This is a genomic window from Paenibacillus sp. Y916 (assembly GCF_056786435.1).
Genome location: NZ_JBXCJA010000003.1, coordinates 550,103 through 600,296, shown reverse-complemented (window position 1 = coordinate 600,296; position 50,194 = coordinate 550,103). Strand labels below are relative to the sequence as shown.

At 40.5% G+C, this 50,194-nt stretch carries 35 protein-coding genes and 1 rRNA gene (1 of these 36 only partly in view); 6 read left to right on the top strand and 30 right to left on the bottom strand.

All coding sequences use genetic code 11. The features are described 5' to 3' along the window. The 20 genes from AC1TO9_RS10650 to AC1TO9_RS10555 all read right to left on the bottom strand — a co-directional run. Positions 1–205 (bottom strand): 16S ribosomal RNA (locus tag AC1TO9_RS10650); the annotation flags it as partial. A gap of 608 nt (positions 206–813) precedes the next feature. Beyond that, the gene (ligA, locus tag AC1TO9_RS10645; protein WP_482059137.1) at positions 814–2,841 is read right to left on the bottom strand and encodes an NAD-dependent DNA ligase LigA; all 2,028 of its coding nucleotides are present in this window, start codon (positions 2,839–2,841) and stop codon (positions 814–816) included. A 64-nt stretch (positions 2,842–2,905) separates the two neighbouring features. Beyond that, positions 2,906–5,221: a DNA helicase PcrA gene (gene pcrA / locus AC1TO9_RS10640; RefSeq protein WP_482059136.1), complete on the bottom strand. Its 2,316-nt coding sequence runs from the start codon at positions 5,219–5,221 to the stop codon at positions 2,906–2,908. A gap of 302 nt (positions 5,222–5,523) precedes the next feature. Next, positions 5,524–6,201, bottom strand: coding sequence for a heptaprenylglyceryl phosphate synthase (gene pcrB, locus AC1TO9_RS10635; protein ID WP_482059157.1), 678 nt, complete (start codon positions 6,199–6,201; stop codon positions 5,524–5,526). 502 nt (positions 6,202–6,703) lie between these two features. After that, positions 6,704–7,084, bottom strand: a complete 381-nt coding sequence (locus tag AC1TO9_RS10630; protein WP_482059135.1) for a VOC family protein — start codon at positions 7,082–7,084, stop codon at positions 6,704–6,706. Positions 7,085–7,542: 458 nt separating this feature from the next. Beyond that, a complete protein-coding gene (locus tag AC1TO9_RS10625) occupies positions 7,543–8,244 on the bottom strand; it encodes a DUF6270 domain-containing protein (RefSeq protein WP_482059134.1) in 702 nt (233 codons plus the stop codon). Between the two features lie 132 nt (positions 8,245–8,376). After that, positions 8,377–8,892: a hypothetical protein gene (locus AC1TO9_RS10620; RefSeq protein ID WP_482059133.1), complete on the bottom strand. Its 516-nt coding sequence runs from the start codon at positions 8,890–8,892 to the stop codon at positions 8,377–8,379. A 150-nt stretch (positions 8,893–9,042) separates the two neighbouring features. Beyond that, complete coding sequence (locus AC1TO9_RS10615; RefSeq protein WP_482059132.1) at positions 9,043–9,780, bottom strand: hypothetical protein; 738 nt, start codon at positions 9,778–9,780, stop codon at positions 9,043–9,045. A 310-nt stretch (positions 9,781–10,090) separates the two neighbouring features. Next, the gene (locus AC1TO9_RS10610) at positions 10,091–11,497 is read right to left on the bottom strand and encodes an undecaprenyl-phosphate glucose phosphotransferase (RefSeq protein WP_482059131.1); all 1,407 of its coding nucleotides are present in this window, start codon (positions 11,495–11,497) and stop codon (positions 10,091–10,093) included. Then, positions 11,494–12,402, bottom strand: coding sequence for a glycosyltransferase family 2 protein (locus tag AC1TO9_RS10605; protein WP_482059130.1), 909 nt, complete (start codon positions 12,400–12,402; stop codon positions 11,494–11,496). The genes AC1TO9_RS10610 and AC1TO9_RS10605 overlap by 4 nt, the downstream gene beginning before the upstream one ends. A 121-nt stretch (positions 12,403–12,523) precedes the next feature. Then, the gene (locus AC1TO9_RS10600) at positions 12,524–13,462 is read right to left on the bottom strand and encodes a glycosyltransferase family 2 protein (protein WP_482059129.1); all 939 of its coding nucleotides are present in this window, start codon (positions 13,460–13,462) and stop codon (positions 12,524–12,526) included. A gap of 140 nt (positions 13,463–13,602) precedes the next feature. Then, the gene (rfbD, locus tag AC1TO9_RS10595; RefSeq protein ID WP_482059128.1) at positions 13,603–14,466 is read right to left on the bottom strand and encodes a dTDP-4-dehydrorhamnose reductase; all 864 of its coding nucleotides are present in this window, start codon (positions 14,464–14,466) and stop codon (positions 13,603–13,605) included. Beyond that, a complete protein-coding gene (gene rfbB / locus AC1TO9_RS10590; RefSeq protein WP_482059127.1) occupies positions 14,463–15,485 on the bottom strand; it encodes a dTDP-glucose 4,6-dehydratase in 1,023 nt (340 codons plus the stop codon). The genes rfbD and rfbB overlap by 4 nt, the downstream gene beginning before the upstream one ends. 15 nt (positions 15,486–15,500) lie before the next feature. Further along, complete coding sequence (gene rfbC / locus AC1TO9_RS10585) at positions 15,501–16,049, bottom strand: dTDP-4-dehydrorhamnose 3,5-epimerase (protein WP_482059126.1); 549 nt, start codon at positions 16,047–16,049, stop codon at positions 15,501–15,503. Positions 16,050–16,068: 19 nt separating this feature from the next. Further along, positions 16,069–16,812, bottom strand: coding sequence for a sugar phosphate nucleotidyltransferase (locus tag AC1TO9_RS10580; protein WP_482059125.1), 744 nt, complete (start codon positions 16,810–16,812; stop codon positions 16,069–16,071). Then, positions 16,812–17,930 carry a glycosyltransferase family protein gene (locus AC1TO9_RS10575; RefSeq protein ID WP_482059124.1) on the bottom strand — a complete coding sequence of 373 codons (1,119 nt, stop codon included), beginning with the start codon at positions 17,928–17,930 and terminating at the stop codon, positions 16,812–16,814. The genes AC1TO9_RS10580 and AC1TO9_RS10575 overlap by 1 nt, the downstream gene beginning before the upstream one ends. Positions 17,931–18,113: 183 nt before the next feature. Next, entirely contained in the window at positions 18,114–20,552 is a 2,439-nt protein-coding gene (locus tag AC1TO9_RS10570; RefSeq protein ID WP_482059123.1) for an alginate lyase family protein, read from the bottom strand. Positions 20,553–20,634: 82 nt separating this feature from the next. Next, entirely contained in the window at positions 20,635–23,937 is a 3,303-nt protein-coding gene (locus AC1TO9_RS10565; protein ID WP_482059122.1) for a glycosyltransferase family protein, read from the bottom strand. A 353-nt stretch (positions 23,938–24,290) separates the two neighbouring features. Next, entirely contained in the window at positions 24,291–25,403 is a 1,113-nt protein-coding gene (locus AC1TO9_RS10560) for a class I SAM-dependent methyltransferase (RefSeq protein WP_482059121.1), read from the bottom strand. Next, complete coding sequence (locus AC1TO9_RS10555) at positions 25,387–26,685, bottom strand: nucleotide sugar dehydrogenase (protein ID WP_482059120.1); 1,299 nt, start codon at positions 26,683–26,685, stop codon at positions 25,387–25,389. Before AC1TO9_RS10555 ends, AC1TO9_RS10560 begins: the two co-directional genes overlap by 17 nt. Before the next feature lie 213 nt (positions 26,686–26,898). On the opposite strand from AC1TO9_RS10555, the gene AC1TO9_RS10550 reads away from it, so the two are divergent. The 3 genes from AC1TO9_RS10550 (at position 26,899) to AC1TO9_RS10540 (ending at position 31,012) form a co-directional block, all read left to right on the top strand. Next, the gene (locus AC1TO9_RS10550) at positions 26,899–27,675 is read left to right on the top strand and encodes an ABC transporter permease (RefSeq protein WP_482059119.1); all 777 of its coding nucleotides are present in this window, start codon (positions 26,899–26,901) and stop codon (positions 27,673–27,675) included. A 21-nt stretch (positions 27,676–27,696) separates the two neighbouring features. Beyond that, on the top strand, positions 27,697–28,428 hold the full coding sequence (locus AC1TO9_RS10545; protein WP_482059118.1) for an ABC transporter ATP-binding protein: 732 nt from the start codon (positions 27,697–27,699) through the stop codon (positions 28,426–28,428). A 118-nt stretch (positions 28,429–28,546) separates the two neighbouring features. Then, positions 28,547–31,012, top strand: a complete 2,466-nt coding sequence (locus AC1TO9_RS10540; RefSeq protein WP_482059117.1) for an O-antigen ligase family protein — start codon at positions 28,547–28,549, stop codon at positions 31,010–31,012. A 151-nt stretch (positions 31,013–31,163) separates the two neighbouring features. Here AC1TO9_RS10540 and AC1TO9_RS10535 read toward each other — a convergent pair whose 3' ends face one another. Then, positions 31,164–31,748, bottom strand: coding sequence for a TetR/AcrR family transcriptional regulator (locus AC1TO9_RS10535; protein WP_482059116.1), 585 nt, complete (start codon positions 31,746–31,748; stop codon positions 31,164–31,166). A gap of 159 nt (positions 31,749–31,907) precedes the next feature. Here AC1TO9_RS10535 and AC1TO9_RS10530 point away from each other — a divergent pair, with 159 nt between their 5' ends. Beyond that, entirely contained in the window at positions 31,908–32,882 is a 975-nt protein-coding gene (locus AC1TO9_RS10530; protein WP_482059115.1) for an NAD(P)H-dependent flavin oxidoreductase, read from the top strand. Between the two features lie 150 nt (positions 32,883–33,032). Here AC1TO9_RS10530 and galU read toward each other — a convergent pair whose 3' ends face one another. The 8 genes from galU to uvrB all read right to left on the bottom strand — a co-directional run bounded on the left by galU (position 33,033) and on the right by uvrB (position 46,320). Further along, on the bottom strand, positions 33,033–33,911 hold the full coding sequence (galU, locus tag AC1TO9_RS10525; RefSeq protein WP_482059114.1) for a UTP--glucose-1-phosphate uridylyltransferase GalU: 879 nt from the start codon (positions 33,909–33,911) through the stop codon (positions 33,033–33,035). A 387-nt stretch (positions 33,912–34,298) separates the two neighbouring features. Next, positions 34,299–36,815: a U32 family peptidase gene (locus AC1TO9_RS10520; RefSeq protein WP_482059113.1), complete on the bottom strand. Its 2,517-nt coding sequence runs from the start codon at positions 36,813–36,815 to the stop codon at positions 34,299–34,301. 363 nt (positions 36,816–37,178) lie between these two features. Continuing rightward, positions 37,179–39,116, bottom strand: a complete 1,938-nt coding sequence (locus tag AC1TO9_RS10515; RefSeq protein ID WP_482059112.1) for a stalk domain-containing protein — start codon at positions 39,114–39,116, stop codon at positions 37,179–37,181. Continuing rightward, positions 39,113–40,186 carry a S1C family serine protease gene (locus AC1TO9_RS10510; protein ID WP_482059111.1) on the bottom strand — a complete coding sequence of 358 codons (1,074 nt, stop codon included), beginning with the start codon at positions 40,184–40,186 and terminating at the stop codon, positions 39,113–39,115. Before AC1TO9_RS10510 ends, AC1TO9_RS10515 begins: the two co-directional genes overlap by 4 nt. Positions 40,187–40,554: 368 nt before the next feature. After that, positions 40,555–40,761: a DUF2759 family protein gene (locus tag AC1TO9_RS10505; protein WP_482056623.1), complete on the bottom strand. Its 207-nt coding sequence runs from the start codon at positions 40,759–40,761 to the stop codon at positions 40,555–40,557. 343 nt (positions 40,762–41,104) lie between these two features. After that, positions 41,105–41,245 (bottom strand): hypothetical protein, encoded by a 141-nt coding sequence (locus AC1TO9_RS10500; RefSeq protein WP_482059110.1) that lies wholly within the window; start codon positions 41,243–41,245, stop codon positions 41,105–41,107. A gap of 163 nt (positions 41,246–41,408) precedes the next feature. Continuing rightward, positions 41,409–44,270, bottom strand: a complete 2,862-nt coding sequence (gene uvrA / locus AC1TO9_RS10495) for an excinuclease ABC subunit UvrA (protein WP_482059109.1) — start codon at positions 44,268–44,270, stop codon at positions 41,409–41,411. Between the two features lie 58 nt (positions 44,271–44,328). Continuing rightward, positions 44,329–46,320, bottom strand: a complete 1,992-nt coding sequence (gene uvrB, locus AC1TO9_RS10490; protein ID WP_482056620.1) for an excinuclease ABC subunit UvrB — start codon at positions 46,318–46,320, stop codon at positions 44,329–44,331. Positions 46,321–46,488: 168 nt separating this feature from the next. On the opposite strand from uvrB, the gene AC1TO9_RS10485 reads away from it, so the two are divergent. Continuing rightward, positions 46,489–47,274 carry a flagellar motor protein gene (locus AC1TO9_RS10485; protein WP_482059108.1) on the top strand — a complete coding sequence of 262 codons (786 nt, stop codon included), beginning with the start codon at positions 46,489–46,491 and terminating at the stop codon, positions 47,272–47,274. Beyond that, a complete protein-coding gene (locus AC1TO9_RS10480; protein WP_482059107.1) occupies positions 47,271–48,149 on the top strand; it encodes a flagellar motor protein MotB in 879 nt (292 codons plus the stop codon). Before AC1TO9_RS10485 ends, AC1TO9_RS10480 begins: the two co-directional genes overlap by 4 nt. 1,668 nt (positions 48,150–49,817) lie before the next feature. On the opposite strand, the gene AC1TO9_RS10475 is transcribed toward AC1TO9_RS10480, so the two are convergent. After that, a protein-coding gene (locus tag AC1TO9_RS10475; protein WP_482059106.1) for an ABC transporter permease crosses the window boundary here: on the bottom strand, positions 49,818–50,194 show its end. Its footprint extends 898 nt past the window's final position; 377 of the gene's 1,275 nt are visible here — the last part of the coding sequence; its start codon lies off the right edge, out of view; the stop codon is at positions 49,818–49,820.

Here is a 50,194-nt window from a genome sequence, read left to right as displayed (position 1 = left end):
CCTTCATGTGAAGAAATATATTATCCGGTATTAGCTACCGTTTCCGATAGTTATCCCAGTCTTACAGGCAGGTTACCTACGTGTTACTCACCCGTCCGCCGCTGAAATCCCAGAAGTGCAAGCACTTCTGAAATCTCCGCTCGACTTGCATGTATTAGGCACGCCGCCAGCGTTCGTCCTGAGCCAGGATCAAACTCTCCAATTAAGATCAAACAAAGTTTGATCGACCGTCATGTAATTCGTCCATCTCCTTGCGGAGAGGATGAATTACATGACGAATAATGAAAAGAGCGATTATGCTCATTTTGAAACAAACTGACAAGAACATAAATGTTCTTTTTTAAAAATTTCACATCATCCATTTGTTCAGTTTTCAAAGAACTTATTTACGTCTGCTGTCAAACAATGTCGTTTGCGGCAGAAATATAATATATCATGTTCTCACTATCAATGTCAACTCTTTTTTATTTCTTTTTACTAGATTGTGAGAAGCTTGGTTTGTCACTTGTTTGAAGCGACAGTTGATAATATACCATGGCATTCGACAAGATGCAAGCTTTTTTGCAAAGTTATTTTTATCGAAATAACTACCACTTCCTGATCACTTCATGAGTGAGACGTCCTTGCGAGCATATAGGCTTATCGCGACCATGCCCTCCGGGTTAAACTATCACAACTTTGCTAATTCTGGTTGGGTGATTCTAGCAGTTGTTGCGCCCGTGGGATTTTCTTTTAGTTCAGGAAGATTTCCTAAAAAAAATGCAGCAGCCCCTTATATAGAGGCCACTGCATTTCCTATCTATTTCAGAGGTATCACTCCAACTTCGCATCTAGTCCCAATAACCGAATAAACTCATCTTCGTCCTCGATCACTTGAATGCCAAGCTTTTGTGCCTTCGCAAGCTTACTTCCTGCTTTCTCACCAGCAATAACGAGGTCAGTCTTCGCAGACACACTACCTGTTACTTTCGCACCTAATGCTTCCAAACGATCCGCTGCCTCATCACGAGTCAGTTTATGCAGCGTTCCTGTCAGCACAACCGTCTTCCCGCTGAAAAAGGAGTCTGTACTCACTACTCGAGCTTCTTCCGGCGCTTTCGCTTGCACACCTAAAGCCAGCATCACATCAATTCCTGCGCGCATACGCGGATCTGCAAAGAAGTTCACGATACTTTCAGCGACAATCCCGCCGACATCTGGTAGAACGATTAACTCATCGATCGTCGCTGCCATCACAAGAGATAGATCACGGTAATGTTCTGCTAACATTCGAGTGGTTGCTTTACCCGTGTTCGGAATTCCTAAGCCGAAAAGGAACGACGCCAGATCACGTCCTTTGCTATTCTCCAACGCTTGCAGAAGGTTATTGGCTTTCTTCTCCCCGAAACGATCCAGATTAACTAGGTCATCATAAGCCAATGTGTACAAATCTGCCGGTTCACGCACTCCTCGCTCATTATATAGAAGCTCTGCAGTCATCACACTGAACGTATCAATATCCATCGCATCACGTGAGGCGAAATGAGTAATCCGTCCAATCAATTGTGGTTTGCAGTCAAGACGATTATTGCAGAATAGATGTGCACCTTTTTGCTCCAATGGGAACTCGCATGATGGACAATTTGTAGGGAATACGATTTCCTCCCCATCAGCCTCTTCTGGTACTTTGCCGAGAATCTCAGGAATAACGTCATTGGATCTACGAATGAACACCCGCGCACCCAAAGCGTACTTCAAGTTCTTTCGTTCAATATCGCCGATATTGTTCAACGTGCAGTTCTGAACCGTTACTCCAGCAAGCTCAACAGCTTCTACCCGAGCGACAGGAGTTATTTTACCCGTACGGCCTACTTCCCAAGACACAGACTCCAGAACAGTTGTTGTCTCTTCCGCTTCGAACTTATAGGCAACTGCCCAACGTGGGAATCTATCTGTGTAGCCCAGTACCTCTCTCGTACGCATATCTACAAGTTTGATAACAGCTCCATCGATCAGATAGTCTAGAGATGAGCGGCGCTCCACTATTTTCACTAACTCCTCCATCACATCTTCGAAGTCTTCGAAATAAGCAATGAACGGGTTGACCTTAAATCGATTATCCTGCAGGAAGCCCATCATCTCACGATGATCCTTAAATTCAACAGCATCGCTATAACCCACATTGTAGAAAAAAGCATTCAATCGACGTTCCGCCGTTGCCTTCGGGTTCAAGTTACGAAGCGCCCCTGCCGCGGCATTACGCGCATTCTTCAGTGGCTCCGCAGCTTGCAGATTGTAATCACTAAGAACAGACAGATTCATAATCCCTTCGCCTTGAACTTCAATCGTGCCCTCAGTATAAGGAATCGTAAGTGGAACGGACTTAATCGTCTTCACCTGCGCAAGAATCCCCTCACCCGTCGCCCCATTTCCCCGAGTTGCTGCCTGTACTAATCTCCCGTTACTGTAAGTCAGATTCAGCGTTAACCCATCGAACTTCAATTCAACGGCATAGCACAGATCCGGCAAAAGATCATCCGGGTTATTGTTGTTATACTCTGTCACAAGCTTAATCGCTCGATTATTCCAATTGCGAAGCTGATCCATATTTTGCGCTTTATCCAGACTCCAGAGCGGTGCCAAATGACGATGAGGTTCGAAACCCTTGAGTAATTCCGCTCCTACTCTTTGCGTTGGAGAATCGGGGAGGACGATTCCAGTATCTTTTTCAAGCTGAACCAACTGATCATATAAAGCATCATATTCTTTGTCACTCAAAAGAGGTGTATCCATCGTGTAGTAATGATAATTGTGCTTATTAATCTCGGCTACGAGCAGATCCATCGGTTGAATCGAATCCATGACAGCGTATCTCCCCTTCAATATATACTTCGTGATCAAAAGACAGTCTTTTGAATATCCTCTATTACTCTACCTTCGTAATGGGTGCGAACCCTGCCAACAAACGCTTCACTCCAACAGGTGCTGGAAAAGCAATCTGCAGCTCCGTGTCATCCCCGCTACCTTTGACAGCGACGACAACGCCAATTCCCCATTTACCATGGGAGACTTTCTCGCCTGCTTTTAGAGCAGACAGATCAGATGAACTTCCCGCTTCCGTATTCGGCTTCATGGATGTCGTTACAGTCACGCGATTAGCCGCCGATGCGGTAGAACCACTAAGAGATGAGTTAGATCCGAAGTTACTTCCTCCACCACCCAAGCTACGTCCTCCATAGGCACCACCTGTACTGCCACCCCGCTGATAGCGATCACGATCTCGAGCCATCACCGTATCTTCTTTCAGTTCGTCTGGAATCTCTTCTAGGAAACGAGACGGTTGATTCGCTGTTGTCCGACCGAACAAAGTTCGCATCTGTGCACAAGATAGAAACAACTGTTTCTCCGCGCGTGTAATACCAACGTAGGCAAGACGGCGCTCCTCCTCCAACTCCTCATTATCACTGAAAGCACGGCTGTGCGGGAACACGCCCTCTTCCATTCCAACAATGAACACAACCGGGTACTCCAAACCCTTAGCGCTATGCATCGTCATGAGAGTCACGGTGTTGACGTCTTTTTGCTCCTCAGGATCATCATTCATCGTATCGATGTCAGCGATTAGAGCTAGATCTGTTAGAAAAGCTACCAATGATCTATCTTCATTATTCTTCTCAAATTCCATCGTTACAGACAAGAACTCTTCAATATTCTCCAAGCGAGAGCGTGATTCCAGCGTCTTCTCCTTGTCCAACTCCTCGCGATATAGCGACAACTCTAGAATCTTCTCCGTTAACTCCGTAACAGACGATTCCTCCACCATACGATGCAGGGATGCGATCATATCATAGAAGCCCACAAGTGCGTCGCGTGTTCGTCCGGCGAATCCAAGATCATCTACGAATTGCAACACTCGGAAAATAGAAGTACCCCGCTCCGATGCCGCCGCCGCTAATTTTGCTACCGTCGTGTCACCGATCGCTCTCTTCGGCACATTAATAATTCTCGTTAAACTGATATCGTCATCTGGATTGGACAAAAGCTTCAAATATCCGAGTAAGTCTTTGATTTCTTTGCGATCATAGAACTTGATGCCGCCCACAATCTGATAGGGAATATCTGATTTGATCAGAATTTCCTCAATTACCCGAGACTGAGCGTTCGTACGATACAGAATGGCATGATTCTGATAAGATTGCCCTGAATTCACATTCTTAGTAATCTCAGATGCAACGAAATATCCTTCATCATGTTCCGAATTGGCACGATACACCTTAATTTTGGCGCCTTCGCCCTGATCGGTCCACAGCTTCTTCGGTTTGCGTCCTGTATTCAGGTTAATGACTTCGTTCGCTGCATTCAGAATGTTCGAGGTAGATCGGTAGTTCTGCTCCAGGTAGATCGTCTGTGCTTCTGGATAGTCCTTCTCGAAATTAAGAATGTTCGTAATATCCGCTCCACGCCAGCGATAGATGGATTGGTCACTATCTCCTACGACACAGATGCGGTGATGCCCCTCAGCTAACATACGGCACAGCATATACTGCGCACGGTTCGTATCCTGATATTCATCGACGTGAATGTATTGGAATTTCTTTTGGTAGAAATCGAGAACTTCTGGAACTTCTCTAAATAATTCAATCGTCTTCATGATCAGATCATCGAAATCTAGTGAGTTATTGTTCTTCAGTCGTCTTTGGTACATCTTATATATTTTAGCCGCAAGCTCTTCGATATAATCCGTAGCCTTCTGTTCGAATTGATCAGGTAGTATTAACTCATTCTTGGCAGCACTAATAATAGCCTGAATAGCCTTCGGTTCGAATTTCTTCGTATCAATGTTAAGTTCCTTCATACAATTGCGGATGACGGAGAGTTGATCGGTTGAATCCAGAATCGAGAAGCTCGAGCCGAATCCAATTCTTTCAATATCTTTACGCAAAATACGTACGCACATGGAGTGGAAAGTAGATACCCAAATATCTCGACCTTCTCTTCCCACAAGCTTCGATACGCGATCTTGCATTTCACGTGCTGCTTTGTTCGTAAAAGTGATGGCCAGAATAGCCCAAGGTGGAGCTTTACGTGTGGCAATCAGATACGCGATTCGATGCGTAAGCACCCGCGTCTTTCCACTCCCGGCACCTGCCATAATTAATAGAGGTTTGTCTACAGCTTCAACCGCTTGCTGCTGCGGTGGGTTGAGTTTCTTTATCGCTTCATGTATGTCAATAGGTTGCATGCGCACATGCTCCTTCCAAATATAAATTATAATAATTCCTTGAAAATAGTGGTGTGAGATGACCGCTGCGGGTACGGATTGTCCTTACAATCGCTGTTGACCTTGGATTTCCTGATTGTATACAACCTATGGTAGTAGAAATCCAATGTCAAAGCATATGCTTTCGAGGTAGCTTTCCTACGGAAAACTTGTAGGCGACCACTAACGTTTCTTCAGGACAATTCCGTTCCCTGCGCTAGGTTTGCTCGCTGTCCCATATTTTCAATGAATAGTGATTATGGTGCAGTTTATTTCTACAACGGCTACTTCACAGCCCCTACGGTCTGCAATGCTTGCGCTAAATCCTCATAAATAATGTTACCGACTACGATGGTGTCACTTACCTCTGCTGCTCGTATGGCCGAATGAAGATCTCGGATACCACCGCCATATATAAGTTGAGCTCCTGTTAGTTCTTGTTGCACCGCTCTAACGGTCTCCATATCTCCAAAGATACCACTGTATTCCAAGTACACTACGGGCAATGACATCAACTTATCTGCCACTTGGGCGTAAGCGACAATCCCTGATCGTTCAAGCTTAGTATCTGCTTCCGTTAATTGTGCAACGGTGGAATCTGGATTCAGGACAATATATCCTTCTGTCACGAGTAGTTCCCAAGGGATCATATATCCGAACCGATCAATGGCTTGCTGTTGATGTCCCACGATCCAAGATGGATCACAACTATTCAACACCATTGGGATCAGATAGAGGTCGAACCCTGGCACAATGGCTTCCATATCCGACACCTCTTGTACACATGGCAATTCGTACCGACGTACCCGTGACATCAGCTCGACGGTATTCTCATAAGTTACCCCTGATGACCCTCCAACCATTATAGCATCTGTACCGGACATGCATACTGCATCCAGACTCCGTTCATCCATCTCCCGGTCAGGATCTAGCTTAAATACATGTCTCCAAGACTTCATCATTTGCTTCAACCTTCATACCCCCACGGATCATCGTAAGACTCTAAATCTAGTCTATGTTAGCGAGGGGGCAGTGTCAATCTGTTCGCGTTGAATAGGAACGGAATATATAACCATCGTCGGTCTCGCAGTTGCACAAAGTACACTTAAATTTGCTCCTTCTCCATTAGCTCTGGGTTTAGCTGCAAAACATACATCTAATTACTCCCAAAACCCCATTTTCCGCCGTTTCCCCAATTTTAGATGTATCTTTGCATCTGTTTCTCTCTATTCCACCTTTCCCAACTAATTAACTGCATTTTCTGCAATTGCTCGACTTTGCGGCGACGTAGCGATACAACGACCGTCGCGCAACTTGGTGCGAGGCCTGAAGAAAGTTACACAACCGACTAAATGAACACTATTCAGCTTCATAGTGACCACTAGATCTCATACGTAACTTTTCCGCAATTCACGATCAAATAAATAGAACGCCCCAGTGGACGTTCCATTGTGTAATATCAATTTAGCTTTTCTCCATCACAGCAAAGTAATTATTGTCATGATCAGCAAAGTTAAATACTCTACCTCCAGGCATAGTTACCATTTCTCCGAGTGTGATGTTTTTATCTGAAAAGTCTTTATACAGATTATCTAGATTGTCTGAATAAAAGATTAACGAAGGTGTACCCAGATTTAATTCGGGCTGCATTAGCGCAATGAACTCCTTATTGTGGAGAACGAAGCTAGTTGCTGATCCCTCTGTAGGGGCAATCTCAATCCATCTCAATCCTTGACCGTTATCTTCTTCAGAAACGACACTAAACCCAACCTTTTCTGTCCAAAACTTTACTGCCTCATCCTGGTTATTGACATATAACATAATTTGACCGATCTTATTAATCATTTGATTTCGTATACTATCGCTATTACTTGCAGTGTAGATGTTTTTTTCACTTTTACCTCGAATTGTAAATTCGATACGATTACGAGAAGAGAAAGCATCTCCGCTTCCTGCTCTTTTTCTAGCAAGCTTATTGTGATCGTTCCTTAATAATAGTTTCCCCTGTTACCTTAACTATTTGAAGTATATTATCATTAGAATCCATCGTCAATAATCATCAACCTTAGGGTACATTGTACTGTGGATTGAAATCTCGCATTACGATTAAATGATAGTCTACTTTGATGGGGGATTTATCCATTTTATACTTATATATTTTTGATGAAAACACAAATGCCCTGTAAGTTGAGCACTTTGAGATAAAGTGCTCAACTTACAGGGCATAGTTCAAATCTGGAGATTACCCTTTTTGGATCTTTTGTTGTACATAATGGTCCTAATCTGCAAAAGAAAAAGAGCTGCTAGGCTCTCAATTGGTTATAAATATTGCGGTAATAGTTTTCTGTAAAATGAACTGGGGATTTCCCCCACACATGACTTACGTCGCCCAACGGTGGTTCAAATACCACCGTTACTCCCGGACATGTTTTTTTAAAATGCTCGTAATACCTTTTAAGCATTTCATTGTTCTTTGCAATTTCATCATGATTATCAAACCTCGTGATATTCCCGTTTTCATCTACATATTCCTCAGCCCAATAAGCTTCATGTAGATGGATTTTCTCTAACTGAACAACACATAATAATTTTTCGATAAAACTTTCAAAACTACGCTCCCACAACTCATGAGTTGATTCTTTGAATCTTGGTATAGATTCGAAGGAGAATAAGGTTTCTAATTTTCCGTTGACTAATTCATTCGTCCGTGTGACATATGAATTAGTCAACTTTAGCAGGTTGAATCTCTCATCAACAAAATCGATAATCACAATACTAGGATCAAACCGACTTGTAGAATCTATGAAGTCCTTATTAAAATCTTGCATTACCATCTTACGCTGAAAGGCGGATTCTAGCTTAACATCAGAATCACTGATGTTAAGAGGGGGAGACATTGAGCTAATTACTGATGTGCGACCATAATAATTATAATCAAATTCCCCACCAACAATGCGAAATATATCTCTTGAGACACAGCTCCCAAATATACTGATTTTTTTCACGGTTTCCCTCCATGCGAGTATAATAATGTGAGTTTATTATATCAGTATCTAGTCGCTGATAACACCCATATCAAAAAACAACTCTAGGAAGAACCCTGAATATATTAATAATTGTGTTACCACTCGAACCGCTTACTGCGACTCTAACGTCACCGTTAACTCCGCTGTCGAATCCACGGTAACACCTGTTACATTGGTAATGACAGGCAATGTACCATCTAATGTGAAATCGGAGTTGAATATAAAATTTGATTGATTGTAGTTAGAGAGATAAGTTGATAACTTAAATGGTTTATATCCTGACGTTGAGGAGAGTGGAAAAGTAGCTAGTGTCACTGTATTGGCGCCATCACTTACTTTTATTATTAATTCACTCGTATTAGGAGATATGTTACTCACGCGACCATATACGATTAATTCCATTGTCTTGCCACGTCCGTATAGGCTTGATGGTTGCAAACCTTGTGTAAATATAACCCCTCCACCACTAGGAGCATTTTGAGTAAAATAGGAATTAGACGTATCAAGTAATTGATCTACCTGTCTACGACGATTACCCGCATCGGAATTGGCCGAATGCTGCACAAATCCAGCGTAAAACAAGTCAAAATCCTGAGTGTTTCTTAAAAAAACATTTGCTTGGTTCATTACCCTTGAGTTAGATTGAGCACTGATTGCGATATTATTATCTCTGAAAGTGTTTCTAACTGCATTTACCTCGCTTGAGGTTACCACGACCAAACTGCGGTTTATATTGTTTTCGAAGATGTAATAATCACAATGTCCGTTAACTTGAGATTAAAGTAATACTCCGGACTCAATATTATTAACTAGTCTTGTATTTTCTTCATCCGGCTTAGAGAAAGAACCTCTGTACCCGCTGCTAACCTGCACGTTAAACATGGCCGCGATTCCTTGACAACAATATTCAAATTTACCACCTTCAACATACATTCTCGGCGTCCCTTGGTTTACTAATCCAGCCCAAGAACATAGGTAGGCGTGAATATTTACAGTCCAAATTTCACCAGAGGTTCTCGAAAAAGCGAGCCCTGCGCTGTTTCCCGTTGATATGTTAGGTGTTGTCCCCTCACTGAAATTTTGGAATTTTATATTTGATACCTTTACTCTCATGTTCTGAAAAAACATTCCGTGAGTATATGCTTCTCCGTTTAACTTACCATCTAATATTGTGGTAGGTACTTCTGAGATTGTTACATCTGCGCCTTTTACCTCAATCCATTCAACCGATTCAACACCTTTTAAAAATAGAAGATGCTTAGTTCCATCGCCTTGATATGTTCCCACAGCCAACTTGACAACCCAATACGCTAACAAAACCGGAAATGCCGCTTTGAGTGCGGTGAATATTGTCTCAATATCTGATAGTTTAACAGGTGTAACCTCACTTAACCCATCGTTTCCGCTCACGACATTACTGTCGACATCAACAAATATGGCAGTGCTTTGGTTTGTAAATTTAGTAGTTACTCCATTGTAAGTAACCAGTACTGCGTTTGTCGCTTTATCCGCCAACTGCGCAGCATTGCCTCCCTGTTTAACATCCAGCCTAGTCGATAGATTGAGATGGACTGAACCTATCTTCCTAACAGGTGAGCATTCATAATGTCTGTATTTCCTTCTCTAGCACCTTCAAGGTTACTTTTAGGCTAGCTCCTAGTACAACCCAATAGAAACTAATTATTCGCTCGAACAAGCCCAATCCGTAATCACAACTGCCATTCATACCTAGTATATTTAACCATTTATTGAATCAATCTGGATATACAAAAGAGACTGCCCCTTAAGCGTATCGTATCGCTCAAGGAACAGCCTCATAATCTACTTAATAAGCATTGTGATTCTTAAATCCATTCGTAATGGTCTTCATAATAATCCTAATATCAAATAAAATAGACCAGTTCTCAATATAGAAAATATCGTGGTTAATCCGATCTTCTATGGAGGTGTCCCCACGTAAGCCGTTCGTCTGTGCCCAACCGGTAATGCCGGGGCGAACGTGATGCTTCACCATATACTTTGGAATCTCATCGCGGAATTGCTCCACATAATAAGGTCGTTCCGGTCGTGGTCCTACGACACTCATATGTCCCATCAACACATTGAAGAATTGGGGAAGCTCATCTAGGCTTGTAGATCGTATGAATGTACCGAACCGAGTTCGACGAGGATCATTCTCAACCGTCCACCCTGTGTCTACTCCATCTTCCAGCTGCTGCTTCATCGAACGGAACTTATACATCATGAAATTACGACGATTCAATCCAACACGCTCTTGCTTAAATATAATGGGGCCCGATGAAGTACATTTGACACCCACTGCCACTGCGAGCATCACAGGTGAAATCAATATAATCGTGGTCAAAGAAAATACAATATCGAATAATCTCTTAAATATTCGGTTACCTACTACATCAAGTGGTATGTCTCTAACGTTAATCATAGGCATACCCGCGAAATTATCGAAGTAAGGGCGAGCCGGTAAGTAATCGAAGAAGTCCGGTATGATCAGAGTTCGTACACCCGCCTTCTCACAAAGGACAATAATATTCTTATATTTCGAATGCGCATCTAGTGGTAACGCAAGGACAACTTCATCAATGAGTTCTCGACTGAGCACTTCCTCAAGATCATCCAAATTTCCGAGAATTGGACTGAAATGCTTCGCCTCAATATTATCCCAGACCTGATTATCATCTAAGAATCCAACGACCTCATAACCTAATTCGGGATACTGCCTCAAATTATTGAAAAATCGTTTACCTAGACTACCTGCTCCCACAATTAATACAAATTGTCGGTTGTAGCCTTTCTCACGAAAATGCTTAAGAGAGACTTTAAGGAAATAGCGATAAAATATAATAAAGAAAATATTCAAACTTAGATAGATCGCTAGATACACCCGTGAAATATCAATCTCTTTAATAATAAACATGACACTAATCAGAACGAATATACTAACCATATGAGCCTGAATAACTTTGAGGAATTCATCTGCGAATCTCTTTTTTCTCTTGGGTGAATAAAGCGTCAATACGACACCTATAACAACCGCGATCCCACCGTAGACAAGACTCCATAACGCATACTTCTCTATAGGCATCGGAGTTTCATATGGAATCAAGCCGCTTTCGAATTTAATCCACCAAGCGAGCAGGAATGACATCTGAACGACGAGAAAATCTGATAAAATATATAACTTGGTAAGTATACCCTGACTTCTACGAATCATAATCTCACCTCCACCTGATTATCTGCTGGTTTCGAAGCTGGCTTCGACTGAGTCAACTTATTCTTGAGGATCGCCATCGTGAACTTCAAACCAATCCCCGTATAGATAACGCTATTAGTCAGCCAATGGTAACGGTCTTTATAATGTTTGTGATGGAATATCACCATCGCGCGATGGAATTCATAGATAATCCGTGTGGGTCTGCGACGAGCGCTTCCCCCTTTAAGATGGATGATGGTCGTACGAGGATAATAATGAATGCCCCAACCCGCCTGCTTGATGCGATAGCACCAATCAATATCCTCACCATACATGAAGAAGGTCTCATCCAGTCTACCCACCTGATCAATCGTTTCCTGGCGAACCATCATGAATGCACCTACCAGACAATCCACAGGATACTCCTCATTCGGATCCAAATGGCCTAGTTGGTACTGATTGAACTTTGGATTATCAGGGAATAATCTAGATATGCCGAAAGCATAATAAAAAGACGCCGATGGTGTCGGAAACCCCCGACGACATGCCTTATCAAGACTTCCATCAGGCAGAATAACTTTGCACCCTGATGCTCCTACGGTTGGATTCTCATCCATGAAGGAGATCATCGTCTGCAACGTATCCTCTTGTACAATCGTATCTGAGTTGAGAAGAAGAACATATCGCCCATTCGCGATGTCCATTCCTTGGTTATTTCCGCGGGCGAACCCGATATTATCATCGTTTGCGATAAGTGTCACTTGAGGATACTCTATGGCAACACTCTCGACAAATGAATCACTAGAATGGTTATCTATAGCAATCACTTCAAAGGTATAACCTGTATTCGAAGCAAATACTGATTGTAGGCAGTCCATCGTTAGCTTGCATGTATTATAATTAAGAATAAGAATACTTAAATCCATGTATATAGCACTTCCTGACAAATATAGTAATCTATCGACAATATTATACCATACTGATGGTAGATCAGGAGAATTTCATGGGGAATTAGCAAACATTTACACGAGAGACTTATGTTGATATTTATAGCTTACCCGCTATAAACACCATTTTAAAAACCAAATTATCTATTGTTGACTGTCTATAAAATGGGGTCTTCATAATATATATAACGCGCCTAACAAGATTTCGTTGTTGTATTTCTAGAAGTTCTTGAATTTCATTAGACTGATTATTGTCCATCAATTGAGTAAATACGGTTATAAACTCCTTAGCCTGATTGCTAAGAATATAATGGTTCTGTCCATTTAGAAATCGCTGAGACCTCTTCCTCCATTTCCCCACCCATCCATCTGTTGATCCACCCAAAGCATTCGATTGATGCTGACGATAAAAGATGGCAGGCTCTGTATCAAACACTACTTCTCCAAAAGTGGATACACATAAATAAACCCACCAATCATGCATAATAACATTTTTCAAATTGTGCGGAAGATTGCTTTTCACGATATTTAGGGCTTCTTTGTTCATAAGCATAGTACAGCCAACACATACATTTTCTATTAAAGCATTGTAGAGGGATAATGGTTTCTGAGGAGGGCTAGGCCACACGCCCAAGGGATTTAAATACTGATCTACCATTTGCGTCGTTGAACAATACATTAAAGGCTGTTCCGCTGGTTTTTGATTAAGATGTTCAATAGCTTGTATTAGCTTATTTTCATTCCAAACATCATCCTGGTCACAAAAGGCATAGTAGTCGTATTCATCTGAAGCTTTAGCTATCAAATCAAAAAAACTTCTAGCAGCGCCAAGATTATCATCCTCTGAAATACAAATTCGGTCTGGATATTGCTCTATGTATTTCTTTAATTTCCTCACGGTTCCATCAGTTGAACCATCATCACGGATTACTATTTGGAGTTCAACATCTTCCTGTGAAAGCAAGCTCTTCATTTGCTCATCTATATATTTCTCACCATTGTACGTAGATAATAGCACTTGAACTTTGAAGCGTTTCAACGTAATACCTCCTTCATATCTCAAGCAGTTAATGACTTGTATTATAACATTATTCGCGACAACACTTTAGATGTATTTCCACATAAGACAAAATCTCCCGATCAATTCAACCATTGACCGAGAGATAGTAACACTCATATTTATTTGGAAGTACACTCTACAAGGAAATCCTTCAGCCCTTCTCTCCAAGGTCTTAAATCCTGAAGTCCATTCGTTCGAATCGATAAATGCTCCATGACCGAATTAGCTGGACGATGAGCCGGACGTGGGAATTCATCTGTCGAGCAAGGCTCCGGCTGAGTAATCATGTTGATTCCCAACTGACGAGCTTCCTCAAAAATGGCCTGTGTAAACTCATACCATGTACATGCGCCACTATTGGATGCATGGTAAATACCATACTTTTCAGTTTCCATTAGCTCTAATAAGAAATTGGCTAGATCAACCGTATAGGTTGGAGAGCCTTTCTGATCATGTATGACTTTTAGAGTTGATCTCTCTTGACCGAGACGTAGCATCGTCTTGACGAAGTTATTCCCATATACACCATATACCCAAGAGGTCCTAACGATAAAGTATCGTGATGACAGGCTTTGCACTAGCACCTCTCCTGCACGTTTCGACTTACCATAAACACTCTGAGGATTGGTATTATCATACTCTTGGTATGGTTCAGTGCTAGTACCATCAAATACATAATCCGTACTGATATAGATCAGCTTGGATCCAGTACTTTCTGCAGCCACTGCTATATTTCTCGTACCTACAGCATTCACCGTATAAGCACCATCTATATCTGTCTCTGCCACATCTACCGCTGTATATGCCGCACAGTGGATGACAACATCTGGCTGATATTGACCAATCACTTGATGGCATTGTGCAAGATCTGTAATATCCAGCTCATTCCGATCACAGGCAAGCACATCATGACCGCTATTCCGCAGATTAGTGACGACATCCGTCCCTAACTGACCGGCTGCCCCTGTTACAAGTACTCTCATAGAGAATCTCCTAGACGCTCACCATATTGTTTCACCTGATACTGCTGGTATTCTCCCGATTGAATACGAGTCCACCAATCTTTATTATTCAGATACCATTGAATTGTCTCTTTTATACCCGTCTCGAAGTTATGCTTCGGTTTCCAACCTAACTCTTGTGTAAGCTTCGTTGGATCGATACCATAACGACGGTCATGACCCAAGCGATCTTCCACATAAGTGATTAGAGATTCTGGTTTATTCAACTCTTGTAGAATGGTCTTCACAATATGGAGATTATTCCGTTCATTGTTGCCACCGATATTGTATACTTCACCCACACGTCCCTGATGGATAATAAGATCGATCGCACTACAATGATCTTCAACATACAGCCAGTCGCGAATATTCAACCCATCACCGTATATTGGCAAGGCTTGATCGCTCAATGCACGAGATATGATTAATGGGATAAGCTTCTCTGGGAATTGATATGGCCCATAGTTATTAGAACAACGAGTAATGTTCACTGGCAGTCCGAATGTTTCATGATAAGCACGAACTAACAGATCCCCTCCCGCCTTACTAGCGGAATACGGACTATTCGGCTCCAAAGGTGTGCTCTCCATGAAGAGACCTGTCTCACCAAGCGAACCATATACTTCATCCGTGGATACCTGTACATACTTTGTCACACCATATTTCTTAGACGCATCAAGCAGCACTTGTGTACCCAACACATTCGTCTTCACGAACACTTCCGGCTCTAGAATACTCCGATCCACATGCGACTCCGCTGCAAAGTTAACAACCACATCAATACCTTGCTGAAATATTTGATCGATAACCTGACCATCCGTAATGTCTGCCTTAACAAAGGAGTAATTCGAATTATTCTCGATAGACTTCAGATTCTCTAGATTTCCCGCATAAGTTAATGCATCCACATTTACAATCTGGTAATTCGGATGCTGTTGCAGCATGTATATAACAAAGTTACTACCGATAAATCCGGCACCACCGGTAACAAGAAGTTTCATTAGAAAATATACCCCCTACTCAAAATTAAGCTCCGCATCTTGAAGTAGCGGATGACGTTGATCTTTATCCGAAAGAATCGGATTGGATGTAGGCCAATCAATCCCTAAAGCAGGATCGTTCCATAGTATGCCACGATCGTGCTCCGGTGAATAATATTCGTCCACTTTATAGAATACTTGCGTATTCGGAACAAGCGTGCAGAACCCATGGGCGAAACCCTTGGGAACTAAAAGTTGACGATGATTGTGCTCACTTAAGATGACTCCCACCCACTGACCGAACGTTGGTGAGTTATGACGAATATCAACGATCACATCGTAAATGGCACCAGATAGTACCCGGAGTAGCTTAGTCTGGGACTTGGGGTTAAGTTGATAGTGAAGGCCACGGAGAACCCCTGGTTCTGCCGAAAGGGATTGATTATCTTGGATAAAAGTATGACTGATCCCCTGCTGTTGTAGCAAGGAATCGTTATAACTTTCCATGAAAAAACCCCGACTGTCTCCATGGACAACCGGTTCAAGTAAGTTCGCACCTGATAATGCTAAAGGAGTGACTTTCATAAATAAACGTTCCTCCTATTTATAATTTTAGTTTTCCAAATGATTCACCAAAGTACAGATCCTGCGAGAGATCATTAGCCCGTGCTAAAGAGGCGTGTGTTCCTGCATCCGTCCACCAACCTTGGAGAATATCGAACGTTAGCTCGTTACGATTAATATATGCATTATTCACATCTGTGATTTCCAATTCGCCTCTGTTAGAAGGTTTCAGGGTCTTCACAATATCGAACACCTTATGGTCGAACATATAAATCCCTGTAACCGCATAATTAGACTTTGGTTGTTCTGGTTTCTCTTCAATAGAAATAATACGCTCTCCTTGAAGTTCAGGTACACCAAAGCGTTTCGGATCTTGAACTTCTTGGATTAGGATCTTCGCGCCAGTCTTCTGCTCTTGGAAGTTATGTACATAAGGAGTAATATCGTCTTCAAACACATTGTCACCTAAGATCACAACCATTTGATCTTCTCCAACAAAGTGTTCAGCCAAATCGAGTGCTTGTGCTATTCCTCCGGCTTCATCTTGGACTTTATAGGTAAATGAGATTCCCATCTCACGGCCACTGCCAAGTAGACTGACCACATTACCCATATGCTCCTTCCCAGTGACTATGAGGATGTCGGTAAGACCTGCTTGTTTGAGTTTAAATATGGAATGAAATATCATGGGGTATTTACCAACGGGTAGAAGGTGTTTGTTGGTAACTTTAGTTAACGGGTAAAGTCGGGAGCCTGTTCCACCTGCTAGAATAATGGCTTTCATCATATCTCTCCTTTCAAAACCTGCACAATCTTTTCACATCTTATGTTCCATGTACTCCTATTCAAGAAGCTTGTTACATCGATATCTGCACACATCTCAAGTTTACCATCTTGGAAGTCCATAACCAGTTCAAGTAATTCTACTTCATTAGAGTATAAGTTTACAAAGGGAGTGAACTTATGCATTTCCCCATAATTAATAGCGAAGATCGGTTTGCGGAAATGGATATACTCATATATCTTCACTGGATCTACCGCTTTTATCAATTCATTCACGATAAATGGCATGATATATGCATCCGCAGTTTTTGCATACTCAGAAATCTCCTCATGCCTTACCATACCCATAAAATTTAACCGCGAATGGAACGGGATTTTTGTATTCACTGGTCCAATCATAGTAAACATCACATTAGGTAACTTATGAAGAACCCTTAAAATTAACTCAAAATCAATCCAATCGCCAATCGTACCTATATACATTATGTTAAATACTTTTGGGTTAGTATCCTTTACTTGCTCATGCAATGAAAATGAAATTTCTGGTTGAAGCAATGTTGGGCTAATTCCATTGTTAACTACAATAGGTTCAGCTCTTAATTGCCCTTCATAAGATGATACCATCTTATCCTTAAGATAACTCGAAGAAGCAAATATCAAATCAGCCCGTGTAACCAAACTAATCTCTAGAGCTCGCAATCTGTTGATTCCTTTCGTTCCTGTATAAAACCCTAAAAAGTCATCCATACAATCATAAATTACGATCTTATCATCAAAACGATCCAGTGGTACAAAGTCCAATATTAATGGAGAGGTGATCCATATATAATCGTACTTATCAAATGATCTAATTACATTGTTATTAATTAGTCCCTCAATCCATTGAAGTATCCTGTAACGCCCAGACAAAGGGAGCTTTTTCAGAATATTTACCTGAGAGTCCAAATGAACATTCCGAGAATTTTTTATTTTATTCTTATGCTTATCGTAAAGCTTATTAATATAAAATAAATCAACCTCATAGTGTTGGGTCAATTCCTCATACAAAAAATGAGGACGTTGCTTAATCCAATCCCAGTCTACATGCATTAAATAAGCCATTTTCAACTTCGTTGGCAAGCAATCATCCCCTTTAATTTAGTAGATTCATCTTATATTTCAATAACTCTGATAGCATTTTGAAGGTTTAATTACTAATTCTATCCCTTATATAGGCTCTCATCGTATATTTCTCGGGGATAGAGACTTAAATTAATCAACCACTCATAGTCAGCTTTTTTAAAACTTCTTACGGTTTTATTACTAATCTATTAGTATTTCTTTAAAATTATTAAATTCCACCTCACCAAAATACTTATCATTTATTCTATAAATACATGTATATAGACCGGGTTCGGTAAACTCATACACCAATTCATTATTATTGTTACCAACAAAATCATAACTCGCACCATTCTTGTAAATATACCATCTTGAACTAATCTCATTAATATTTGAAATGTTTGCTTCAAATTTATAAGTGTCATTATTCAATCTTTCAACTTTAGCCTCGTGTACTACTGGCTCTTGCTCACTATTGGGCACGTCATTAAATACATATTTCATTCCATCATAGTTAATAAAACCAACCAACTTTTTAGAAGTTTCTTTAGCGCTATTTCTTAAATAACTAATAACTGCGTATGATTTACCCTCTTGTAGAATGAATTCCGCTTTATTATCAAATGCATAAGATCGTGATTCATATTTTCTCCCTGATTCTGCATCTAACAAATAAAATGAATACGCAAGTTTTTGCGAATCAGAATATGCACCATTAAAAATTTCCAATTCATTACCAATTATCTCCGTTCGTATCTTTGTTTCAGGTAATCTTTCTCTAGACCTAATCTTCACTTTTATTCCATTTAGACTCACAATTCCCCTATCATATATAGGAGTTGCCTTAATATACTGATCCAAATCATTCTTCTCAACAATTCTTATAGAAGTAATGAACTGAGTATCTGATCCCCGTTTATCAAAAATAATTGTTGTTGTCGGTGTCACATCACTTAATCCGCTTGAAGTATAACTTATATTACCACTGCTACTATCCCCGATATAATTCGAAACGTTATCCGTGGATTCTAGTTGTTGGAGTAGTACATAGTAATTAGTATCTTTAATTTTCAAAACTAAATATTCTCTGTTTAAATCTACAATTTCAACATCATTAGATAAATGGAATACCTGTGAGTACTTATGAATATCATTCGAAAGAATATCATCATGAATCAAAAAGTGATTCCCATCAATGTAATTAATAGTTCTATCCATCTGTACGCCATCAAATATATTATTAAATCCTATGATAGATTCATATTCATTATTTTTATCATATGAATATAATCCAACCTTGTTTGAATTAAACATGCTCACTGAGTAAGAGCGGTCATCAACAACTATCGTATTATGTGCAATATTACTATTAGTATAATCATGAATTTTATCGCCAACCATATAGTTATACATTCCAGGGTCAATAAATATATCATGGCCTTTTGAATATAATAAAAAGGATAAATCATCCGCATGCTTATGTGTACTAGATAGATAACCCGATTTAAACAAGAACCATGTCGATTGATCAAATTCTAAAGGATTCCAGTGTTCTCTAAATATTGCATACCCATCACTCAAATAGACTTTAGAGTTAACTTCAGGAACAGTTCCCTTTAATCCTTTGCTTTGCACATACACTAGGTGCTCATTCTCAAAATTATTAGCAATCGAATAATTTCCAAGTGAACCAATCGTATCACCTAAGAAGGGAGTTGCTAAATTCGGCTTATATACATGAACCAAATAATCAACTGCACCTTCATAATAGGCATGTGCTGTCTCAGCATATTCATTACTGAATTCTTCTAAAAACTCCGCCGTCCCTTTAATATACGAGATAATTCCCATGTGATAGCCTAATGAGTTCTCTATATGAATATGTTTATTTGGAAATGCAAATTTAAGTTGCTCATCTAATCTTGAAATTCCCTTGTGCACATAAGTGTCATTATTAAGAAAATACCCAGCTTTAATTAATGAACCATCTTGAAAAATCCCATGATTATGTTTATTCGTATAATTCGTATCGTCCAATAACCACTCGCTGTTTTTCTTAATAATATTTGTTATTTTATCGTTATCATTATTACTCATACCTGAGTAAATTCCAGAAAAATATATCAAGTTCTCAATACGCTCAGCTACAGAGTGATCGTACCATGTATATCTATTGGGATCCGCAGTAGATAAGTCATATTCATTCCAAGATAATATAAACTGTTCAGCCGCTTTAATATACCTAACATCGTTCGTTTCAAGATAGGCTTTACTTAGATAATATACAGGTCTAAGAGTATGCAAATACAGTGAGAAAGTATTTGGTGAAGTTGAGGCACTCATATCCCAATCAATATTATCAATGTCGTAATTAATTTTCGATTTAATATTCTCATTAACTATCAAACTATTATTTAATAATTGATCAGCGAATTCAATATATTTCTTACTGGGTAACTCCGTCATCATATATAGTGGTACATATATTTCAGCAGTTTCTAATGTAAAACTGTCAACTTTGCTGTTTATTTCTGGTTTTGTTGTCTCCTGTAAAGAATAAGATGGTAGAGTAAATATCAATACTAAACACACTAGTGCAAATAAGGAAAATAGAATTAATATCTTCCTATACTTTCTCATTAGCTTTCTCACTCCTATCATTTTAAGGTTAAACTATCTCGGTCCGTATTCAGATAAACAGAGTAATCCCCTTTGCAAGCAGTTAATTAGTCATTATCAACTCAATCTCTTTGACTATAGTTTCATTCATCCCACTTTGGCGGCGGACACGCTCTGCAGCACTTTGAGACAGACTTTGAAAAAGTTGAGGATCATTGTATAACTTTTTAATACTTTCTGCCAAACCTTTGTAATCTTCCCCATCAACTAACATCCCACATTTCTCATCAACAAATTCAGGTATTGCTGCTACACTATTAGTAATCGGTACTAGTCCTGATGACATTGCCTCATCTCTCGAGACTCCCTGAGAATCCATACGGGTTGGAACTAAAAATATTCCATATTCCTTGTGCAGAGAGGCGATCTCTTCATGCCTTAAGAACCTTTCTTCCAATTTCACGTTTTTAAACTTTTTAATAGGCTTTACAAGCGACTGAAAAAGTTCACCTTTACCTATAAGCGTAAAATTTAACTGCTTAAAGATTGGATCTTTAGACAAGTATTGTATAGCTTTAATTGTAAGATCATTTGCGTATTTGTTACTGGCAAACGGCCTGATCGACAATATCTTCGTTCTCGCTTCTACATTCTTCTCATTATAACTAAATAAGCTGTTATTAATGTAATTATGAATGATTGAATATTTATCTTTTGGCAAATTAACTTTTAAATCTTCAAAGACCTCTTCGGCAAAATAGTTAGATACAAATACAAAATGAACATTATGATTTTCGCTTAAAACCTCCGAAAATACCTTTCTCCAAAATAGCACCCTAGCCTCTGATTCCTTTTTAGCTTTTTCTAATTGCTGCTGTGTCGAATAATTATAATCTCTTCTCCACCACGGTTGAATCTCAGAACCATGGATCCATATGATAGTTTTCTTGGTCTTGATAAAATTACGAATACCACTCCAAATGTTCTCATTTAAAAAGTGGATTAAATAGGTTTCATGATTACCATGCATCAGTACATTATTTAATTCCTCAATATATCCGCTAGTGACATCTATCCCAGAAAATTCACTATAACCTTTCCCTTCCCGTTCATTGAATTTATACATATCTACATTTAAACTATTACTCTTATATTCGTTCAATCGACTATGTATAAATGCATATCTATACAGGTCTTGATAATCTGGATAATTGTCAGCAATGAGAAGTACCTTAGACTTATTCAAAAAACAACCATTATCAAGTTGAATCTCCCCAATGATTAGATTTTTTATTTTACATAAGCCACTTCCAGCGAATCTAAAACCAAACTTAATAAACTTCACATTAGAGTCTAGTTTAATGGTTACTTTTCGACTAGCTGGTTTTACGACGCTACCAATCTTATTGTTATTACTATCTAATAATATTGCAACAATATCTACACTGAATTTTGAATAGTATTCAACATCTAAATAAACGTCTATTTCAGACCTCGAGTTTAATTCAAACACACTAAAATTATTATTAAGATATACGTATTCGTGTGAATTATCCAGATTGGATTCGACATGTATCTCATCACTATCTATTTTTACATTTACTCGATTAGCTTTATTAAGATATTTAAACATTTCATTCGAGGAAATAGTAACTGTGTTTAGCATTCTATTATTCAGTTTTATATCACCCACAGAATCATACACTTTGTTCATTGTTATCCCAAGATCCGTTATGGGTAAATCATCAACCTCTTGGCATTCTTCTTCATTGTAATTCTTACAGTAATTATATTCGTCAATGGAGAAGCACTTGTCATGAATAACACTTTCATCAACGACGTCCGAATATTGAATTAAGCTCTCCAATGAATAATAATCAGTACTAACAAATGATCTTCTAACGGAAGCACTATCAGTACTACTATAGGTAGTACCTACTTTCTCCTTAGCAACTACATTATTATTATCAAAGTACACATCCTTACAAATAATAAGTGCATCTGTATATTGCGTAGCAAACACATAATCAGTGATATAGTTCTTACCATAATAATCTTCTGTCGAGAAGAATGATACATATTCGAATTCACTCTTAATACGTCTAGCAACGCCCTCATTGAATACATCGACAAGCTCAATATTCTCCGAATCAATTGCTTCATGAGTTATACTAGAAATGATAAAAAGTCGAGTTGAAGTATAAGCCTGACGGTTATATTGACACAGAATATGTTCAATTTGTTCCTTAGTATCTGCTTTTGAAATAATCGCTACACGTCTTCGAGGTGTTTCCAAGTGATTTTCAAAAATTGTATTCACCAGAAAACCCAATCTATGTGTATATGTGTGTTCATCCAATATTTTCCTGAGACCTAGTAATCTAAACTTATTATAATATTCAATGTCTTTAAACCTAGCTATTTGGTCCGCTAACTGCTTCCCATCATCAGTACAGATGACCAAATCTCCGAGTAAATTACGTATTGCCCTTGAATAATTACTTACTGTCACCGTATTTGATGCCAGCAACTCGAAGACTCTACGAGCACACATACTTTGTGACTGCTTTACTGAATTCATATTAATATTGAACCGATAACCTTTGTAAGCCTTATCTATCTCATGCGATTTTAAATTTCCTTTAATATATTTCTTGTATTTGTTAGGGAACGAATAGTTAGGATCATTCTCATAAAAGTTTCTATCATAGATATCTAAACCTTTTGTTTGCGTGACTGTATCAACAAATGTCTCCATGTCTTGAATACGATCTGGATAACGTTTGTAATAAGCCCCTGCGAAGCAAAACTTATCTTGCCTATCATACACTTCAATAGGATTATGATATTGAAGCTGAGCAGCAAAAGGCATCAAATAAACTCGATCATGATTCAAAAGTGTTTTATAATTTTTAATACAGTCTATATCTGTAGTAAATACAAAATCTGCATATTTCGCAGTAGCTAGAAAAGTATCGAAATGTATAGGATCCTCTTTATTCCAAAACACAATCGGTATTCGGTTTTTTTTACAATAGCTTAAAACATCTATTAACTCATTGCTTAAATGCGGAACTTTAGTGTGCCAAAGTCCTTCGACCCCACGCCAAGCGGACTCCAAAAAAAACAAATCGGGGTTAAAAGACTTCATCTGATCCAGCCAATTTCGAGGTGTTATTTGCAATAGTGTACACTCTGGTTCGAAGGAGTTATAGGTGAATTCATCCATAATACAAGCAACCTTCATATCCTTAAGACAATTAAACCCTCTCTTGAATTGTGTAGTATTAACTTGATTTATGACTTCCGAATAAATTTTATGTCCCTTTAAGTCTAGTTCTGTTAATAATTCTGTTCGTTTCAAGTGAATTTCTTGCATTTTCTCTTCGATATATGCTATTCCCATATGTCTATCTCCTAAAAGGTTAAGTTTATTTAAAAGAGCCTGTTCAAAAAAATATTAATTTCAGATGAACAATAATTGTACCGAAAAATTAATTGGTGAATCGGAAGTGACCCGATCACCGAAAATACCAATATCCGCGGTGCAATGTCATCGAGTTGGAACTACCACCGCGATTAAGACATACTCAGCTTTACCCATAACTCGTAGATCTCTTCATTTCATTGACGTTTCTGATATCAAAAAGGCACCTGTACATAGTAGCCTGAACCACTTCAGATTCAAAGTTTGCGGTTTATACCACTTGGTATTAGGCAATGTTACTCACAATAAATTCAGTATTTTTGAATACTCTCTTAAAAATCTTTAGGTATTCTGTTTTTATATTTCCAATACTTTAGAGTGATCTTCCCTAATTTTGCATTACTGAGCAAGTTATACTTTTTAGATACATTTGCATATCTCGCCTCTAGCTGATTAAAGTCATATATTGTATCTCTATATTTTTTCAATGTAAGTTCTTCACTATCCAGCCTATTCATTAACTCTTTGTTTTTGGATTCAATTATTCCTTCAAATTGTTCAATCTTCTTTTTATAACTTAAAACTTCTTCCTCTAAAACATTCAATCCATTCATATGCACATCAATCTGACCCTTATCGATTCTGTCGCGTTGCAATTTTTCATTCTCAGCCTTTAAGCTTTTAAATTCATTGCTTAAAATATCATTTTCCTTCTGTAAAGACACTATCTTTTCTCTTCCCTCATTAACTCTCAAATTCAGTTGACTAACTAACTGGGATTTTGAATTTAATTCGTCTACTGATGATCTCTCAATTGTATAGAAAGCCTCTTCGAGTTGTTTGATCAATTCTCTAGGCAAATCAGCAGTATCTTTTTGCCGTTCAACCACATTTCGTCCAACTAATCCAATCCACTTCCCAAAGAACTTAACCTCTAACACTTCAAATAACGGTTCAACTTCTTCAAACAAATTCAACAAGTAATATGTTTTTTTATGATCAAAGAAATCATTAATACCAAAAGGAACTGTAATAATAATTTTACCATCGTCCACCAAGAAATCTTGTACCCTCTTCAGCAATGATTCTGACGAAGTAAAGTGCTCCATAACTTCTGTGAGGATAACTGTGTCAAATTTATGGTCACTTTTAAAATCGAATACGCTACTAACATAGTAATTAACATTTCGCTTTACCGTATCATTTTCATCCTGTAACGAATTAATTGCATAGTTAATTGAACTTTCTTCAATATCAATACCAACTACTTGTTTTCCTTCTTTAGCTAATATGATATCCGCTATCCCTTGCGAACAACCAATATCCAATACAGCTTGCCCTTTGACTTTGGAACAAACCCAGTGGATTCTTTCCCTTGTCTTTCTGGAGAATTGTTCACCCATCCCTCCATAATATGCTTCCGCAACCTTATCTAATGGCTTCAATATATTCACCTCTAAAGTTTTTAGGATTGTCAACAGCCTGGCCTAATACATAATGAATAAATCCAGACTCACTCCAAAGTTCATGATCAACAACATTCCTAGTGTCAATTACGATCTTCCCTCGCATCAAAGGCATTAATTCAGTTGGAACGATCTCTTTAAACTCATTATGATCTGTCAATATTAGAATAGCGTCAGCACCATTGACAGCATCCTTAACACTTTCCATCTTTCCTTTTATATTGTTTTTTACATGAGGATCAAATATTTGGAGTCTATGATTTTTTTGTAACAATTTCACAATCTCTATCGCGGGACTTTCTCTCATATCGTCAATATTACCTTTAAATGCCAAGCCTAGAATGGCAATCGTAGCTTCATCATGTTCTGATAACAATTCATTTACTTTGTCCACAACAAATTGTGGCATACCATCGTTTATTGTTCTAGACATATGAACCATATTGGCTAAAGCTGGTGCAGAATCATATATGAACCATGGATCTACAGCTATACAATGCCCACCAACGCCCGGTCCAGGCTTATGGATATTGACTCGTGGATGGCAGTTAGCTAGTTCTATTGCTTCCCAAACGTTAAATCCAACATGCTCAGCTATTTTTGCCATTTCATTCGCAAAAGCTATGTTAACATCACGATAGGTGTTTTCCATTAGTTTCACCATCTCAGCAGTTGTTGCATCCGTTAAGTGAATATCTCCTTCAACAAAACTCCTATATAATTCTGCTGTCTTTTCAGCAGAAGCCTTATTAAACCCACCTATAATACGATCATTTTGTACAAGTTCCTCTAAAAGTTTCCCCGGCAGTACACGTTCTGGGGAATGGGATATGAACAATTCCGATTGAACATCAAGATTACTTTGTTTAAGAATTGGTATCACCACATCTTCAATTGTTCTCGGTGGTACGGTTGATTCAAGAATAATTAAATCACCCTTCTTGATATATGGAACAATAGAATGAGTCGCTTCTATAACATAATCCAAATTAGCACTTTTATCAGAATTAATTGGTGTTGGAACCGAAATAATAAAAGCGTCTGCTTGTACCGGTTGTACTCCGAAACTTATCTTTTGGAATTTCATAACATGGTCTAACATTTCTTTCAGACCTGGCTCTTCGATGTGAATTTGTCCAGAAGAGAGTTCCTCCACAATGTCTGCGTTAATATCTACTCCATGTACATCAAGATTATGTTTGGCAAACATTATTGCTGTAGGCAAACCTATATATCCTAATCCAATCACACACAACTTCATACTTGCATCTCCTTAAATTTTATGTCGGTTTTCGCACATAATTCAAATGGGTTTATACATATTTTTTAATTATAACATAGAAAACGACTAATACATTGCAATGAAGTTTGGTTAATTCTTTTACTTAATAAAGTCTTTGTTTAATTGTAAGGGGAGGTATGATTGTGTTAACATAAGCATTGAATACGAATGGGTAATTCAAAGGAGAGTTTCATGCGCATATATTTATCGAATTTTTATAGATATAAAGATCTAATGGTTGAACTAATTCGAAAAGACATTAAATTAAAATATAGAAATTCTGTTCTAGGAATATTATGGAGTGTTTTAAATCCATTACTATTCATGGTCGTGCTGACTATTATTTTTTCAAATCTATTCTCTAGTACAATTGAATATTTTTCAATTTATGTGCTCTCGGGTCGGCTAATATATTCTTGTTTCTCTGAAACGACAAATTTCGCAATGCAGTCTATTGTATCTAATGCTTCACTAATTAAAAAGATTTATGTTCCAAAATACTTTTTTCCGCTTTCCAGAATATTTTCTTCATTTATTAATTCTTTGTTAGCGATGGTGTCTATCATTCCTGTAATGTTATTCAGTGGTCTTCATTTTTCATGGATCAACCTAGCTGTTATTTTCCCGTTGTTTTATTTGTTACTTTTCAGCATAGGGATCGGTTTGATATTATCCACGATTTATGTTTTTTTTAGGGATATGCAGCATATCTACTCTTTAGCATTAGTGATTGTCATGTACGCATCAGCTATCTTCTATCCGGCTGATATTATTCCAGAACGATTTATGCCTATCATTCGACTGAATCCAGTATTTACGATTATCGAAATGTTCAGAGATGCATTAATTTATCAAACAATGCCCTCGTTAGAATCTCACTTATTCAGTCTGATATATGCTTTAATATTGATCCTTGTTGGTCTCGTTCTTTTTTACAAAAGACAGGATAAGTTCCTATTCTACCTGTAAGTTTGAATTGGAGATGAAACTATGAATGAAGTAGCAGTTAAAGTGGATAATGTTTCCATGAAATATAAGCTAATGGGTGGGAAAATCAACTCACTTAAAGATTTTATAATTAACAGTATCAATCGGAAAGTTACTTACGAAGAGTTCAGCGCATTGGATAATATTAGTTTTGACATTGCTAAAGGTGAAGTTTTTGGCATAATCGGTTTAAATGGTGCCGGGAAAAGCACTCTCTTGAAAATTGTGGCAGGCATTATAAAGCCAACTTCCGGCATTGTAGAAAGATACGGTTCTCTAGTCCCGTTAATTGAGCTTGGTGGAGGTTTTAATGGAGAACTTACAGGAATTGAAAATATACATCTAAATGGCATGCTCTTGGGATATTCCAAAAAATTCATCAAGGAAAAAACGGATGAAATTATTGAGTTCTCAGAATTGGAGAAGTTCATTCATACTCCAATTAAAAATTATTCATCAGGAATGAAGGCTCGATTAGGTTTTTCAATTTCCACCCTTGTACAACCGGATATTCTAATCGTTGATGAAGTATTGTCTGTTGGAGATCATAAATTTAAAGAAAAGTCAGAAAATAAAATGAAGGCTTTAATGGGCTCCGGAACAACGGTGTTATTTGTCTCTCACTCCATTGAGCAAATGAAAAGAATGTGTGATCGAGTAATGTGGCTTGAAAATGGAACAGTTAAAGAAATAGGGCCTGCAGAAGAAGTCTGCGATAGGTACAAATCAAATTAAACAAGGCTGCCCCCAAATATCTACGATTCTGGGGCAGCCTTGTTTAATAAACTAGTCTCTTTTTACTGAATTATGTTAAAATATTGTTCATATCTACATATAAAGGAGATTGAAAACTTTGTCTAAACAAGTATACGGTAAACAGGCTAAAAGGTCGAGAGATGTCGCAAAATTACCATTATTATCATGGATATTATTAGCATCTCTCATTCTATATTTAGCGTGGACGCCATTTCAAGTGGCATTATTTAATGGGCAGACGCTGAACTTTGAAGCTCCTATATTCTGGGCTGCAGCTATGGCTTGCGTGATTCTATTGATTTGGATTGCTAATTACTACAAATCTATTCAATTGGAAGATCAACGAGATTGGATGGCTATCTGGGTATTGTTACTTCCTATTACATTTATACTATCATTCTTCGGTGCTGCTTCTCAATCTATGGCGATGAATATGGTGATCATTCAGAGTACGTATGCGATCATGTTCATCGTTGGATTATTCTTGTTGCGAGAGAAGTTCGCTAATAAAGTGATCCAGACGACGATTATGGTAGTTTCATATATTATTGTAGGATTCGGTTTTCTCAATTGGTTCGGACAAGGGACGTTCGCTGGAAAGTTAGTAGCGTGGTTCTCTAATGCTGTGCTGGACGGTAAATATACGGATGCTGTTATGACGGACTCTAACGGATTACGTCTGACATCAGTGTTCCAGTACGCTAACACTTACGCTGCTTTTCTGATGGCTTTTCTGTTTGCTGCTGTATTCTTCCTAATTCGCTCCAAAACATGGTATGGACAAGCGATTCATGGCTTCATGTTAGTCCCTATTATCGTATCTATTCTATTAACGCTCTCACGCGGTGGATTGGTTATGCTTCCAGTCGTGTTTGTTCTACTACTCTTATTCTTGAAGCCAGCTAAACAGATTCTATGGGTTGTATACATAGGTATCGCTGGGGTGGCATCCTTGCTCATCTCTAAGACGGTAACGGATCTAGGGTTGCAATTGAATACGACGTATGAAGGCGTTGTGGCTGCTAAAGCATGGGGAACCTTACTAGCTGCTTCGTTGGTTGTTGCCTTATTCACATGGGGATTTCAGCGATGGATCAATCGACTTCTAGAACGTGGCCTGCAATCTTGGTCGAATCGCAAATCTGCGAACTTATGGATTCCTATAGGATCGGTCATTGTTGTAGGCGCTCTTGCTTTTCTCTTCATCGGGACAGGTGCACGGAACATCCTTCCTGACAATATGAGTACTCGTCTAGATAATATCAACTTCCAACAGCATAGTGTTCTAGAACGGTTAACATTTTATAAAGATGCCATAAAGGTTGTTGAGGATTATCCCGTACTAGGTGCAGGGGGTGGCGCTTGGGGTTCATTGTATGAGAAATATCAGAATAACCCTTACACGAGCCGTCAGGCGCATAACTTTTTCCTTCAATATCTAGTAGAAGTCGGCATCCTTGGGTTTATCGTATTTATGTCATTCCTGATCTTTATATTCTATAAATATATTCGTGGTTACATGAAGGAGAATGAAGAAGGTCGTGAATCTCACTTCCTCTACCTTATCCTCGTATTGTCTATTCTATTGCACAGTATTCTAGACTTTAATATGAGTTACATGTTCATCGGCATTCTCGTATACCTCGGACTTGGTGGTATGGCTTCCGTTATGGAGAGTAAACCAATACGCTTTCCACAACTACGCTTCAGTGGTAGTGGAGTTAGCATCCTATACAGTCTAGTAGTCGGGATATGTGCCGTGATCGTACTATTCACTTCATTCCGCTATGCTCAAGCTAGTAGCGCTGGAATGGAGGCAAGGAATATCGTACAGACTAGTACATCTTTCGAAGAAATTAAAGCACCACTTGATAAAGACCTCAACTTACGTAAGAATCACCCAGATTCGGTACTCTTGCTAGCTAATCTCTATCAACAAGTCTACTCGCAACAGCAGAACGAAGATTTCTACAATGCCGCGTATAGTCTGATTGCTGAGGCACTTAAAGATGAGCCGTACAACAAGAATATGATTAATCAACTCATTACCTTGCATCAACTAAAGGGTGAACAAGAGCAAGCCTTCGATCTCTTAGTAACTCATTCTGAGAGCTTCAATTGGGATATTGAGTGGTATGAACGGATTATCTCACAAGGATATGAACTTGGTTACGATGCCTTAAACAGACAAGACATGGATTCTAAAGATAAATACTTCAATGCTGCTATTGAAGCATTCGATAAGGTACAAACTGGGCTGGTGCATCTAGCTACTCTCCCTGAGGGACAAATGGCTGGACGTCCATTCGCCAATACGCCTGCTATGATCTTGAACACGGGTAAAATACACTTCCTACTTAATCAACCATTATTGGCTTCAAAAGCATTGAAGATTGGACTGGTTGAAGACTTAAGTGACCCAATCAACCGTGAAATTGCACGTTGGTATGTGGCTGCGTTAATGAAGCAGGAATTAAATGATCCAGCGGTATTAGATCGTTTGATCCAGATTGATCCTACAGAGAAAGAACAGATCGACTCTATTGTGGGAGCGACCTTTTAAGAAGAAAATAGATTTATAGAAACGGCACCCATCCTCTGAATAGGATAGGTGCCGTTTGTCAATGATATTGACGTAGATTCGAGATCTCGGAAAATTGAAGTCACATGAAACTTTATTACTCAAAAAAAGTTCAAGATAGGAGTGTTTGAAATTATCCTTTAAAATCATTTATTTCTGTCACTATAAATGGTAAGGCTTTTTTTATATATTGTTCTGCCGAAAGAGAACTATTATTGTGCCAATCTACAGATGCTCCGTAAACTCCGCAACTTAACACAGCAGCACCAATTTTTAAGGCTTCCGAATCCAACTTAGGTAGTTGTTTTAAATGTAGAGAATAAAACAATTTCCCCAGTTCCGTTTTTACTTTTAATTCAATTATTGAACTAAAGGATTCATAACTCCTTCTACATTGTGAGCTTAATTCCGTGAATGTTTTCGTATGAAATCGAGTTAATGTTAAAAAGATGTTTACAATGGTCTCTTCATTTAACCTTTTGTGATGATTCAATTCTTTTACAATGCTTTCAAATATATCTTCTGTAAGAACCGCACCCAACAAATCATATTTGTCATTAAAATGAGCATAAAAGGTGGCACGATTAACGGTTGCTTCATCCGTAATATCCTTTATGGTAATATCTTTAAAATCTTTTTTTATAGTTAATTTTATAAAAGCATCTATTAATAATTTTCTTGTTCGTATAATACGTGGATCTACTTTTGTAACTACCATATTTATCCCCCTATATAAACAACATTTCTATTCGCTTGTTGTTTAAGCAATAAAACACCGAACTTGATGATTGATAATAAGTGAATTCTAGTATAAAGTCAATTGTACAACAGTTGTTGTTTAAGCAAAAGTTGTATTTTAAAATCCGAGGTGAAAGTAATGAATATAAAAACAAACAAAAGAGTAGAAGACATCTTAGGAATTAAATATCCAATTATTCAAGCACCATTAAATTGGCTTACAAATGCTAAATTTGTAGCTGCGGTTTCTGAAGCTGGTGGATTAGGTGTCTTAGGATTTAATGCAGGTTCACATGCGAAAGATGAAACGCTATCTGTAGAAGATGGACTTAGAAGTGAGATTAGAGAACTTAAAAAGTTAACGGATAAACCATTCGGTCTTAATATGTATTCTCCGTCAGATGGTATGGAGCAAGATAACATTTATGTTAGAAGATCACTTGATGTTGCTTTTGAAGAAGATGTAAAAATCTTTGTAGTGGTAGGAGAAGTAAATAGAAATATCTTCAAAGAAATAAAAGAACGTGGTGGTATTATAATCTTTAGAGAGTTAACGCCATCCGTTGCTTCTGCAAAAATTGCAGAAGAGAGCGGCGTTGATATAATTGTCGCTACAGGATACGACGAGGGGGGACATATCCCACAACGCCAAATTGGAACTTTCTCTATCGTACCAACTATTGTAGATGTGGTTGACATCCCCGTTATTGCTGCAGGTGGAATTAATGATATTCGTGGTGTACGAGCCGCTTTTGCACTTGGAGCTGAAGCAGTCTATGTAGGAACTCGCTTTATTGTATCTGAAGAGAATCCTGCTTCTGAAGAAGCTAAACAAGATATTATCAATTCTAAAGCAGAGGACTTACTACTTGTTTCAGGGGTACAACGTTCTACTCCTACGAAATCAGCGGTGGAGTTAGCAGAAATGTACAACAGCGGAAAATCTAGTGACGAGGTTGAACAAGAAATTAATAAGCGTGGCGGTCTTCGTACAGGAATGCTTGATGGGCGAATTGCAGAAGGTATTGTATCTGTAAATACAGCGATTGATCTGATTAAAGAAAAGAAAACAGTTAAAGGAATTGTAGATGAATTAATGGCTGATTTTCAATAAACAATGTAGACCCTATAGATACTATAGGGTCTATTTTTATATTATAGTACTTATAAGAGGTGACACTTCAACCATCGGGGGCATAGAGTTTCTAATAAGGAACTTATAATAATGCCTTCTTTACACATCTGAATTGTAAGGCAACTTTACTTATGATTGCTCTATCTGATGGATCATTTGCTTCATATACTTAAGCAGGTCTTCTCTTAGTTCATGATGTTGTAATGCATAATGAATTGTTGTCTCAATAAATCCTAGCTTCTCTCCTACATCATGTCTCTGCCCCTCGAAGTGGTATGCAAGTATTCTCTCTAGCTCACCCAGTCTAGAAATAGCGTCTGTTAGTTGAATTTCACCATTCACGCCGGCATGTTGTTCACCCAGTAGATCGAATATACGTGGAGACAGAATGTAACGTCCCATGATAGCTAGATTGGATGGAGCTACTTCCTGCTGCGGTTTTTCAACTAAACGATTCGCTCGGTATACCCGTTCATCCAATAGCGAACCATCCACAATCCCATATCTGGACACTTCATTCCATGGGACCGGCTGCACACCGACAACGGAGGATTGGTAATGTTCATATATATTGATCATCTGCTTAAGACAAGGTTCATCCGCTTCTACGATATCATCCCCCAGCAAGACAGCAAAAGGCTCATTGCCAATAAACTTCCGTGCACACCAGATCGCATGCCCTAGTCCCTTCGGCTCCTTCTGACGGATATAGTGTATATCTGCCATTTCCGATGACTTGCGGACTTCGTTGAGTAGATCCCACTTTTCCTTAGATTCAAGATTGCGCTCCAGTTCAAATGAGTAGTCAAAATGATCCTCGATCGCACGTTTGCCTTTCCCTGTGACGATAATAATGTCTTCAATTCCTGACGCAACGGCCTCTTCAACAATATACTGAATTGTGGGCTTATCTACGATAGGTAGCATTTCCTTCGGCATCGCCTTCGTGGCGGGTAAGAATCGAGTTCCTAATCCCGCCGCCGGAATGATCGCTTTACGAATCTTCATCTACATGAGTCTCCTTATATAGCACTTTTCAAAGGATTAATTCCTAGTTTCCTACCCAATGATTGTAACAAAAAAAACACTAAAGAGCTATTTGGTAGACTCCTCTTCCAGCTCGATCTCGAAGCTCTCTATGAGAACGGATGGTTTAACTACTTCTCATCAATCCTTTCAAAAATTTCGATTAGTACGTTCTTTGCCCGGGATCAGAATATTATTGATTGGGATACGGAATTATTCTTAGGTGAACTATGTTTCTTAACAAATCATACATATATAGCCGCTACAACCCAAACAAGTCTACTCACAGCATAACAAAAAGGATGATTCGCCCTCATTGTGAGGATGAATCATCCTTTATTCATATACAAGCTATGCTTGTTATTCCTATTACTTCACCAACTGCCCCCGTGTAACTCCAAGCTGGTTGGTTGCTTTCAGCGTACGCCATACTTGTGAACCAGTGATCTCTCCACGCAATGCTCGTGTGTAAAGATCGATGACCTCGGCCACTTGGTCCGGTGTTTCTTCCAAGAACTCGATGCGGTATGTCGATACGCCGAGATCCATAAAGTTAGCCAGATACTCTGCCCCGGATTGCTCGATGGCATTATAGACGGTATTGCGGCAACCTTCATCTACACGAACAGGATGAGACATGCCGATGCGATCTTGGAGCGATATATTATGCTCCTCACACGGACGTCCACAGTTCGTAAAGTCTGTGCCTTCACTTAGGAAGGTGCAGTACACGCAATGCTCCGTATGGAACATCGGTAGATGCTGGTGGATAACGATCTCCATCTTGGACGTATCGGCACGTCCAAGCATATCCACCATTTGCTGAATGTTCAGATCATATGACGGTGTGATCATATCACAACCGGATTGGATGAACAGGTCAGCCGCTTTGTGGTTGGCGATATTCAATGAGAAGTCGCCAATCAGTTGCGGATGCTGGGCATCCGGATGTTCTTGACGATGGCGCAGATAGAAATACAGCGCCCCTGTGTTACGCACCAGCACAGCATCAGGCTGTAGGCGCAGGATGTTGTTATGATAGCCGTTCTCTCCAGGCATATGAATGCGTGGCGTTGCCAGCGCAATCTTAGCTCCAGCCACACGCACAGCTTCGACCGCTGCCGGGAACTGCTTAATGAACTCGAAGTCAGCGTAGATCATGCCTACGCCTGCTTCGAGTGCAGCCTGCACCTGCGGCAGGCTGCGGCACAGCGCGGTGAGCTCCGCCGCACCACTCGCCACGGGCTGCGATGCGCTATGCGCCGCCGCATCGCCGTACACCTCAATCGCCCGTTTCACGTATACGGGCGGCTTCGGACGCTCGCCAGCGAGCAATTCCACCGCACGGCGGCGGATGCTGTTCAGCTCGCGCATAGGCACGATGACGTCTCCTTGCAACTCGACGTCAAGCTTCTCCAGCTGGAATACCGTCCCGCCAAGGCGGCCGAATTGTTCTTCCAGCAATGCATAGTCCATCGGACGCTTCTGCGCTGCTTCCAATTCCATCTCGGAATCCACTTGAACCGTTGTACCCTTTTGCACATCCGTCCACCATGTTGTAAGTAGTCCACCTACGTGACCTACAACTTTCACGTGAACTGGGAATACCCGATATGGTTTCTCCGTCTCGAACGTCTGGCGCAGGCGCTTGTCGAGTGCGGGATCATTCGTCTTCCAAATACGATCGCCCACATTTAATCTCTGTAGATTGACATCGTTACGACCGGGAACAATGTCGATAATCCAACCTTCTCCCGCTTCACCTTCAATCTTCACACCTTTACGGCGTATGTCGTAGACGCGTCCGCCCTCTTCCTTCTTCGTAGGATCCCCAGCGTCGAATACGATGCCGTCGCCCCGCTTCAGCGGTGCATCAATTCGGCAGACTACACCGTCACGCAGAATTTGTTCCACTCGACCCATATATACGCCACGGCTCTTAGGATACGTCCCTTCCACAAGCTTCTTATTGTTCGTACCATCTAAGAAACCATGTGTTAGACCACGTGAGAAGCTCTGCTCAAGCTCCCGAATCTCTTCCTTGCTCGGTGGCGTTGAATCCCCTTCGAAATAACGATCAATCGCTTTGCGATACTTGCTCACTACGTTAGCTACATATTCTGGCGTCTTGAGACGTCCTTCTATCTTAAAAGAAGTCACTCCCGCTTCGATCAATTCCGGCATAATATCGATTGCTGCGAGATCTTTAGGTGATAACAAGTAAGATATATCCCCCATTGGCTTCTGAACTCCGTCAACCATCAGGTCATACGGCAGACGACAAGCCTGCGCACATTCCCCACGGTTCGCTGAGCGTCCGCCCCACATCTCAGAAGTCAGACATTGCCCCGAGTAAGAGACACAAAGCGCACCATGCACGAATACTTCCATCGGCAATTTCGCCTGATCCCCGATCTTCTTGATCTGCTTCAGATTGTTCTCACGACCGAGTACAACTCTTTCAAGATCCCAAGGCTTCGTAAATTCAACCGCTTCTGGTGATGTAATCGTCATCTGTGTTGATCCATGAATCGGGAAATCTGGCGAGATCTCACGAATCATCTTCACTAGACCTAAATCTTGTACGATCACTGCATCTACACCCGCATCCACGCAAGCATCAATAAGCTCCCGCGCATCTTCCAACTCATTCTCAAACACGAGAATATTAAACGTCAGAAAGCCTTTAACCCCGTAACTATGCAGAAACGCCATAATCTCCGGTAATTCCATCATACGGAAATTGTTCGCACGTGCGCGTGCATTAAACTTTTCCACTCCGAAAAAGATAGCATCCGCCCCGTTCGCTACCGCTGCTCTCATACAATCCCAATCACCTGCTGGCGCCAGTAACTCGACGTCTCCTCTGTGTAAACCTTGTTTCATTATCTATATCCTCCCGAATCAGCCTATCGGCCAATGAACTTCTTGTATATCACATTAGCTCTATAACTTATCTATTGTAGCAAATATCACATCAACCTTCTACCTTTCCCATTCATTTCCCCTATCATTATCGCCAATATTCAGCAACACCACCACTATCAACCAAAATATGTCCCTACTCCGCCCACAGTTAGCTTTAATTGCAAATTTGTCCTCTAAATCCACCACTATTCCATTCCACATCGCACATTCCATCGCCTAGTGGGTCTGCCGCAGTTTCGTTTTTCTCCTCCTTATATTTCAAACAAAAGGCCCGCTCATGTTGAGCGGACCTCTTCACCTGTTATGTTGTTAAAGAAATCATCAATTCAATTTCGTAAACGCAAAAGACTTCAGCATCTTATCCAACGAATCCTTATGGATCTGCGTAGCATTCGCATCGTTTAGTGAGGTCGTTATCGTATAAGTAATTCCGTTATGACTGAATACGTATAGCGTTCCCTCGTAAGAGATTCCATCGAGCACATGATGTAACTTGAATACTTTTGCAGGCACACCCGCGAAGGTTGTATCCTCAATGCCGCGAATGACAGTTCCCTTCGTATTCTTAACTGCTTCATTGTAAAACGAGCTAAACTGTTTAACCGTCTCTTCGAAGGTCGCATCCTTATTCGCCGATATTAACAATCGTCCGCCTGTAAATTGATAATCTATTAATGAGCGTTCAAATTTATCTTGATTAGGAATCCAGAACTGCGGAATATTCACTTTATATTGATATGCCTTCGAGGACTTCGTAACGACCTTCGATTTATCAATCAGATACGTAGCTTCCTCCATTCTTCCGAATGTCTCCGAGACTACCTCATATTCAATATCGATGGACTCCATAATATCCTTGAACTTTGCAAGTATATCCTTCTGTTCTTCAGGTACGGAATATTCGAAATAATAGCGGAATCCATCCTTCTCTAGCATGACGTCATATTCTCTAATCCAGCCATATCCATAGTTGTACTTCACTTCAAGAACTAGCGCCTTATTTCCCGAGATCTCCATCGGATACGTATCTATAATCTTATATGACTCTGCGACAAATGATTCACCTAGCCATTTCTTCAACTGTTCACTCCAACCCTCGAGACTGGAACCTTTCGGAGCTGTCGTCACATCGATTGAAAGATAGCTTTCATCTTCACCTTCATAGTACATGTTCTCATCATCCATATACCATCCAGCAGGTACATCCAGGGAAATACCATAATCTCCGTTATAGGTATTCCACATACCATTAACGACACTAGACAAATCCTTGATTGATTGGTCACGTTCGTTATAACTTGTTCTGAATGAATTCAGAAAAGTTCCGTATTTACTCAAATCTTTATAATTTACAGCATGCCAATCAGCAAAGTATATTTCATATAGCTGCTCATGATCGTAGTACGCGCGAGCCTCCCAGATCGTACCCTCTAAGTCTTTCGTAACAATACGAGCGTACGGTACAGTAGTTTTCGGGAACGATTCACGATCCAATATAACTTCACCAGATGCCTTCGCATCTGCAACTAATAGGTCTAGGAGGTCATCTACCTGTAACTCCACTTCTTGCGGGGTAGCATGAACTTCTAAATAATACGCATCCTCTGCATCATTAAATGTAGCCATACTCTCATAACTTCCATCCATCCCAACCACTAGACCCGACGGGTAATTCATCGTCCATTGATAGTAACTGTTTCCGATCTTTGTTTTTCCCATATCACTATCAATACTTAGTATCTCTGAATCTATTACTTCCACTTGGGATAGAAGCTTAATGATAGATTCCCCCGAAGATCCCGACGTAATCGTGGCCCCTAGACCTTGAGCTACGAAACGAAGAGGTACCATTAACGTGTCCGATTTCATAGTAGGAGCTACATCAAGCTTTACTTTAACTCCATCTAACCAAGCCTCATGACTATCGATCGTCATCGTTATCTTATGTGAGCCATAAGTCACTTTGACCAAGTTACTCTTTTCCAGTGCGACTTTGCTTCCAAAAGCCTTCTTAAACACTCCTAATGGAACCATCGTCGTTGAACGATCTATGTAAGGCTTAACAATAGCAACTTGTTGTCCATTAATAACAGCTATTGTACTCCCAACCTTAATCCTCAATTCTAGCTTATCCCCATTGTCCGCGAAGACGGGAAGTGATGCCGTTACAAATAGACATAAGCACAGTACACTACATACCCACTGTCTCAACAACCTTCGCTTCATTAAAGCATTGTCTTTGGTCCCCCATGTCATCATATCTTGACCTCACTTTCCTCATCTAACATCAGACCCTGACGGCTCAGCTGTATCGAACGAATTACGATGTCCCCGTCGCTTTGCATTAACAGTTTCACCGTCTGTCCCGGTACATACTTCTTGAATAACTCATTAATATCCACGATATTCGTGACTGTAATTCCATTAATGCTATAAAGAACGTCATCCTCCTGTATTCCAGCCGCTTGAGCTTCTGAAGAGAGCACCTTTGTGATCGTCAATGGATCATCCGTAGGAAGACCCACGATAGCTGACCAACTTTCCTCTAATGCTAGACCGAGGCTCGGACGCTTCACTTCACCATATTTCATTAATTGATCAATCACATATTGAACCGTATCCGAAGGAATGGAGAAGCCCATATTCTCAACGCCATTAGCGGCGAATTTCATCGTATTGATACCTAGCACCTCACCCTTCATATTCACCAGCGGCCCACCGCTGTTCCCAGGATTGATAGCTGTATCTGTCTGGATCAATCGATAGGCGGCATTCACACCACGATTCATGCCACTCACCACACCCACCGTTGCCGAGTTACGTAATGAGAATGATACGGGAGTACCAATCGCAATAACCTTCTCACCCACTTCTGTATCCAAAATAGACTTAGTAAATTTAGCCGGCGTTAACCCACTTGCCGTAACCTTCACAAGCGCAATATCACTTGTCACATCTTTGAATACCTTCTTGATCGTATAACTCTTGCCATCCGAAGTAACTACCATAGCATTCGCCAGTCCACTAACGACATGCGCATTCGTCACAATCCATCCATCTGCTCGTATAATCACACCCGTACCATGTACTAGATTATATCGATCTGAATTGCTATTACTCTGTCCTAGCGCATCTTTACCGATAATTCCGACGACTGAAGCTGAAACATCTCTCACAATTTGCGGAACCGGATCTGTACTTACTTTCGTAGAACTTGTTGTCACGCTCGAGGTTGTCCCCTTCTGTTGCGCCTCGACAGTTCCCACACCGCTCATGAGCATAAAGCTACATAACAGCATAATAGCACTGCTCTTCCCCCACCTATTCATCGTTCCCTCACCCAACCCTCTCTCATTTCCCTATAGCCGTTCTATATCTAAGTTGTTCTCTAAGTTGCTCTATCATTATATTCATGCATATGAGGATTAACCCCAATGTATCACACTAATTCAGCTTGAACAATTGCTATAAGTTCTATATCGGTTCGCATTATATATACCGTGAGAGTAAGGATAGTCTTTATATATATGTGAAAAAAAAGATCCATTAAACGCATTGAGCTGGCCAAGACACAGCTATACTCACCACCGGTAGCTACACTTGAGCCATAGCAAACAATGCGCAAAAAAAAGACACCCCCGCATCCGCGCTCAGGTGTCTTCTTCGTTGATACTCTTCATTGTTGTTACTTATGGCCTTAACTAAGCCATCCTAATACCATGGCATAATCTGAATACAGAAATACCAATAAACTAACTACACTAAATCCGATAGCGAAAAGATTCTTATTAGGTTGGGTTACTAAGCGTACGACCCCTATAAATATAAGTATCGTAAACAAAATCATAAATATATCAAACACATGGAATTTGGATACAGTCTCAGCAGCCTCTGCCAATAGCATACATTAGTACCTCCTCTATGTAAGTTCACACATTTAACTTTTTTACATCTATTTATATGTTATCCTCCCAACTAATCTTATGCAAGCCCTGATCACAAAAAAAATTTATTTCATGTGGTTATCTATGATATATTTCATTGAAATTATTCAATGCCCCACCATCATGACTTGGTGCACCAGTTCCAGTTCCAGTTCATCACGCGCAGTTGCAAAAGTACACTTAAATTCGGCCAAATGGCTCATACGCAAACTTTAGTTGCAGAAATGGCATTTAATTATGAGATATTGTCCATTTCACGCCGTTTTTTCTATTTTAGATGCCCTTTTTACAACTATTTCTCTCCTACGCACCTTTATCCCCAGAATAAGCACCCTTTTTACAACTAAAAGTCCAGCTCTCTACAAATTGACGACAAAGTAGATGTTTCGAACAAGTAGCAGCCAATGCCGTGTCCACCACACCATTGTCTACATTAACATTCATACTCCGGGCTCCCAATTAACACCAATAGAACACCAATAGAACACCAATAGAACACCAAAAGACCAGCTACTAGAGCTGGCCCAATGATCCATCTTTATCCTAACTATAATCCGTCCACATCTCAGCAATAATCTGCTATACTCTCGCTACGATCCGCTTCAATCTAGCTAACAACTACCATATCCTTACTACGCGCTGTATCCCGTTCAAGGACAGGCTTCAAATACTTGCCCGTATAAGATTTCTCTACCTTCACAATTTGTTCTGGTGTACCGGTCGTTAAGATCGTTCCTCCACCACTACCACCTTCTGGACCAAGATCAATGACGTAATCCGCTGTCTTAATGACATCGAGATTATGTTCAATCACAAGTACAGTCTCTCCCGAATCGACTAAGCGATGAAGAACAGTCAACAATCGCCCGATATCGTCCACATGAAGCCCCGTAGTAGGTTCGTCGAGAATATACATCGTCTTGCCCGTACTGCGTCGGTATAGTTCCGAAGCTAGCTTCACGCGCTGTGCCTCACCACCAGAGAGTGTCGTTGCAGGCTGTCCCATATGCACATACCCAAGACCTACATCAAGTAGCGTTTGTAATTTGCGATGAATACGAGGGACATTCTTAAAGAATTCGGTCGCATCCTCAATCGTCATCTCTAATACTTCGGCAATGCTCTTGCTCTTATATTTAACTTCCAAGGTTTCGCGGTTATAGCGTTTTCCCTTACAAATTTCACAAGGGACATAGACATCCGGTAGGAAATGCATCTCAATCTTGATAATGCCGTCCCCACGACATGCTTCACAACGACCGCCCTTCACGTTAAAGCTGAATCGGCCTTTCTTATAGCCACGAATCTTCGCTTCATTCGTCTGTGCATAAATATCACGAATGTCATCAAAGACACCTGTATACGTGGCTGGATTAGACCGCGGCGTGCGTCCGATCGGAGATTGATCAATATCAATGACTTTATCCAGATGCTCTAGTCCATTGATCTCTTTATGTTTACCAGGACGTGCCTTCGTGGCACCGTTTAATTCCCGGGCAAGCTTTTTATATAAAATTTCATTAATAAGCGTAGACTTACCAGAACCTGATACACCCGTTACTGCGGTGAATACACCCAACGGGATCTTTACATTAATATTCTTAAGGTTATTCTCCTTGGCACCCTTAATCTCTAACCAACGATCCTCAGGCTTCCGTCGCTCCGTATTCACTGGAATGAACTTACGCCCACTCAGATATTGTCCGGTTAAGGAGTCGGGATGATCCATAATCTCTTGTGGGGTACCTTGGGCAATCACCTGCCCCCCATGAATACCAGCGCCCGGACCAATATCAATAATATAATCAGCAGCCATCATCGTATCTTCATCATGTTCAACCACGATCAGTGTATTCCCCAAATCGCGCATATGCCCAAGCGTAGCTATCAACCGATCATTATCGCGCTGATGCAGGCCTATGCTTGGTTCATCTAGAATATAGAGGACGCCCATTAAGCTTGATCCTATCTGTGTCGCTAGACGAATCCGTTGTGCTTCACCACCTGATAATGTTCCTGCTGCACGGCTTAAGGACAGATAGTCCAGTCCTACATTGATTAGGAAGCCCAATCTGCTATTAATCTCCTTCAAGATCATCGTAGCAATCGCCGTCTCCTTCTCACTTAATACCAAGCTATTAAACAGAGTCACTGCCTCCCCGATCGAAAGGCTGGTCACGTCTGCGATATTGTGATTGTCCACAGTCACAGCCAAGATTTCCTTCTTCAATCGATGCCCCTTACATACCTCACATGGCTTGGCACTCATGAAGCCTTCGATGAACTCGCGAATCCCTTCTGAAGCTGTCTCACGATAACGACGTTCAAGATTGGGGATAACTCCTTCGAAAGTCACTAGCGCTTCTTTGCGCTGACCGAAGTCATTCTCATATTTGAAGCGTATCTTCTCTTCTCCTGTTCCGTACAACAGCTTATTCATTTGGTCTGGCGTAAATTCACTTACTGGAACATCTTGAGGAATCTTAAAATGTTCACTTACTGATTTGAGAAACTGTGGGTAATAATTCGATGTACTTCCAGTCCATGCTAGGAATGCACCATCATCGATCGATTTACTCCAATCAGGAATGAGTAAATCCTGATCAACAATCATCTTCACACCTAACCCATCACACGTTACACAAGCTCCGAATGGACTGTTGAAGGAGAACATCCTTGGCGATAACTCTTCCATACTGAATCCACAAATAGGACACGCAAAGTTCGAACTGAATCGCAGTTCTTCTTCTCCCATGACATCTACTAATAGCTGTCCACCTGAAATTTTCAATGCTGTCTCAATTGAATCTGCAAGTCGGGCTTCTACATCAGCCTTCACCACAATTCGGTCCACAACCACTTCAATCGTATGCTTCTTATTCTTCTCAAGTTCGATATCCTCGGATAGTTCTCGAAGTTCACCATTTACTCTAACGCGCACAAATCCCTGCTTACTAATATCGGTAAAAACACTCTTGTGCTCTCCCTTTCGTCCAGAAATGACAGGAGCTAGCAGCTGTATCTTCGTCTTCTCAGGATATTGAATAATCCGATCAACCATCTGTTCCACCGTCTGAGATGTAATCTCTACACCGTGAGTTGGGCAATGTGGATGCCCCACCCGTGCAAATAACAAGCGTAAGTAGTCATAAATCTCCGTTACTGTTCCCACCGTAGAGCGAGGGTTCCGACTCGTTGTCTTCTGATCAATAGATATAGCTGGTGACAATCCTTCTATTGAATCTACATCCGGCTTCTCCATCTGACCTAGAAATTGACGTGCGTAAGCTGAGAGGGACTCGACGTAACGTCGCTGACCCTCTGCATAAATCGTATCAAACGCAAGCGAAGACTTACCCGAACCACTAAGCCCTGTTAGTACAACAAAGCGGTCCCGCGGAATCGTGATATCTATATTCTTCAAATTATGTGCTCTCGCACCCTTAATCACTATATTATCAATTGCCATCGATCATCATCATCTCCTAAAAAGATTTACACTTACATTGGGATTATTCTCATTGAGTTTAATCTGCTCTTAGCTCTAATAAGGCGTCACGCAACTCTGCAGCTCGTTCGAACTGTAGGTTCTTAGCTGCTTCCTTCATCTCCTGCTCAAGTCTTTGCATAACATTCTGACGGTCTTTCTTCGTCAACTTCGCTAGGTCGCCTGTGAGATAGTCCGATTTAGATTCAGCTACCTTCGTAGCTTCAATGACATCTCGTACTTTTTTGCGAATCGTCTGAGGTGTAATGCCATGTTTCTCATTATGAGCGATCTGAATCGTGCGTCGACGTGTTGTTTCGTCGATCGCCTTGCGCATGGAGTCTGTTATTTTGTCACCGTACATAATGACATACCCTTCAGAGTTACGAGCCGCTCGTCCACTCGTCTGAATAAGGGAGCGTTCAGAACGAAGGAAACCTTCCTTATCTGCATCCAGAATAGCCACTAGTGATACCTCTGGGAGATCGAGACCTTCCCGCAACAAGTTAATACCAATTAATACATGGAATACACCGAGGCGTAAATCACGGAGAATAGCTAAGCGCTCTAACGTCTTGATATCAGAGTGCAGATATCTGACCTTGATGCCAATTTCCTTCAAATAATCCGTGAGGTCCTCGGACATCTTCTTCGTAAGCGTCGTTACAAGCACTCTCTCCTCACGTGCAATGCGCAAATGAATCTCTTCGATTAGATTATCAATCTGTCCTTTGGTTGGGCGAACCTCAATAATAGGATCCACAAGACCCGTTGGACGAATAATCTGTTGCACCATCGTCTCACAACGTTCAAGCTCCAAAGGTCCTGGTGTTGCCGACACATAGACAATCTGATTGACTTTCTCCTCAAACTCTTCGAACCTTAATGGTCGATTATCTAGAGCTGATGGGAGCCTGAATCCATGATCTACCAACATCGTCTTACGGGCTCGGTCCCCATTATACATCCCACGAATCTGTGGTAATGTGACGTGGGACTCATCAACAACGACTAACATATCTTCGGGGAAATAATCCATTAACGTATAAGGAGTAGCCCCTGATTCACGAAACGTTAACGGTCCTGAATAGTTCTCAATTCCCGAACAGAATCCGACCTCATTCATCATTTCGATATCATATCTCGTGCGTTGCTCTAGTCGCTGTGCCTCCAATAGCTTGCCTTGCTCTTTCAGTACAGTTAATCGTTCTTCCAGTTCCCGCTCAATATTGACCAGCGCAACCTTCATCGTCTCTTCTTTCGTAACAAAGTGAGATGCAGGGAAGATCGCAATGTGATCCCGAACGCCAACTAATTCGCCAGTCAATACATCGATCTCCGTAATCTTCTCAATCTCATCGCCGAACATTTCGACACGAATCGCACGCTCCCCGTTCGAAGCAGGGAAGATCTCTACGACATCACCACGCACCCGAAATGTTCCACGCACAAAATTCAGATCATTACGTTGATATTGAATATCGACAAGCCGACTCAGAATATCGTTACGCGATTTCTCCATCCCCACCCGCAATGAGAGCAACAGGTCGGAATACTCACGGGGCGATCCGAGACCATAGATACAAGAGACACTCGCAACAATGATGACATCTCGCCGTTCAAACAACGAGCTTGTCGCTGAATGTCGAAGTTTATCGATTTCTTCATTGATACTCGAATCCTTCTCAATGTAGGTATCCGTCGAAGGAATATAGGCTTCTGGCTGGAAATAATCGTAATAACTCACGAAATAATCTACGGAGTTATGTGGAAAGAATTCCTTGAACTCAGCCGCAAGCTGTGCAGCCAAGGTCTTATTATGTGCAATAACTAGTGTAGGTCGATTTACTTTGGAGATCACTTGAGCAATCGTGAATGTCTTCCCTGTGCCTGTTGCACCAAGCAATGTTTGCTCTCTTGTACCATTTCTGAGCCCTTCCACCAGTTCCTCTATCGCTGTAGGCTGATCACCTTGCGGAGTGTATTCCGATTCAAGCTCAAACGGCTTGTTACTGATCACAATATCGCTCATTGCCCAATCACCCCTTATCATCTAAAATAGTAAAGTATATGTCGAGATTTCCCGATAAATATATTACCAGGAAATTGATTTTTAATAAGAATATTTGTTCCCATTTATTATACTCGGATCAGATAAGCTATGCAAACCCTAACTATAAGATCGGAGTGGTTCGTAATTATGGATATCGTTACAGTATTAGGTGTTCTAGCCGGCCTTGCCGCACTCATTGGAGGTTTCCTCTGGGAAGGAGGGCAATTTACAGGATTATTCCATCCGACTGCAGCCTTGATTGTATTTGGCGGAACCTTTGCAGCGGTTGTCATTAGTTTTCCAGCAGCAAAGCTTAAAGCGATTCCTACAGCTCTTCGCTATGCGTTCGTTCGATCAGAGAACAATAACGAGCAGCTCATAGAGGATATTGTTGAGCTTGCCACAACTTCAAGACGAAATGGTATATTGGACCTCGAATTGCAATCGCAAGATCACCCTAATTCATTCCTTCGTGAAGGTATACAGATGGTTGTAGATGGGAATGATTCTGCTCTTATCAGACAAATTCTAGAGATTGAGATGGATCGAACAGAATTGAAATATGCCAGCTACGCCAAAATATTCGAATCCGCTGGGGGCTATGCACCTACTATGGGTATTATAGGTACGGTCATGGGTCTTATTCATGTCCTCGGTAATCTATCTGAGCCTACTCAATTAGGGCCTTCCATTGCTGTCGCTTTTATTGCAACACTGTACGGAGTCGTAAGTGCTAATCTTATCTTTTTACCCATTGCTTCGAAGATTAAATCGCAGAGTGCTGATGAAATTCAGAATATGGAGCTTATTCTTCAAGGAATTCTTGCCATTCGTGACGGCGAACATCCCCAAACTGTACGTAAAAAGATCAATTCCTTTGAGCCAACGGATTATATCCTTTCCCCTAAATTCCCAAAGGGGGGCTTTGAATGAGGCAACTGAGTAGACGAGCTCAACGAAAGCAAGATCACGCTGAGCATAGTAGTCGTGATCGTTGGCTCATCACTTATGCTGATTTGATTACATTGTTGCTTATCTTTTTCGTGATGATGTTTGCCATGAGCTCTCTCGATGAAAGTAAATACGAAGGAATGACTCAGTCGCTTCATCTTACTTTCAATTCGGGCGATTCCATTCTCGAACTAGGTTCTGGACTAACCGGTACTGCAAATAAATATACGCACAGAAATCCAGATTCTACAACATCACCCGTGACTGATGCTGAACAAGAACCATCAAAGGAACAACAGGAGAATCCAATAATTGACGAAGAGCCCGAACAAGAAGGTGATCAAGAACCTCAAGCGTTGTCCAAACGTGAGTTAGCCTTCAGAGCGCAGGAAGAAGAACTGCACGGATTAATGTCTGTTATCTCAAATTACGTATCTGATAACGATCTTCAGGATCAGATCTTTGTGGCCGATAATCCTCAGGGGATCTCCATTACGCTTAGTGATCAGTTCGTGTTCGATACAGGTAAGGCCGATCTCAAACAAGTCTCGACTCCTACATTATCTAAGCTTGCCAGCCTTTTTAGAAATATTGATACTATTGTTAGCATCGAAGGTCACACAGATAACTTACCAATCAAGTACTCTTCCCAATATCAAGATAACTGGGAACTATCTGGAGCACGTGGTTTGTCCATTCTTAGGTTCTTCCTCGAGCAAGAGAAGCTACCTGCTAATAGATTTCAATACGCTGGATATGCCGATACTCGTCCTGTTGGAGACAATGCAACGGAGCTAGGTCGCCAGAGTAATCGACGGGTAGAACTCATCGTTCTGCGCCAGCTGCAGGAGGAATAACGGTAGATTTGTTTACTGTGACTGATGGTGGACGATAGCTTGGCCGATCCGCCATTCGCGTCATGCATGATGTTACAGGTTCTTATCATATAAAAAACAAGAAGGACAGCCGCTAAGTGGCTGTCCTTCTTATGTCCATCGTTACCTTATCCATCATTACCTTATCCATCATTACCTTATCCATCGTTACTTACACCTTCGTCTGAACTCGTAAAATCGTCGTCTCCCTAGCTCCATAGTAGCAACAGTTACACAACAAGGTACTCTCAGAGTCGAATAACACAAACCAGTCTCTTTTGTCTCTATCTTTTTCCTTTATTCCTCAATGAGCCCACTTGTGGGTTCACTTCTGGGTTCACTTGTGGCTCTACTTGTGAGTTCACTTGTGACTCTACTTGTGAGTTCACCCCTTGAGGGCTCGCGCAGTTGCATTAAGTACATCTAAATTCAGCCATATTCCTCTTAAGCCAACTTTAGTTGCAGATAGTACATCTAAATTACTGTAAATTCCACTTTTCATCGTTATCGCCACTTTTAACTGTAGTTATGCAACTATTTCCTATGATTCTAACTTTTCTTGATTATTAAGTGTAGTTTATGCAACTAAATGGCTGTGTCGTGGCTGCTTGGTCGCTGTTCGCGGCTAATTTGGCAGATGTTTGACCTCGTGTAGCCGAACAGCGGCCGCATTTGGTGCTTTCGAGCGGCTACTTGGCGGCTAGTCAGTGGTTGTTGGCAGCTAGTCAGTCTCTTTTGTCTCTATCTTTTTCCTTTATTCCTCAATGAGCCCACTTGTGGGTTCACTTGTGGGTTCACTTGTGACTCTACTTGTGAGTTCACTTGTGGGTTCAGCCCTTGAGGGCTCGCGCAGTTGCATTAAGTACATCTAAATCCAGCCATATTCCTCTTTAGCCAACTTTAGTTGCAGATAGTACATCTAAATTACTGTAAATTCCACTTTTCATCGTTATCGCCACTTTTAACTGTAGTTATGCAACTATTTCCTATGATTCTAACTTTTCTTGATTATTAAGTGTAGTTTATGCAACTAAATGGCTGTGTCGTGGCTGCTTGGTCGCTGTTCGCGGCTAATTTGGCAGATGTTTGACCTCGTGTAGCCGAACAGCGGCCGCATTTGGTGCTTTCGAGTGGCTACTTGGCGGCTAGTCAGTGGTTGTTGGCAGATAGTCAGTCTCTTTTGTCTCTATCTTTTTCCTTTATTCCTCAATGAGCCCACTTGTCAGTTCACTTGTGACTCTACTTGTGGGTTCACCACTTGAGGGCTCGCACAGTTGCATTAAGTACATCTAAATCCAGCCATATTCCTCTTTAGCCAACTTTAGTTGCAGATAGTACATCTAAATTACTGTAAATTCCACTTTTCATCGTTATCGCCACTTTTAACTGTAGTTATGCAACTATTTCCTATGATTCTAACTTTTCTTGATTATTAAGTGTAGTTTATGCAACTAAATGGCTGTTTCTTGGCTGCTTGGTGGCTGTTGGCGGCTAATTTGGCAGATGTTTGACCTCGTGTAGCCGAACAGCAGTCGCATTTGGTGCTTTCGAGTGGCTACTTGGCAGATAGTCAGTGGCTGTTGCACCGAAGACAACTGAATCACACCACCGAGACCACCTTCTTCTGGGGCTCAGTTCTTAACTTGCTCCCTACGCATTAACCCCTGTATCACTAGGTCGAAGGATCACAGATCCAATGGCGAGCAAGATGATTGCCATCAGTCCTAGAATAAAGAGCGGAAGCCAAATGTCGATCAAATGCCCTCCTGAGGCAATCCGATTAACTGCCTCGATGGCCCATTTCTGCGGAATGAAATTAGCTGCCTTTTGCAAATAATCCGGCATGATGGACAAGGGCCAGAAGCAACCTCCGAGCATACAGGTTGGTGTGATGATGATGGAGTTCAACATGCCTGCATTATTCGGATTACGTACCAGACCCGCTACTGTGCTTGCGATACCCATGGCCACTAACATGAAGAATCCAAGAATCAATATATGCATGAAGAACGGAATACCATAGTCAA

What these genes read in the sequence shown, in the direction of transcription:
- ligA (WP_482059137.1), bottom strand. Translation starts at nt 2,841, where the DNA reads ATGGATTCGATTCAACCGATGGATCTGCTCGTAGCCGAGATTAATAAG.
- pcrA (WP_482059136.1), bottom strand. Translation starts at nt 5,221, where the DNA reads ATGCAACCTATTGACATACATGAAGCGATAAAGAAACTCAACCCACCG.
- pcrB (WP_482059157.1), bottom strand. Translation starts at nt 6,201, where the DNA reads ATGATGAAGTCTTGGAGACATGTATTTAAGCTAGATCCTGACCGGGAG.
- AC1TO9_RS10630 (WP_482059135.1), bottom strand. Translation starts at nt 7,084, where the DNA reads ATGATTAATAAGATCGGTCAAATTATGTTATATGTCAATAACCAGGAT.
- AC1TO9_RS10620 (WP_482059133.1), bottom strand. Translation starts at nt 8,892, where the DNA reads ATGAACCAAGCAAATGTTTTTTTAAGAAACACTCAGGATTTTGACTTG.
- AC1TO9_RS10610 (WP_482059131.1), bottom strand. Translation starts at nt 11,497, where the DNA reads ATGATTCGTAGAAGTCAGGGTATACTTACCAAGTTATATATTTTATCA.
- AC1TO9_RS10605 (WP_482059130.1), bottom strand. Translation starts at nt 12,402, where the DNA reads ATGGATTTAAGTATTCTTATTCTTAATTATAATACATGCAAGCTAACG.
- rfbD (WP_482059128.1), bottom strand. Translation starts at nt 14,466, where the DNA reads ATGAGAGTACTTGTAACAGGGGCAGCCGGTCAGTTAGGGACGGATGTC.
- rfbB (WP_482059127.1), bottom strand. Translation starts at nt 15,485, where the DNA reads ATGAAACTTCTTGTTACCGGTGGTGCCGGATTTATCGGTAGTAACTTT.
- rfbC (WP_482059126.1), bottom strand. Translation starts at nt 16,049, where the DNA reads ATGAAAGTCACTCCTTTAGCATTATCAGGTGCGAACTTACTTGAACCG.
- AC1TO9_RS10580 (WP_482059125.1), bottom strand. Translation starts at nt 16,812, where the DNA reads ATGAAAGCCATTATTCTAGCAGGTGGAACAGGCTCCCGACTTTACCCG.
- AC1TO9_RS10570 (WP_482059123.1), bottom strand. Translation starts at nt 20,552, where the DNA reads ATGAGAAAGTATAGGAAGATATTAATTCTATTTTCCTTATTTGCACTA.
- AC1TO9_RS10565 (WP_482059122.1), bottom strand. Translation starts at nt 23,937, where the DNA reads ATGGGAATAGCATATATCGAAGAGAAAATGCAAGAAATTCACTTGAAA.
- AC1TO9_RS10555 (WP_482059120.1), bottom strand. Translation starts at nt 26,685, where the DNA reads ATGAAGTTGTGTGTGATTGGATTAGGATATATAGGTTTGCCTACAGCA.
- AC1TO9_RS10550 (WP_482059119.1), top strand. Translation starts at nt 26,899, where the DNA reads ATGCGCATATATTTATCGAATTTTTATAGATATAAAGATCTAATGGTT.
- AC1TO9_RS10545 (WP_482059118.1), top strand. Translation starts at nt 27,697, where the DNA reads ATGAATGAAGTAGCAGTTAAAGTGGATAATGTTTCCATGAAATATAAG.
- AC1TO9_RS10535 (WP_482059116.1), bottom strand. Translation starts at nt 31,748, where the DNA reads ATGGTAGTTACAAAAGTAGATCCACGTATTATACGAACAAGAAAATTA.
- AC1TO9_RS10530 (WP_482059115.1), top strand. Translation starts at nt 31,908, where the DNA reads ATGAATATAAAAACAAACAAAAGAGTAGAAGACATCTTAGGAATTAAA.
- galU (WP_482059114.1), bottom strand. Translation starts at nt 33,911, where the DNA reads ATGAAGATTCGTAAAGCGATCATTCCGGCGGCGGGATTAGGAACTCGA.
- AC1TO9_RS10520 (WP_482059113.1), bottom strand. Translation starts at nt 36,815, where the DNA reads ATGAAACAAGGTTTACACAGAGGAGACGTCGAGTTACTGGCGCCAGCA.
- AC1TO9_RS10515 (WP_482059112.1), bottom strand. Translation starts at nt 39,116, where the DNA reads ATGATGACATGGGGGACCAAAGACAATGCTTTAATGAAGCGAAGGTTG.
- AC1TO9_RS10510 (WP_482059111.1), bottom strand. Translation starts at nt 40,186, where the DNA reads ATGAATAGGTGGGGGAAGAGCAGTGCTATTATGCTGTTATGTAGCTTT.
- AC1TO9_RS10505 (WP_482056623.1), bottom strand. Translation starts at nt 40,761, where the DNA reads ATGCTATTGGCAGAGGCTGCTGAGACTGTATCCAAATTCCATGTGTTT.
- AC1TO9_RS10500 (WP_482059110.1), bottom strand. Translation starts at nt 41,245, where the DNA reads ATGAATGTTAATGTAGACAATGGTGTGGTGGACACGGCATTGGCTGCT.
- uvrA (WP_482059109.1), bottom strand. Translation starts at nt 44,270, where the DNA reads ATGGCAATTGATAATATAGTGATTAAGGGTGCGAGAGCACATAATTTG.
- uvrB (WP_482056620.1), bottom strand. Translation starts at nt 46,320, where the DNA reads ATGAGCGATATTGTGATCAGTAACAAGCCGTTTGAGCTTGAATCGGAA.
- AC1TO9_RS10485 (WP_482059108.1), top strand. Translation starts at nt 46,489, where the DNA reads ATGGATATCGTTACAGTATTAGGTGTTCTAGCCGGCCTTGCCGCACTC.
- AC1TO9_RS10480 (WP_482059107.1), top strand. Translation starts at nt 47,271, where the DNA reads ATGAGGCAACTGAGTAGACGAGCTCAACGAAAGCAAGATCACGCTGAG.